We start from the raw sequence: 56,115 nt of genomic DNA, 5'->3' as shown, positions 1-56,115 counted from the left end.
CGCATCCGTGCCTCACCGTCCTATCAGCAGCTCGGATGCAAGGCCGGACGCTCAAAACCGCCCTCGGGTGTTGAATCACTAGCCGAGACATGACCATTAGCCACTCCGCCGCAACACGAGCCGGTTGCCAGCTGATGACCGAGTTGGCTGATGGTGAACACGCTGGTTCCTTCGCCACTTACCCAAGCGGTCAGCGAGACGGGCGCATTGAATTCGCCGAAACGGTGGTAATCCATCCTGAAACCCGGGTCCTCCTGACCGGTGAGCAGTGTATGAGACTCCAAGGCCGCCTCCACGAACAGCATTCCGGGAACGTGGTCGGAGAAATGGTCAAAGATAAACGGGTCATTCCAGTTCCACACGATCGAGCCGGTTACCGTGTTCACGTCGCGGGTCACTGAGCGTAGTACCGCCCCCAATGGTCCCGTGCTTGTCCTGACGACTTCCGGAGCGTGCCGGCGAACGGCCTTGTACGCCTGTGGCGGCATACAGGAAAGCGCTCCGACTCCCGAGGCCTGGGCACCGTTGGAAAATGCACACTCCGCCATCGCCGTCAGGCGCGCGAGAACTCCCCGGCGATAGGTCGGCTCGAGAATTTTGATCCGAAGTGTCCCCTCGGATAGTTCAGACATCACCAGCTCCCCCGCGCCGTGCCACCTGAATTCCAGATGTTGGAGGAGGAAGCACCAGTCACTTGGAACCTGGCCCTCCAGCTGGGCGACGGCAAGGCCGCTCTGGCGAAGCAGTTCCGCCCCGACAGTGGTCGGTGTTCTGGGCAGCAGCCCGCCCGCAGCCCGAAGCTGCTGTGGGACGGAGAACTGAAAGGTCCAGTCCCCCGACGCTTCCCGGCGTGCCGATGCGAGCAAGGACTGCTCCGCTGAATGCTTATGAACGAGCTCCCGATCAATCCGAATCGGCCATTCCATGAGTGGGTCCACCTATGCTGTTGGGTACCTAAGCGCCCTGAGGGCGGTTTCTACTGTGTGCTGCACAAGGTCCTCGTCCAATGACGGCAGACCCGGCATGATGGCGCGCAGCAGAAGCGGACCGGTCAATAGGTCGCAGACCCAGTCCATTTCATAACCGGTGGGAATATCCCCTCTGTCTGCTGCCCGATGCAGAATGGCTCCGGTGGCGGCCCTCCGCGGACCAAGGAAGCCACCCACAAACATCGAGGCCAGATCCTCGTTGTGCCGAGTCGACTCCAGAAACCCCGCCAGGCTGTTGCTCACCAGCGGATCGCTGAAGAGAGCCACCTGGTCACGTTGGACATTGACAAGGTCCGTCCGAAGCTCCCCCGAATTAAAGTCCAGGTCCACGCCGAACTTCTGAAGGATCAGGGACAGCACCAAATCCGGAATACCGCTATACCGCCGATAAAACGCAGGACGCGTCGTCCCGGCAGCTGCGGCGACGGCATCAATGGACATCGCCCCATATCCCTTACTGACGATCAGCGCTTCGGCAGCAGTTTGGAGCGCCGCATCCAATTGCGCTTGGCGTGGACGTCCGCTTGAGTGCACCATAATGTTACAGAGTGTATCGCTTTATTGAAGGCGCACAAAAGTGTCACCACCGAACTTATTCGTCCCCACCCGAAAGGCTCCTACCGTGTTGCTCGTCTACGGAACCGGTCACCTTGCCGCCGCAGTAATTAAAGCCGCCATCAACGCCGGCATGGAGGTCAGGGTGGCCGGGAGAAACCCGGCTAGAACCAGGATGCTCGGAGACGAATTCGGTATCGGCGCCGATGTCGCTTCGCTCGATGAGCCGGAATCCCTGCGCGCCTTGCTGCACGGAGTCAACGTGGTGCTCAACGCAGCAGGTCCATACTCCTTGACATCCATGCCCCTCATGGTTGCGTGCATCCGCAGCGGCGTGCACTACACCGACGCCTCTAATGAACTTGCCTCCTTTTCAGCAGCCGACGCACTTTCCGACCAAGCTGCCGTCTCAGGGGTGGCTCTCGTTCCCGGTGCCGGCTTTGGCGCCGCGGCAACTGAAGCTGTAGCCCTCCAGTCCACAAGGGCACTGCAGAATCCACGTTCACTTAGAATCGTCCATTCTTCGGCAGGGGGTATGTCCACCCCTGGTGCCCGGAAGTCAGCGTTGAGGGTGCTGTCGGCAAAGGGACAGCACTACCTGAACGGCCGGCTAACTGCGGCGGGTGGCCATTCTGTGATACCGATTGTCCTGCGGGGAGGCGGACGTCAGGGCGTCCTGATGTCGAGCGGGGAGCTGTGGGTCCTTCAAGCCTCAACCCAACTGCCCGACATCAGTGTTTACTACACCCTGAATTTCCACCCTGCCGCAGTTCGACTGCTCGTACGCCTGATCCGTATACTGCCGGCGCGCACATTTCCGGTGCCCCGCCCGTCCACGCGGCTGAAGAAGACTCCGACCAAGGCTTCCAGCCATGAAATTACGGCTCAGGTGTTCGATGCGGCAGGTAAGTCGGTGACTCACACCCTCACCGCCGCCGACCCGAGAGGATTGACCGCCCAAATCGGCATCGAGTGCGTCCGACGGCTGTCGTCAGGCCGCTGCTCGGGTGCCCTAACACCCGGAGAAATCCTTGGAGGGGGTTTCATCGCCACCCTGGATGGGATCCGCATGGAGAAATCACCGCGGAACTAAGCAACCACGGTCACAGGGACGGGCCAAGGAACACTGTGGTCCCATGATCAAGAACGACGACGTAAATCGGCTCTTCGCATTTGAGCATGGTTAGGGCGGCCTAAGAATTGGGATTTGTGGGATGTTCTCCGGCCTGCGCGGCGTGGCGTGAGGCGGAACGAGGTCAGGGTCTCCTTGAATTGGTAGCGACCAAGCTTCCAATCATAAAAGAGACCCTGACTTGTCTAATTCTATGTCCTGCCCGAATGGGCGCTGGTGCGAACGGGCAGACACGATGTTCGCCGTCGACGGCGTGCACGTCATCTCTGCCGCGAATGCTGCCAGCAGACTCCTCCTTCATGTCGAAACCGATCAGAACACCACCGGTTGCCCGGACTGCGGGGTTGTGGCGATCGGCCACGGCCGCCGTAAAGTCCGCCTGCACGACGCACCGTCGTTGGGGCGGCCGGTGTCCCTGGTCTGGGTTAAGCGGGTATGGCGGTGTCCGGACACCGGCTGCCCCAGAGGCACCTTCACCGAGGAACACGCCCTGGCCGGTCGTCGGGCGAAACTCACGACCCGGGCCGTGCACTGGGCCGTGGACGCACTGGAACGCTTCGATACCTCCGTCTCGGCCCTGGCACACCAGCTCGGCGTGGCGTGGCGGACCGTCTGGGACGGAATCGAAGCCGAAGCACTCCGGCGGCTCGCGGACAAGGTCCGGCTGACCGGGGTGGACGCCCTCGGCGTTGACGAGCATGTCTGGTCCCATACCGGCTTCCCCGGCACGGGCATGGTCACCGGGATCGTGGACCACACCCGCGATGAGAAGGGCCGTGTTAATGCCCGGCTGCTGGATCTTATGCCGGGACGGTCGGGGAAGGTCTACGCGGACTGGATCAAGGCCCAGGGCAAGGACTTCGCCGAGGGGATCAAGGTCGCAACACTGGATCCATTCCGTGGTTACGCCAACGCCGTCCGTGATGAGCTACCCGAAGCAATCACCGTCGTTGACGCATTCCACGTCGTAAAGCTTGGTGGTGCTGCTCTGGACGATGTCCGCCGCCGCGTCCAACAAAGCACCCTGGGACACCGCGGACGTAAAGGGGACCCGCTCTTTGGGATCCGCCGCACCCTGCAGATCGGTGCCGAACACCTCAACGACAAACAGGCCAAACGGCTGGAGGACAAACTCATCGCCGGAGATCCCGGCCATGAAGTCACGCTGGCCTGGCAGTGCTACCAGAAGCTCCGGGATGTATACCACTCCAACCCGGCCAGAGGCCGGGATCTGGTGACCGGGATACTCACTTCTTTCCCGTCCTGTCCGATCCCGGAGATCGCCAGACTCGGCAGGACCCTACGGCAATGGAAGAGCGCGATCCTCGCGTACTTCGAGACACACGGGGCCTCCAACGGACCGACCGAAGCGATCAACGGTGTTATCGAGACCACACGGCGGATCGCCCGCGGATTCCGGAACTTCGACCACTACAGACTCAGATGCCTACTCGCAGCCGGCGGCCATCGCCCATACCGGAAAAAAGCGGCAAACCATGCCTAAATGCGAAGAGCCCGTAAATCCGGCTGACACCGGCCTTGCCGTCTAGCTCATTTTCGAACAGACCATATCTGTAGAGTTCATATCAATCTGCATTCGTGAGTGTGCTGGAGGCCAAGCGCCCGGAAATCGGCGGTTGCAGCGACAATCGTTCGCGAATACCACCTCAGCTCGCCAGTACCGCAAGGGCGGTAATCGAGCAGCGTGCTGCGTTCATCAACCGTCACGGCTCCGGCTATTGCAAGTAATTAAACAATCACGGTGGACTTTTATATAGCATCAACAAGTCAAAGTTAATGTACTGAAATTTGCTGCAGTGCCCAGGAATTTCCGTCCGGGTCACTAAAGTAAGCGTATTGAACACCGCCCATGTCATCTACGTCGCTCACATCCACCCCGCGCTGAATAAGATTCTCCCGGGCTTCGATGATATTATCAACCACTAAATGAAGATTCTTTATAGAACCAGCATTGCTACTGGAATCACCCATTCCAGTACCAAAAACAATTGAACAAGCAGATCCAGGCGGCGTGAGTTGTATAATCCTCATTCCGTTGCCGGGCTGGACATCATGGTAGGTTAAAACCAACTCGATCAACGTAGAAGGTCTTACTGGCATTTACGTCAGTGACTGGCAGGGGTACAACCTCGAGTTTCATATCCATCAGCGAGAACTCCTTCAGAGTTGTTTTGGTTTTATTATAGAACTTCTTCATCCTCGTGGACGACGCCCCTCAACGCGGCCGCCCGCTCAAGACTATAGCCGGAGGATGACGGCGGGAGGTGCCCATATCGACCATCTGGTTCAACTGCTCTTCAGATTCAAGCGCGGACAGGTCAGTCATCCGGGTGCGGTCACCGATCTCCTCGAGGGTGACCGTGGCATGGGTGGTGCCCATGGCCTCAACCGGCGCGCCGTTCTCGTCGCCAAACCCGTCGTCAAACTCGAGGCGGTTCGGGGCCTGGACGGCGGTGAAGCGCCACCAACCGCGGGACTTTTCACCGTCGGGGCCCGTCATGTAGTAGCTGGCCCCACCGCCTTGAGCGAAGTCATGCCGCTCGAACGCCGCAGGCCAGGTGGCGGCCCCCACCACCGCTCAAGCTGGCGCGGGTCCTCCCAGATCTGCCAGACACGCTCAACACCGGCATCGAACTGGGCGATGAGGGTGAAGCTCAGTGCCTCGGGATTCTTGGCGGAACTGATAACCGTCATGGCGGAACCCTTCACCGCACACACGAACGCCGCACCGGCCGTGGCGGTAGCCATCGATCGGGGCGGAACAGGTAGCCGATTCGTGGCGCTGGACGAACGCCGCAGCATCATCGCAACCACGACCCTGCCGACGCCAACTGGGATTAGTGCGGCGGATGCAGTTAGCTTCGTCGAAGAACACGTCAATGATGTCACCGGAGGTGCACCTCTCCGCTCGATCGGCATCGGAGCCAGCGGCCCAGTCGATGCCGAGGGAGTAATCCGAAACCACGACACCTTACCGGCATTCACCGGTTTCGATCTGGTGGCTGGCCAAACCAAGGCGTACTCCGTCCCGGTCTCTATCGACAACGATGTTGTAACAGCAGCGATCTGCGAGGCCAGCATCGGAGTTGCCCGCGATTACCCCAGCCTGCTCATGATCACCCTGGGGACGGGAGTTGGAGTCAGCGCCCTTGTTCAGGGCGAACCAGTACGGGGCGCCGACGTTGTCCACCCAGGGGTCGCCTCAGAAAACGGAATAAATCGTACGCTAACGGTGGCCGGTGGGGCGTAGTGGTCTGAATTTTCCTGGGCCGATCTTAGTGTTGCTGCGCCAGAGGTAGTCTCCGGTGAGGTTGATGTGTTCCCAACCGAGCGGTGAGAGGTATTGCAGGAGCGTGTCGTCGGCTGTCGGGTCCTGACTTGTGAGGGCGTTTGCTGCGCGTTCGAGGTAGACGGTTTGTTGAGGCCGGCGTGGACGCGGCGGCGGAGTTCGACGCTTTGCAGCCAGTCCAGGATGAACAGGGTGCGTTCGATGCGTCCGAGTTCACGCAGGGCGATGGCGAGGCCGTTTTGTCGTGGGTAGCTGCCGAGTTTGCGCAGCATCAGCGAGGCCGTCACGGTGCCTTGCTTGATCGAGGTGGACAGCCGCAAGATCTCGTCCAATGGGTTCGGATGGCCTTGACGTTAAGGGTGCCGCCGATCAAGGGATTGAGTGCGTCATAGACGGCATCACTTTTCGGGATGTACAGCTTGGTCTCGCCCAGGTCGCGGATGCGTGGTGCGAAACGAAAACCCAGAAGGTGCATCAGACCGAAGACGTGATCGGTGAAGCCGTTGGTGTCGGTGTAATGCTCCTCGATTCGTAGATCTGACTCGTGATACAGCAGCCCATCGAGGACGTAGGTTGAGTCGCGCACCCCAACGTTGACGACCTTGGCGCTGAATGGCGCGTACTGATCGGAGATGTGGGTATAGAACATTCGACCCGGATCCGTGCCGTATTTGGGATTGACGTGGCCGGTGCTCTGGGGCCGGCCACCGGCTTTGAAGCGTTGTCCGTCCGAGGAGGATGTGGTGCCGTCGCCCCAGTTCCCGGCCAGGGGTTGCTGAAATTGGGCGTTGACCAGCTCGGCCAAGGCTGCCGCGTAGGTTTCGTCTCGGATGTGCCACGCCTGCAGCCAGGACAGCTTCGCATAGGTCGTTCCGGGGCAGGACTCGGCCATCTTGGTCAGCCCGAGGTTAATGCCATCGGCCAGGATCGTCGTCAGCAGGAGTTTCTTATCTTTCGCGGTGTCGCCGGTCTTCACGTGCGTGAAGTCGCGGGTGAAGTCTGTCCACCGGTCGACCTCCATGAGCATTTCCGTGACTTTGACGTGCGGCAACGCCATCGCGCTCTGATCGATCAGGCTCTGCGCAGCGTCGGGAACGGCTGCGTCCAGCGGAGTGATCTTCAAACCGGATTCGCTGATGATGGCGTCGGGCAGGTCGTTGGTTGCTGCCAGATGGTTCACCACCGTCAACTGCGTCTCCAGCTGCGTCAGCCGCTGCTGAAGATACTCGTCACAATCTGTGGCCACGGTCAGGGCAATTCGTCGACGAGTTTCAGGTTGGTGAAGCTTTCAGCCGAGACCAGGTACTCGTCGAAGTCTTTGAACTGGCGCGAACCCGATACCCATATATCGCCTGAGCGCAGCTTCTTCTTCAGCTCGCTCAGCGCACACAGCTCGTAGTAGCGCCGGTCGATTCCGTCATCGGTGACGACCAGTTTGGCCCAGCGCGGCTTGACGAATCCGGTCGGTGCATCTGCTGGCACCTTGCGGGCCTTATCGATGTTCATCGCTCGAAGTACTTCTATGGCCTCGAGCACGTCGGTGGCGGCCGGGGCTGCGCGCAATGTGAGGACGGCCAAGAATTCAGGCGCGTAGCGGCGTAGCGTGGCATAGCTGCCGCCGATCCGGGGCAGGAAGTCGAAATCCTCGGGCTGAGCGAGCTTTTGTGCCTCGGTCACGCTGAGAGTGAAGGCCTCCCACGACAGTACTGACTCGATGGCGGCGTATGGGTCGCCGCCGTTCTCCTTGGCCTCCAGCAGCACCGAGCCAATACGCCCATACAGCGGACCTTGTCGTTGATCTGCTTGCCCGAGGCCTGGAATTGTTGCTGGTGTTGATTCTTGGCCGTGTTGAAAATCTTGCCAATGATGCGGTCATGCAGATCGATGATTTCATCGGTGACCGTGGCCGTGCCTTCTACGGCCAAGGCAACCAATGTCGCATACCGGCGGGCCGGCTCGAACTTCGCTAAATCGGCTGGCGTCATCTGAGCGCCCTCCCGGGCTATCTTCGGTAATCGGTTCTGATGCACCGACTGCGCAGCGCCCACAGGCAGGTCCAACGCTTGCCAGGCTTTGAGGCGCTCAATATGTTCCAGCATGTGCCACGAGTTCGGCTTCACCGGTGACTGACGCAACCACGCCAGCCGGGTGGCCTTGCCCTCCTCTCGGCGCTTGAGCAGATCATCCAAACGCCGACGATGCTCGGCAGAAAGCTGATCGGTCAATGCAGCATAAACACGCCGGTTGGCCCGTGTGATGGCTTCGCCGCAGATACGCTCGATGACCTCCAACGACGGAATCCCGACGTGACGACGCCGCAACAGGTCGATCACGCTCCCAGCGAGCACAATCCCTTTATCTGTCTGCACGGCCAGTTCGGTCGCGAACTCCACGCACTGCCGGTAGTGCGCCACACCGAACGACTGCAGGCCCAGATAAACGCGCAGCTCAAGCAGATGCTCGCGTCGTGTTTCTTCCCGTTGCGCATATTCTGGCCAACAGGCCGGGTCAATGCGAAGTTGCCGTCCGATCTGGTCCAGTAACGAGGACGGGACAACGGCCTCGTTCGACAATCCTTGCCCGGGGAAGCGCAGCAAACACAACTGCGCGGCAACACCGAAACGGTTGGCGTCGCTGCGCCTCTGACGGATCATTGATAGGTCGGATTCGCTGAGCGTGTAGTGCCGGATCAACTCGTCCTCAGTGTCAGGCAGTGCGAGCAGAGTGTCGTGTTCAGCACTGGAGAGGATCGAACGACGGGGCATTCGTACTCCTCTTGAAAACGGAGGAAATCAAGAACCGAAACGTCAACGCAGTCGCCTTGTGAACATGACAACGAGCGGCCCGCCAATTCAAGACAACCCGATTCTCGTAAATGGTTCTCGGAATAGTATTCTCGCATCATCCCATAACCACGGCTTTCAAGAAACTACGAGGCCCTCATGCTCATCGGCTATGCCCGCGTCTCCACCCACGATCAAAACCTCGCCCTCCAACACCAGGCCCTCACCGCCGCCGGCTGCCAGAAGACCTTCGACGACACCATCAGCGGCACCCGCACCGATCGCCCCGGACTAACCAAGGCACTCGAGCAACTCCGGCCCGGTGACACATTCGTCGTGTGGAAGCTCGACCGTCTCGGCCGAACCGTGAAGAACCTCACCGCATTCACCGAACAACTTCACCACGATGGTGTCGGTTTCCGATCCCTGACCGACCAGATCGACACCACGACCCCAGCTGGTCGATTTTTCTTCCACGTCATGGCCTCCCTCGCTCAAATGGAACGCGAACTCACCATCGAACGCACCCAAGCCGGACTGGCAGCAGCCCGCCAAGCCGGACGTATCCCGGGACGCAAACGCGTCATGACCGACAGTAAGATCGCCTCCGCAAAACAACTCCTCGCCACCGGCACCCCACCAGCTACCGTTGCCCACAACCTCGGCGTATCCATCCCCACCCTCTACCGCTGGTTACCCGCCAGCGACCGTTAGCGTATGGATTTATTCCGTTTCCTGAGGCGACCCTATATAAATCAGGAAGAACCCCGCCGCATAGATCCGAAAGCCACACCTTACGGCCTGCTTACAGGCACTCTGGGCCGTAGATTCCCAGCCGCGGCGCGGGTAGTTTTTATTGATGGAACCGACACCCGATTAAACCCCTTAAGGAAGGATAGGCATCATGAAAGATCGCCCGCGTTCCCGCACCCTTGTCCTGACCGGTGCAGCCCTCACGTTCCTGGTGGGTGGACTCATCGCCCTCCCCCTGGTCGCATCGTCCGCCACCAACGCCACCGCCGCCAAGGCGGTGGCGTTGGTGGCGGACGAGTCATCAAGGCTGCTGCCCGCGCAGAAGCTGATTCTGAAGTCCGCCAAACAAGTCGACCTGACGAACAACACCGTTCGACTGCCACTGCATCGAGGCGTGTCCCACGGGCACACAGTGTGGTACATCCTGACTGAGTCCTCCGACGTCGGGCTTGCAGCCGACCTCGGCGTCAACTACGCCGCCAAGCTGACCAACCTTGGTGTGTCCTGCCCGACATGCGTGCAGACCGTCACCCAGACCTCCGCCCCGGACCTGAAGTTTGGCGAGGCCACCGTCGCCTTCACTGGCGCCCCGGACTTCTCGCCGCGACGGGTCCTGGTCCCCGGACCCACGACCCTGCCGGCCACGACCGTCCAGCCCGGCGCAGTCGGCGGGCCAGGATATAGCCCCTTTATCCGGATCGAGGGCTCACCGGTGGTCTATAACGCACCCATCGTGGCCACCGGCGACGGCCCGTTCGATGTCACCACCCACTCCAATACCGGCGACCGGGTTCTGGCCATCCACCCCGCAGACCGGGCCGGGCCGGGACAGTTCACCCAAGCCACCGTGGACCTGCTCTTCATTCACGGCTTCGACGCCGGCCAGCCAATCCTGTACATCTCCACCGAGGCCTCCGACCCCCTGGCCGCTGTCCTGGAACGCGCCACCTACGTCCCTCTGCTGAACCAGGCCTCCTTCCGTGGCGGTGACGACGCGCTCGGCTCCGGCCGCGAACGCATCTTCCCGTTCCTGAACGGACAGAGCGGCGCGGGCAACCCCAACGCCCAAGGCCTGATCCACCTGATCAAGGATGGGCACGCCACCGAGGACGCGAACCTGGGTAACGACGCCCTCCTGGCTGCTTTGCGCAACGGCGGCGACGCCCTCAACATCCAGGGCGACTTCCCCACCATCACCGACCCTCGCCACGCCTTGTCCTACAGCCCCTTGTGGGATGCCCAGCTCGGTGAGTGGACCGACGAGGCCGTCGAGGACGGCCTCAACAAGCTGCAGACCGATGAGAACCAGATACTGAATCTGGCCGCGACCCGCCCCGACCTGCTCACCGGACCCGGCGGCGCGGCATACGGCTCTGTCGGCTTCGTCATCAACTGTCCCGTCATCGCCTTCACCAACGAGGAGCCCAAGGCCGACCTGGTCGACCTCGTGCCCAACGCCCAAGGCTGAGCCCGCTCAGCCAAGCCTCCCATCTCTGCCAACGCAGAGACGGGAGGCCGGGTAGCATATCCCGAAGTGTGGAGATGAGCCCCCCTGGCCGCCGCGGCAGCTTCAGCGTCGCGGCGGCCATGCGTGCCGTCTCCGCTGTACCACAGCCGGGCACCGGGCGGCGCGAGGAGGCAGGGGCGCCTGGGTGGCCAAGGATCCGGTCTCTCGCTGGCCTTTCAGGTCGCCACCAACTACGTGGCCGTCCGCCGGCCGGCTAGGTCGCGGCCGGGCCGCCGTGACCATCGGGCCCATCGTGCAAGTCTTGTTGCCCATGTTGACCGTCCGGCTCGAACCGCGGCCACTCGGCTCGAGACGGGCGTAGGCGTGGGCAGTCATCTCCACCGATGTGTGTGATCGACTATTTGTAGGCCGTTTCAGCCAGGGAATCCTGCCGGGTTAGTGGCCGGTTTCCTGCTAAAAGAGCGCTAAGAATCAGGCCAGGCATTTCCCCTCCGGTTCATGGATTTTTGGGGAGTGCGCAGAGATTGAGATCACCGGGTGGTTCGGGGCGGTTCCCAGCGTGTTGGGGACATGGGCCCGCCACCCCCAGATAAGTTCCTTACGGCGCTGCCATTGCGAAGCGTATGCGCCGGAAGGGCTGGAAAGCAGATGACGGTACCCATGTCAGTACAAGAAAATATCAGACGACTGGACTCCCAAGGTGTCCCTGTGCGTGAGATCGCCCGCAGGTTGGGCATCAGCAGGGATTCGGTGGCCAAGTACGCCGATCGGGAAGACTTCTCCCCGGTGCCGCCGGCACCGTTGGCGCGGCCAGGGGGCTCGGTGTTGACCGGGTTTGAACACATCATCCAGGGGTGGTTGGGCGAGGACCAACGGAGGAACCGCAAGCAGCGGCATACGGCCAAACGGATCTTTGACCGGCTCGTTGATGAGCACGGTTTCACTGGCACCTATTCACCGGTCCAACGGTTCGTGAAGAAGTGGACGGCCCGGAACCGGCAGGCGGGTGAGGGCTTCACTGAACTGGTGTGGCCGGCCGGAACGGTGCAGGTCGATTTCGGGCAGGCCGAGGCGATCATTGCCGGGATCCGGCAGATCCTGCATATTCTGGTGGTGACTTTCCCGTTTTCGAACATGCGCTTCGTTCAGGCGTACCGGGGCGAAACTGCCGAATGCGTCAGCCACGGACTGCGCAGGGTGTTCGAGCACGCTGGGGCCGTGCCACGGCAGATGGTCTTTGATAACGCCACCGGCATCGGACGGCGGGTCGGGACCAAGGTCGTGGAGACGAAACTCTTTGGTGCGTTCAAGCTTCACTATCGGTCCGAGTCCCGCTACTGCAACCCGTACTCGGGCCACGAGAAAGGGAACGTGGAGAACGCGGTCGGATTCCTGCGCCGTAACTTCATGGTTCCCGAACCAGAGGCCGCCACGCTGGCCGGCCTGAACGAGGTGTTGCTGGCCAGGTGCGATGCGTTGGCCACCACCACGCACTATCGCAAGGGCCTGAGCGTGGGCGAGTTATTCGCCCACGACGTTTCCGCTTCGTTGGCGCTGCCCGGAGTCGCTTTCGACCCGGTGCGCTATGAGTCGCGGAAGGCCGATAAGACCGGGAATATCCTCATTGATGGGAACACCTATGCCGCCGGGCCCGCCTTCCACAGCAGGAACCTCACCGTGGGGTTGCGCCACGACGTGGTGCAGATCCTTGATGAGCACTCAGCCCCGGTCAGGTCCTTCCCGCGGGCCTTCGGACACCAGGCCCAGACGATCTTCGAACCAGCATCCCTGGTCCCGTTGCTGGTCACCAAACCCGGTGCCTGGGGGCATTCCCCGCTGCGGGCCCTGGTCACCGACCCGGTGCGCGACTGGCTGGACAAAGCGACCGTAAAGGACCGGCGCAGGTTGCTCAGCGCGGTGGATGCCGCTTCAGGATCCGCCGGCTTCGATGCCGCGATGCAGGCCGCTGACACGCTGATCCAGCGCGGGGATGAACCAGATATGGCAGCGCTGGGGATGCTGGCCCGCAGGCTGGCGCACGGCACCGAACCGGCTGCTGCGAACGTGGATCTGAGCATCTACGACACCTTCACCACGTTGGAGACGACCACGGGAGAAGTCGCATGAGCATGACCACCGTCCAAGACATCCTCGAAGCAGGCAAACATGCCTCCCTGACCGGCAGCGTCTTGAGTGAATGGGCCGAGAAAGGAACACCGAAACAACGCGAATACCTCCACGGGGTGCTGTTGGCAGAGCACGAATCCCGGCAGGAATCACGCCGGGCCCGGCTGTTGAAATCCGCGCGCCTACCGGCGTTGAAAAGCCTGTCCGGTTTTGATTACTCCAGCGTCCGATTCCCCGAAGACTACGGACGGCAGGCCTTGGAATCCCTGGCGTTCATCAACCACGCCCAGGACCTGGTCCTCTACGGGGACGTGGGCACCGGCAAAACCCACATGGCCTCCGCCTTGGTGGCCGCCGCCTGCCAGAAAGGCATCCAGGCACGTTTCTTCACCACGTCCTCCCTGGTGATGACGTTGCGCCGGGCCAAGGACGAAGACCGCCTGGATAAAGAGTTGGCAGCCCTGGCCAAAAACCAGATCCTGGCCATCGACCTATGCCGAGCCGGTAACTATGCCGAGGTGCTGGGAACGCGGGTACCAGAAGAGGCCCTGCCGCTGGGGTCCGGACAAGAATCGACTGTTCCCATATCGGCATAGTTTCCGTGGGAGGACGCTGGTCATGGAAGCAACGGTGCTTCCATGAAGGAGGCGAAATCTCATGTCTGGACCGAAGAGAAATGACGGTCAACTGGGTGCGCAGGTTGAGGGGTATCGGGCATGGTTGGTGCGGCGGGGCTACACGCCGGGCACAATCCGGAACATGCTCAAGGACATTGGGCGGGTCGGTCGATGGCTCTCTTCCGAGGGGTTGAGGGCCGAGGAGTTGAATGAGCAGGTCCTGAGCGGGTTTTTGTCTGCCCGGAAAGCAGTGGTAACTCGGAGATTCCCTGGCCCGCGGGCTTTGGTGCCACTGCTGGAATTTTTGCGGTACTCCGGTATTGCCCCGGCGGCATCCCCGTTGGCGACAGCACTTGGCGAGCTGATGGATGAATATCGTTCCTGGATGTTCCAGGAACGTGGACTCGCCCCGACAACGGTGCACCGATATGAGAACACGGCACGACGATTCCTCGAGGAACAGTGTCACAGTAGTGGTGTTTTCGTGCCGTCGGCCTTGACGGGGGCGGATGTCAATGCGTTCTTGCTACGGGAGTGCAACAGGGTGTCGGCCGGCTCGGCGAAGGGCCGTGTGGCTGAACTACGGGCCGTTTTGCGTTTCCTGTATCTGCAAGGAATCACCGAGCTGCGGCTGGGATCGGCCGTACCCCCGGTGGGTGGCTGGCGGTTGGCAACTCTGCCGCCACCGACAGTCTCGGCTACCGATGTGCAGTTGTTGCTTGACAGTTTTGACCGCAGCACGCAGCTGGGCGCCCGGGATTTCGCGATTGCGATGCTGGTGGCCCGTCTGGGGCTGCGATCAATCGAGGTCGCACGGCTGGAACTGTGTGACATGGATTGGCGTGCCGGTGAACTGGTGGTTCGTGGCAAGGCCCGCCGGCAGGACCGGATGCCGCTGCTCGCCGGAGTCGGTGAAGCCTTGGTGGCCTATTTGTCGTGTGGCCGGAACCCCGCCGATGCCGTTCATGTCTTCTTGACCTGCCGCGCTCCTCGGGGACCGATCCGTGCCGACTTGGTCGGAGACGTCATTGAACGCGCCTGCAAACGCGCGGGACTACCCAAGTTTGGCCCGCACCGGCTCAGGCATGCCTTGGCTGGTGAGATGCTCAAACAGGGCGCCGGCCTTACGACGATCAGCCAGGTCCTGCGTCACCAGGATCTGGCCACGACGGCTCTTTATGCCAAGGTCGACTTTGACTCGCTGCGCCAGGTGGCCCAACCATGGCCGGGGACGGCACGATGAGCGGGCTGGAGCAGGACCTGGCGAACTATCTGCAGCTGCGCCGTTCACTCGGGCACGAACTCGCTGAAAGCCACCGGCTGCTGCCAGGCTTTGTAGTGTTCCTTGATACCCGTGGATGCACGACGATAACCACGCAGGCGGCGTTGGAGTGGTCGCAGCAACCATCGACAACGGCACCTTCGAGCGTGGGCCCGAGGCGAATGACCGCGGCACGCGGATTCGCCCGCTATCTCTCCGGGATCTATCCCGGCACCGAAGTCCCGCCCTTAGAGCTGATGCCCCACCGCCAGCGATGGCGTCTGCCATTCATCTACTCCAGTACTGATATCGGAGCGTTGATGAGCCAGGCCCGCTGCTTGATTGACCAACCATTGCGGGCGGCTACCTATGAAACCTTGATTGGGTTGTTGGCGGCAACTGGGCTGCGCATTGGTGAGGCCATCAAACTTGACCGCACGGACGTGGACTGGAGCGAGAGAGTGTTGTTGATCCGCGAGTCCAAGTTCGGCAAGTCCCGGCTCGTGCCAGTGCAGGAGAGCACCATCCAGGCGTTGAAGAGTCATGCAACCTTGCGCGATGAACTGCAGCCAACATCAATCGACGCCAGTTTCTTCGTGTCCCTGACCCGCAAGCGCCTCAGCTACCAGGTCGTGCAGCATACGTTCCGGTGCCTGGTGACTGCTGCCGGAATCGGGGCCGATTCGCCCTCCGCCCCCAGAATTCATGATCTAAGACATTCCTTTGCCATTCAAACCTTGCTTGGTTGGTACCGCAGCGACGAGGACGTGCAGGCCAAGATCCCGTCACTGTCAACGTATCTTGGCCACCGCGAACCGGCTTCCACGTACTGGTATCTTTCGGCGGCGCCGGAACTGCTTGCCGTGGCCGCCGCACGTCAAGACGCGCAGTGGATGAAGGCACGCTCATGACGCTCATCGCCTCGACCCTGCAACTGTTCTTCACGGACCGCCTCGCCCAACAGCGCCAAGCTAGTCCCCGCACCATCGCCGCCTACCGAGACACCCTCAAACTCCTTTTGGAGTTCGTGTATGAACAGACCAAGAAATTGCCAGCTCGACTCGATTGGGACGACCTGGACGCGACCATGATCTCCCGGTTTCTCAACCATCTCGAGGACCAGCGGCACAATAGCGTCAGAACCCGCAATGTCCGCCTCACCGCGATCCGTTCGCTCTTCTCCTACGCGGCACTGCGCCATCCCGAACATGCGCTCCTGATCCAGCGAGTGTTGGCGATTCCGCCCAAACGGTTCGAAAAACGCATCGTCACTTTCCTGACGGCACCGGAAGTTGACGCCATGATCGCCGCCCCAGACCAATCCACTTGGGAAGGGCGCCGAGACAAGGCGCTGATGCTGTTGGCCATTCAGACAGGGCTGCGCGTTTCGGAGATCACCGGGCTGAATTGCAATGACGTGACGCTGGGGACCGGCGCCAACGTGCGATGTGAAGGCAAGGGACGCAAGCAACGTAAGGTTCCACTCAATGTCCCCGTCGAAGCGCTACTGCGGGCCTGGTTGAAAGAACGAGCAGTCCAACCCCAGGACCCACTTTTTCCCACACGCATCGGACGCCGCCTCAGCCGCGATGCCGTCGCCCTGCGCGTCAGCACTCATGCCAAGACCGCTACGCAACAATGCCCGTCACTGGAAGGCAAGACAATTCACCCCCACGTCTTCCGCCACACCTGTGCCATGTCCCTGCTCCAAGCCGGCGTTGATACCTCAGTGATCGCATTGTGGCTTGGCCACGCGGGAGTTCGTTCCACGGACGCATATATCCATGCTGACCTCACCATCAAGGAAAAAGCACTCGCCCTCGTGACACCCACAGCGGCAACCCCAGGACGCTACCACCCGACAGACAAGACACTGGCGTTCCTTGAAAGCCTGTAACTATGCCGATATGGGAACAGCCGATTCTTGTCCGGACCCCAGCGGCAGGGCCTCTTCTGGTACCCGCGTTCCCAGCACCTCGGCATAGTTACCGGCTCGGCATAGATCAATCTATGCGGATATCCGCATAGATTGATGAATTTGGATACCTTCCGATCGACACCGAAGGCGCCCGGTTATTGTTCCAAGTCATCGCCGATGGCTACGAAAAACGGAGTCTGATTATCACCACGAATTTGGAGTTCTCCCGGTGGGGAACGGTGTTCGGTGATGACAACATGGCAGCTGCCGTCATCGACCGCATCGTCCATCACGGGCGACTGCTTCAGTTCCGCGGCGAGTCCTACAGGGTCAAGCATGCCCTGATGAAATAGGCAACCAACCCAAATGGCCGGAAACGGTGCTCAGATGGCCTGATTCTTAGCGCTGAAACGGCCTACTTAAAGTTGACGAAACACACCACCGAGCAGCCACCAGCTCGCAGAGCGTCGTGGGAGTCGAGGTCGAAGTGCATCCGGGCGTAGCGGAAGTAGTTCTCCTGGCGCCACCTGGAGCCCATCCGGTAGATGACCTCGCCGCTGGTCAGGTCGGGTTGTGCGCCGCATTGCAGATAACGCGCGCGCCAGTCCGACCGCAAAATCGGACATCCGCCTGTAGCCCGCAGACAGCGCGCCCTGGTGTCCGGTGACGGATCCCCTTACGGACGCACACCGCCCCAATACCCGGAGCGTTTTTCCGCTTCTTGAGCTGAACCAGGAGATACCTGCCTCAGAACGCCCTTAGCGTACGATTTTTTCCGTTTTCTGAAGCGACTCCACCCAGAGGCCGGTCACCTGAGCGTCGCCGGCGGGAGCGCGCCGTGCTACTGCAGCCGGACATCATGCTGGGAGCAAGTCTCATCACGTTCCGCGCTCCAAAAGGCAACGAGTCAACTGCTGTCGAAACCCTCCGGCGGCCCACTGGACATTCAGATGGCAGCCGACCGGGCGATCGCTAGCGACGAGCCAGCAGGAGATCTATTCACAGCCTACGGCCGTCGCATCGTCGACGGATTGGCAGACCTACTTACCGTCTACAGGTCGGCCGCCGTCGTACTCGGCGGAACTGGCTCTTCCTACTATCGCGCCTATGGCCACGCGCTGGAGTCCCGCCTGCGTGAGCTGAACACCTACGCTGCCGTTCCACCAGTAGGTGGGTCACAGGCCGGGGACCTCGCGGAGCCACAGGCGCGGCACTACTTGGCCTCCGCCGGGTAACTCCAGCGCAGATGACTCAGGAGTGATCGATGACGTCAGGTCTGGCGCCTACGCAAAATAGTTTGCTGCGCGCCCTACGCGGCTCGTAGCTACTGCCAAGCGTGCGCGGCGAACTACTCATTCGGCTCGGCTGCACCGCAGAAGCCCGCTCCGAACTGCTCACCCCGGCCACACTCGCCGCAAGGCAGCGCGAGAGCCCGTGCCACGCACCAAAGCGGAGGCCCTTGACCTGAAACGCTGGTCGGCTGCCCAGAGCCGACTGGTTCTGACGGAATTTCGCCCACCCGGGCTGCTTTGCACCGTGTCCAGTCCGGCGCGCACGCCGAGCCGAGCCGCTGGCCGCCGGCTAAGAAGCCCAGTCGGCGTCGCCGTACGGTCCGTGGAAATGGGCGCGGAGGTACTCCCCCACAACTGCGGCCCCGAGATCCGCAGCGTCGGGCGCGACGACGCGGCCGTCGATTCGGCGGGCCATACCCTGGACGAACCGGTCGAGACCCGGGTCGTCGCCGAGCCGGAAGAACGTGACTTGCGTGCCGACCCGCCCGAGGCGGTCGAGTTCGGCGACCGTGACGCGGACTGTCTCGGGGTCGGGCGGCCAGGAGAACCACGACTCGCCCTCCGCCAACAGGTGCGCGGTAGGTTCGCCGTCGGTAACGACGAGGAGGACGGGCTGCATTGACCGGTGCTGGTGGAAGAAACGCTTGGCCAGCAGCAAGCCGTGATGCAGGTTTGTTCCCTGCTCCCGCACCGCCGGCAGGGCCGTGAGCGCGCCGATGTCCATGGACTGCGCATAGCGGCCGAATGTGATCAGCTGCAGCCGGTCCCCACGGAACCGGGTTGAGACGAGGTGGTGCAAGGCGAGCGCGGTGCGTTTCATCGGCACCCACCGTCCCTCGGCGGCCATCGAGAACGACACGTCGACGAGTAGGACGACGGCGGCCTGGGTACGCGCTTCCGTTTCCGTCACCTCGATGTCGCGCACCCCGAGGCGCAACCCGCGGCTCGGATCACCGCCGTCGGCCATGGTGCGGCGGATCGCGTTGGTCACGGTGCGCGTGACGTCCCATGGCTCTGCGTCCCCGAACTGCCACTCACGACTGGAACCGGTCTGCTCGCCGGCGATGCCAGCGACACGCGCGTCCCGGTGACCCTGCCGGCCGGACAGTTGTTTGGTGGTGTCCCGCAACAGGGATTTCCCGAGCCGTCGCATGGCCTGGGGGGACAACCGGAAGTCGCCGTCATCGCCGCGCTGCAGATAGCCGCCGTCCTGCATCGCCCGCTCGATCTCGGCGAGGGTGCGGGCCGTCACGGCGGCGTTCTGTCCGAGCTGGCGGGCGAGGGCGTCCAGATCCAGATCGTCAAGGCGTGATCCGTTGTAGGGCTGGGAGAGCTGTTCGGCCAGCCCATCGAGTTCGGCGATGTCTTGGAGCACGCCTGTGCCGTCGCCCAGCCCAAGTCCCTCCTGGCCCTCGAAGCGTTCGGAGCCGGTCCAGTCCTCGCCGGGGCGTAGGGAGCGCAGGCTCGAGTCGAGTTGATCGAGCTGGGCCATAAGTTCGGGCGAGCCGAACGCCTGGGCCGAGAGGCTCATCAGCTCATCGCGCTGCTCCTGGGACATCGATTGCAGGAGCCGCTGGGCCGCGGCCGCTCGCTGCGCGAGGGCATCGACCAGTTCCTCCACCGATTGTGGGGTCTCCGGAAAGAACCTGCCGTGCCGCGCCATGAAGTCCTGGAAGTCCGCGTCCGTGTCCTCGCCGCGTCGGTGATTGTCGAGCAGCTCGTTGAGGTCGCGCAGCATCTCGCCCACGGCCGCGCGGTCCTCATCAGTGGCGTTCTCGAGCGCTTGTTTCATGCCGGCGAACCGCTGGTCGAGGACCTCACGGCCGAGCAGATCCTTGATCCGCTCGTAGGCCTCCCGGGCGCCGCTCGACTGCCAGTCGTAGGAGGCGAGTTCGTTGACCGCTGCCGCCGTGGAGTGGGGCAGGTTCTGCAGCTGCATCTCCCGGAATGCGCGGTCGGTGTTGTCCATCATGGCGTCGCGGGCGAGCTGCTTGCGCTCTTCCAGCACGGCCGTGTCGAGAAGCTTCTGGACCTCGCTGAGAGTGCCATCCAGCCGGTGGCGGTTCAGCAGATCCTGTCGGCGCTGCTGAACTTGGCCGGCGAGGTCGTCGAGGCCTTCACGGTTCCGGCCGCCGCGCCGCAGGAACTCCTGTAGGGCGTGCCGGGGCGAGTAGCCCGCCATGACGTCCTCGGCGATCGCGTCGAGCGCCTCGGCCAGGTCGACCGGCGGAGCGAGTGGGTCTGGTCCTCCGGTGTACCGGCCGTACCTGGAGGATTGGTTGTGAGCGCGCATGATGCTGCCTTTTCCTTTTCCTATTCCTATTCCTATTCCTATTCCTATTCCTATTCCTAACCGTAGATCGTCTCGCCGCCGTCGGACTCCTTGGAGATCCGCCGGGCAAGGAAGAGACCTTCCAGCGCCAGTTCGACGGCGGCGGCGCGCTGCCCGTCGTTTTTCGCGTCCAGGCGCGCGTTGATCTCCTCGTAGAGACCGGACCCGTCGAGGGACGGGAGATTTTCGAGGAACTCCCGCGCGGTGACCTGGTCCCCGGTGGTAACGGTCGTGTGGCCGTCGAGCGCCGCCACGAGCGGACCGAAGTCGAGACCACGGTAGTGCACCCGCACGGCTTCGACGGTGGCCATGCGCAGGAGGTGGTCGAGGACGTCTTGTTCACGCCCCTCCTCACCCGATTCGAACTCGATCTTGCCGGTGAGGACTCCGACCGCCGTCTCCACGTCTACAATCCGCGCGACCGCCTCGTCCTCCCCGCGCACGGTGGCCCGTCGCAGCGCCGCCGCAGCGACGGTCTCGGCGCCCGCGATGGCGAACCGCGCCGAAACCCCGGATCCCTGGTTGATGGCCGGGGACTGCCGCAGCGCACGGGTGTAGCGGGCCAGGATCTCGAGGATGACGGGCGGCACGTCGGCGACCAGCCGCCCCTCTTGCGCGATGACGGCGACCTCGTCGTCCAGCTCCATGGGGTAGTGGGTGCGGATCTCGGCGCCGAAGCGGTCCTTCAGGGGGGTGATGATCCGGCCGCGGTTGGTGTAGTCCTCAGGGTTGGCGGACGCGACGACGAGCACGTCGAGCGGCAGCCGCAGCACGTAGCCCCGGATCTGGATATCGCGCTCCTCCATCACATTGAGCATCGCGACCTGGATGCGCTCGGCGAGATCGGGCAGTTCATTGATGCCGACGATGCCGCGGTTGGAGCGCGGAACGAGACCGTAGTGGATGGTTTCCGGGTCCCCGAGCCGGCGGCCCTCGGCAACCCGCATCGGGTCGACGTCGCCGATCAGGTCGGCGACGGAGGTGTCCGGGGTGGCGAGCTTCTCGACGTAACGTTCCGAGCGGTGGCGCCACGCCACGCGCAGCTGGTCCCCTTCAGCGAGCGCACGGACCCGGGACTGCTCCGTGATGGGTTCATATGGGTGTTCGTTCAGTTCCGATCCCTCGATCACCGGCGACCACTCGTCGAGCAGCCCGACCAGGGTGCGCATGAGCCGCGTCTTGCCCTGTCCCCGCTCGCCGAGCAGGACGACGTCGTGGCCAGCGATCAAGGCGCGCTCAAGCTGGGGAAGGACGGTCCGGCTGAACCCGTAGATTCCAGGCCACGGGTCGCGGCCCGCGGCGAGCGCGGCGAGCAGGTTGTCGCGAATCTCATGGCGCAGGTCCTTGTGCGCATGGCCTGCTGCACGCAGTTCACCAAGGGTGAAGATGTCGGGGCGATCACTCATGCCTCAACGTTAGTCCTCGAACGTGCAATGAATCGAGTATCAGACTTCTCACTATTCCGGCGCGTGAGTCCATGGAACCACATACGCTGGATGTTGATGACTGTAGCAACGCCGTCGGCACCATCAACACCGCCGAGCACCCTGCTCCTTCTGGTGCGGCACGGGGAGACGCCCACCACGGGCACGGTGCTGCCCGGTCGCGCCCCCGGACTGCACCTGTCCGACCAGGGCCGGGTCCAGGCTGAACGGGTCGCGGAACGGCTCGCAGGTCTTCCGGTGGATGGCATCTACTCCTCACCGCTGGAGCGCACCCGGGAGACCGCAGAGCCCACCGCCGCCCGCACCGGACTTGAGGTGAACGAGAACGCCGGCCTGATCGAGTGTGACTTCGGCGAGTGGACCGGCGCCCCACTCGCCGAGCTGGCGGGCTTGCCGCAGTGGCAGACCGTACAGCGCACACCGTCGGCCTTCCGCTTCCCGAACGGGGAGAGCTTTTCGCAGATGCAATCGAGAATGGTGGAAACGCTCGAGGCGCTGTGCGCCGCCCATGGCGGCGGCGTCGTCGTCGGCTTCTCCCACGCCGACCCAATCAAAGCCGCCCTCGCCCACGCCCTGGGTTCGCATCTGGACCTCTTCCAGCGCATCGTGGTCAGCCCGGGCTCGGTTTCGGTGATCTCGTACGTGATGGGTCAGGCGCCGGCCGTACTCATGGTGAACTCGACCTTGGAACCCTTGAGTGGGCTGAGGGCGCCGTGAAAGGGGACAAACCGTTTCCCGACCGGGAGCTGACCCTGCTCGCCGAGGGCCGCGTCGAGCTGCTCGGACGCATCCTGCGCAGCAGCAACGCAACATTCCTTGTCCAAGTCTCCTGCGGCGACGACTCGGCCTGGGCGGTCTACAAGCCGGAGGCCGGGGAACGGCCGCTGTCCGATTTTGAGCCTGGGCTGTACCGGCGGGAACGCGCGGCGTACCTGCTCAGTGAGTACCTGAAGTGGGGCATCGTGCCGGCAACCATGATCCGCGAGGACTCCCCCTTGGGGATCGGGTCGGTGCAGCGGTTCATCGAGGGCGACGTGCGTGAGCACTACTTCACACTGTACGTGGACGCACCCGAGACCCATCGCGCCTTGTCGCAGATCGCCCTGTTCGATTGCATCGCCAACAACGCTGACCGCAAGAGCGGGCACGTGCTGCGCGGCCACGACGGGCGGGTGTGGGGCATCGATCATGGGCTGTGCTTCTCGGCAGGGAACAAACTGCGCACCGTGATCTGGGACTTCGCAGGCGTTCCCATCCCCGGTGCCCTGCTTGAGAACATCTCCCCGCTCGCCGACACCGTGCCTCCCGACGTCGCCGAACTCCTCGACAGCGCGGAGGTCGCCGCCCTGCAGCGCCGGGTGCAGCGCTTGCTGCGCGAGCGGGTACTGCCGGTCGACCGCACCGGTATGCGTTACCCGTGGCCGCTCGTGTAAGCGGCTGGACCGATGCGAAAACTTCTCCCTATGGTCCCTGAAGCTGGACGCTGCGGATAACCTAGGGAAATGGAGGGCAGGTGAAGATCCGCAGTGCCGGCATTCTGCTGTACCGGCAGAGCGACGCCGGGCTGCAGGTGTGGATTGCGCACATGGGTGGACCCTTTTGGGCCCGCAAGGACGCCGCAGCCTGGTCCATTCCCAAAGGTGAGTATCTGGAAGACGAGAATCCGCTGGCCGCCGCCCGGCGCGAGTTCGAGGAGGAAATGGGTGTCCCGCCGCCAGCCGCCGACTACCGGTCCCTGGGCAGTTTCCGGCAATCCTCCGGCAAAGTCATCACGTTTTTCGCCGCCGAAGCGGACTTCCGGCCCGAACGGATTATCAGTAACACCTTCCCACTGGAGTGGCCCAAGGGCTCCGGGCGGGTCAGGCACTTTCCCGAGGTCGACGGCGCCGGCTGGTTCACCGAGCCCGAAGCCCGCACCAAGCTGGTCCGCGGCCAGCTGCCCGTCCTCGACTCACTGGTCCAGCGCGTCCAGGCTTCCGGGGGCTGAAGAGCCGCACCGCCGTGTTGGCCGTGGGGCCAGGACCAGTCCGAAGGCGAACCGGTCGCCGTCCACAGACCCAGGCAGAACGGGCAGGTGATCAGTTCACCGATCGCCTTGCGCGGACCGCGGCCCCGCACCTCTTCCGCCAGCTCCGCCTCGCCGCTGGTTCCTTTGAGGCGGGTGAAGGGCGCGCGGAGCGGGCTGGTGACGGGATCCTTTGTGATCAGCCGGGATGGCTTGTGTGTGGCCACAGCCACCAGGGCAATATCGCCCCACGATGAATCCGGCAGCGGGCGACCCAACCGCCAGACAGCCGCACCGAGTCCCGCGGTTAGAGTGCCATAAGCCCCCATCAACCCCAGATAGCCGCCAAGGGGAAGCTCGGCAGCCCCGGCATGGGCCTGCTTTCGCGGCGCGCAGCTGCAATGAGCGGCCACAGACCGCCCTTTCCACCAGCGTTCCATCCACTACGGATCGACGCGAGGGGGCGCTTGGGCATGTCATGGGTAGGGTTTTCGGATTCCATCGTGCAACTCCCTCATCCTGATGCTGGGCAAATCTTGGGCGCGAAGTGCCACCTCAGCCGCAGGCCGGCCTTGCGTTATCGTTCAGAAGATGACGACAACGACATGGATGCCAGTGGCCAGGATCGGCATCTCCGGCTGGCGCTATGCCAGCTGGCGGGGCAGCTTCTACCCGCCCGGCCTGGCACAGCGCAGGGAACTTGAATACGCCGCCGCGGCACTGAATTCCACTGAGCTTAACGGTTCCTTCTACTCGCTGCAGCGCCCGTCGAGCTACCTCCAGTGGGGCCTCGAGACGCCAACCAACTTCGAGTTCGCCATCAAGGGCGGACGGTTCATCACGCACATGCTCAGGCTGCGCAACGTCGACACCGCTCTTGCCAACTTTTTCGCCTCCGGGATGCTGGCCCTTGGCCCCAAGCTGGGCCCGGTGCTCTGGCAGCTGCCGGAGCGGATAACCTTCGATGCCGAAGTCCTGGGGTCATTCCTGGGCCGCCTTCCGCACGGCACGGCAGCGGCCGCCGTCCTGGCCGCCGGGCATGACGAGCGGCTCAAGGACCGCAACTGGACGGAAACCGATGCAGACCGGCCGCTGCGCCACGCACTGGAGGTCAGGCATCCCAGCTTCGCCACCGAGGAGTGCTAAGAACTGCTGCGCCGGCACAACGTCGCACTGGTGCTGGCCGACACCGCCGGCCGGTGGCCCTTCCTCTCCCGGGTGACCAGCGACTTTGTCCACGTCCGGCTGCACGGCGGGGAAGAGCTCTACGTCAGCGGATACAGCGATGAACAACTGGAGCAGTGGGCGCACCGGGTCCATGCCTGGCTCTCCGGTGCGGGCTGCCCCGATGGCCAAGGACGGGACGTGTATGTCTACTTTGACAATGACGTGAAGGTCCATGCGCCCTACAATGCAATGGAACTGGCCCGCCGTGTCCAGGCCCTTGGCGCTGCGCCGAAGTCCAGTGAAGGGCAGTAGCGTCTCCGCCTCCGGAGAGGATGCAGCGCCTGTTCTCGACCACGGACTGGGACCCCGACGCGCTGCGCCATGACCTATGCTCCTACGTTGTCCAGCACCTCGCTTCCATCGAGGGCATGCTGATCCTTGCCGAGACCGGCTTCCTGAAAAAGGGCAAGCGTCCGGGCGGGGTCGCCCGCCAGTACTCGGGCACCGCAGACCGGGTCTAAAACTGCCAGATCGGTGTGTTCCTGGCGTATGCGACCGCGGCCGGGCGGACGTTCCTGGACCGCGCACTCTACCTGCCCAAGGCATGGAACGAGGATGCAGACCGGTGCGCGGGCGCGGGCATCCCCGCGGAGCGGGAATTCGCCACGAAACCGGAGCCGGCCAAAGGCATGATCACCCGCGCCCTCGATGGCGGCATGCCGGCCAGGTGGGTGACCGGAGACGCCGTCTACGGCCAGCACTCAGGACTGCGCAAGGCCCTGGAAAAACGCAGCGTCTACGACGCGCTGAACGTACCCGTAAACCAGCGCGTCATAGCCAAAATGGAGCCTATCGGCAAGGAATACCGCGCCGACCGGCTCATCGCTTCACTCTCCCGGCGCTCCTGGCGGATCCGCTCCACGGGAAACGGCGCCAAGGGCGACCGCCGCTATGCTTGGGCCCGTGCGCGCATCAACGGGGCGAAAGATTCCGAAAACGAGTACTGGCTGCTCGCCTGCCGGCCTTTGTCAGACCCGGGAGATCTGGTTCGCTCTAACCTCCCACGCACACCCCGTGGACTTCGTCCAGGATCTCAACGGTGAACGGACACTCTCTCAGAGCCCCGCATCGGCACCATCCTCGACGTCGCCCGCCGAAGTGCCATGGATGCAAGCCCGACCGGCACGTGCGGCTGTGAACGCGGCGCGAACGATTTGTCCGGGCTGCCCACCAGGCCGGCCCCTCAATCGACAGGTCCGCCGTCTTGGGACATCCAGTAGTCATTGATGGCCTGCACAGCCTGCTCCTTCATCATCCGGGCAACCACTCCTTCATCCATCCCGACGGTGTGGGTGAGCTGCCAGACCAATGCCAGGTGAAGCGCCGCTGCGGGCACGGGCGCCGCCCCGCGCGCCGGCAGCATGCCGTCCTCGACACAGGCCGAGAACTCATCATCACCGACCACGAGTTGGTCCTGGAGAATGTCCAGATCGACGGCGAGTACGTGATGCGGTCCACCGGCCGAGAAATCCGCGTCTGCAGGATCCTCCCGTCGGGCAGGGCCAGCCGGCAGGTTGCGTGGTGCCTCACGGGCTTCCCACGGGCATTGACCACCAACTCCCAGTGCTCGGTCAGGCAAAACTTCTCGTGGTCGTCCCGTCCACCCAGGCGCCGGACGCTCACGCCACGGAGCCGGTGAGCCAGGCAGCCAGCTGCTCATCGGTTGACAGGTCGATGAGCTGGACCAGCGCCCAGTTGTCCCGATGGTTGGGTGCGGCATTCAGGTGGTCTTCCCAATCCTCCGCATAGTCGCGTTATGCGTCTACAAAGCCCGCCAGGGCCTCCCCCAGCTGCGTGGCCTCGGCGGCAAGTGGCTGCCCCGGCATGAAGACGGCCCAGGCGCCGTCCTCATTCACGACCTGAACGTTCGCCACCACGGTTAATTCCAGATACCGGCGCAGGCTCTCGCCATTGACGACGGCGGCCGGGGCCCGGTCGGGGCGGCGGATCGTGGACAGCCCTCCCCGCTCGCTGGAATCCAGGATTGCCTTCAGTGAGTCCCGGGCCTGGGTAAAGCCGTAGGTGCGGCTGCCAGCCACCAGCAGATAGCCTATGTCCCCCGTTTCGAACAGGATCTGAGTGGTTACACAGCAAGGTAGATTAGGACCATGGTGCTGGTAAACAACCTCACGGTCGACTCGTTGGCAACGGCGATGCGGACCCACCTGCTCCCGGCTGATGCGGACGCCGTAGAGCGAGCCCGGTTGACGTGGGAGCTGGGGCTGGAGGGCGAAGTCCCTCAGACGATGGATGATGTCAAAGCGTTCATCGACTCCCTCTTCGAGGAGTATGGGGAGAACATCGACGACGGGCCCGGGGTGTGCGCGATGCTCGTCCGTGTCCGAGGACTCCTCGGGGAGTTCATGGCCCCCGCCGACGCGGATGCGGCGATCGAGTCGTTCAGGCGGTCGTCCGAGTCGCACACCGACGAGGTGAAACGGGTCCGACGGGATTGGAAAACCGAAACGTCGGGCGGGCGCGAAGGATCAAGATGATTTGGTGGCTCTACTGGATGGTCGCCGCCATCGTGACGGCCGTGGCCGTCGGCCTGGCGATCGCCTCCGGTCATGGACTGAACGTGCTCGTGGTCGCGATCCTGGCGCCGGGCGTCTTCGGCATCATCGGCGGCTTCCTCGCCGCCATCTTCAGCTCCATCCGGCACGAACCCTCCCACGGACCACTCCATGTGGAAACGCCCATTGACTTCTCCTGAACCCACCACGCAGATTACGGACCTCGGCGCTCAGGCGGGCAGCGTGCTCTCTGCTGCGTGTTGTACAGCAGGTCCCCAACCCCGATCACAATGACCAGCGAGGTGGTTTTCAGCATCCCAATAACCTCGTTGCCCACCGGAGGGATGATCACCTTCATGGCCTGGGGAATGACGACGAAACGCAGGGTGTGCAGCTGGCTGAAGCTCATCGAACGTGAGGCCTCCGACTGGGCCGCCGGGACGCTGAGCAGCCCGGCCCGCACCACTCCACGAAGGTGGGGCCCCAGGGGATTCCGAGTCCGATTTTAGGAAACAGGACGGCGGAAAAGCCCCAAAACAGCAGCTGGACCAGCGGCGGCGTTCCCCGGAAGAACCAGATGAAGGCCCCGGAGACCCCCTGCAGCAGCCAGTTATCCGACATCCTCATGACCGCTACCACCAGTCCGACGACGAAGCCGATAGCCATGGCGATAACGGTCAGTTCCAGCGTTATCAGCAGACCGCCCAGGATCCGGGTATCCAGGAAGTACTTTCCCACCGTGGTCCAACCGAATCCGGGGTTGGTTATCAGGGTCCACACACCGTAGACGATGGCAAACAGCACGACGACGACGGCGACGATCTGGCCGGGCCGACGGCGGCGCAGCACCGGCTTGGTGGTCAGCGCCAGATAGGCGTGGCCGATGTCCGGTTCGCTGAGCAATTGGCGGTCGTTCATCTAACCCTCCACGGTGGGATTGATCTCCGCCGTCTTCACAGCTGACGGCGTCAGGTTCCATGCGGCCATGATCTTACCGTACGTGCCATCATCAATCAAGGACTGGACGGCGGCCTGGAACGCCTTGGCCAGCTCGCCGTCGCCCTTCGCCATAGCGACACCGGCCAGGGACGGCTCGACCAGGATCGAATCGATCTGGGCGAATGACTCCGGCTGGACCTGCGAGTAGTAGGCGGTGAGCGCGTTGTCCGCCAGCATCGCCTGGGCTCGGTTGGAGGCGAATGACTGGTTTGCGCTGTCCTGCTGGGGCAGTAACAGCGCAGTGATGGCCGGCTTACCGGCCTCGGTACACTGCTTTCGAAGTTCGGCAGGACATTCAGGGCCGGCGTCGTCCCGGTTTGCGCGGTCACCGTCTTACCGCACAGATCCACGACTGTGTGGAAACTTCCCTCGTTGCCCTTCTTGACCATCACCGATGTTCCGCCCTTCGTGAAGCTGACCATGTCCACCACGGTTGTTCGTTCAGCAGTGATGGGGAAGGCGGCCCAGGAGACGTTATAGCGTTTGGACTGGAGCCCGGCCAGGATGCCATTGAAGTCACCCCTCGTGATGTCAATTTTGATGCCCATCTTGTTGGCCACAGCCAGAGCCATGTCCGATCCAGGCCGATGATCATGCCGGTGTTGTCGGTGAAATCGATCGGCGCATAGGTCGGGTCCGTCACCAGCAGCATGCTGCCCTTGGACAACACGTCGGCCGGAAGCAGGCCCTGCACCTTCGTGTCCAGCGTTACTGCCTGCGCCGCCTGATGTCCGCCCTCCCCCAGCGCCGGCTTCGACGTCCCGGACGCATCGACCGCTGCCGCCGGCGCCTCGCTGTTGGTACAGCCTGTAGAGGCAGCGATCAGCAGTGCAGAGACCGCCAACAGGCAGGATTTGGTAAACATGGTGCTCTTGGTCATCGTGTCTCCAGTGGCAAAAGTTGGGCTTTTCTCCCGACCGCCATGTCCCACGTCTGCCTGGGCACGTTCTCCCGGGTCGGCGTGAGCACGGCTCGTGCACAGTCCGGTCAGCAAACTGAACCGCCTCCAGCACGGGTGGGACGGTCGCGACAGAATCAAGTCCCCCCGTGTAGATGTTCCGGCAGCAGGGCGAGAGTCTGATGGGACAGGTCGCGGCGGACGTGGGCTGCGCAGATACTGCCGGCAACACCCTGCACCCACGCGCGAAAGCTAATACCGGGCAGCTCTCGACGACGATGCCTGGACCGCCGACGTCGAAGCCGCAATCGCAACGTTCGGCAACCGTGCGCGCAACGAGATCCTGCGTTATCTTGCTGCCCATGCGCCTGCTCCCCGCGCAGACATTGTCGATGCGGTCACTGTGGGCCGACGAGCCCAACGTGGCCCAACACCGCCTGGTTTTGGAGGGTGCCGGGGCTATTGGGGCTGATGTTGAACCGGGACGGCGGCACGGCCGATCGCCGCGATACTTCGTCAAACGAGGAACGTGTCAAGGACCTGCTGGCCGCCCATCTTCACTACCTGCTGGGAGGTTAGCGGCTGCCTGCTCCCCTTTAGGCTGAAGTCCGATGTCCTTGTTCAGGTATTCCGAAATGACCCTAAGGGTCTCTGGGGAAACGTCCCCCGGAGTTCGGGCGGCAAATGATTTAACCTGTGCTGCCCGCAGAGCGCGGACAATTCCAGCTGCGAATCAATGCGCACCGGCAGATCGGTCTCCTCGCCGGAGAGAAGATACGACGGATCCACGTTGAAAATACCGCAGATTGCCGAGAGCGGTATGGGGTCTGTCACGAGCCGGCCGTTGCCGTCCTTCATGTAGAACCACCAGGCCCGGGAGAGTTTGACGACCCGTACTGCGAGGGCTTCCTGGACCTCACGGAAGGTTACGGGATTTCCCCGTTCGGCCACGACGACGTCGAGGAGAAGATTCAGGCCACGGGCCAGCTGGGCCCCTCGCCGCTGGTAATCTTCGGGCGTCACCGGTCATCACCGACATAGCCCAAATGCTACGCCGCTGTATACACACTTTCAGGTTTTGTGCACACACTCAGAGCCCGAGGTGGGACTCGAACCCTGGATTCCCACTTGCAAACGCTGGGCACCCGCGGAAACATGCGGAATCCTACAGTCCGACGCACTCGGGGGTCAGTCCGGCAGGAAATGCGTTGACACTGTCAACACGCCCAATCCGGAAAAGTCGGGGCGATGCCCCGGACGCCGGAACACCTTGCAACCGATATAACTTCTTGTTCAGCAAACATCCACCGGACTTCACCACCAACTGCCTTTAGTTGCGAACCGGATCGTCCGTGCCGGTTTCATTCCTTCCAGTCGATCCGTTGGATTGCGTGCTTGCCTCGTTCGCAGATCTACAACACCCAGTGGTGGTCCCACTTGTGGGCAGCAAACTTGATCACACTGCGATCTGGGAGTTTGGCTTGCCAGTGTGCAGCGTTGGCTTCCAGCCGGGCTGGAGGGCGCGTTTCGGTGGTCAATTGATCAGGCGCGCAGGTGAGCGATCACCCCGTCCGCTATGAAGTCGGCGTACTGGTCTAGGGTCCAGCCGCTGCGCAGCACGAGCAGGTCATACACCTGCGGGGAGCTGTAGGTCCAGAGGATGTCGCCGACCCACTCGATCGGAATTCCGTCCGGGAGGTGTCCGGCGTTGGCGATACGGCGCGCGTTGTCGGTCATTCGGGCCCGGCGAGCGTCGTCGAGTTCTTTCTGAAGTACGGCGATTTCTTCGTCTTGTGCAGCGGCGGCGTGGACGACCAACAGGATAGGCGCGACTCGGGGTGCGACCTCGGATGCCAGCCGACCCCACCCGCGCGCCAACGATCCAAGTTCGTCGGCGGCCAGGGCATCGGAACGGGTCTCGGCCGTTACCGGGCTGACGCCCTGTAGCGCCTGGGCAATGACGGCTTGGACCAGGCCTGATTTGCCGGCGAAACGCTTGTACACCGACTCCGCTGAGACCCCGCACGCCCGTGCGAGGTTCGGAATCGTTGTCGCCGCATAGCCATCGCGCAGCAGCATCTCACGCGCGGTGTCCACCAGCATTTGGGTTGCTCGTTCCGCGCGGGCACGTCGCGCCGAAACGTCATATCGCCTCTTGACGTCGGTCATCGCTCACCCCATGATTGGATCATTAGTTACAGACTACTGTAATGGAATCTAGGCTCTCATGAATGCCGACGCACATCCGTTCCTCCTCACGCTCCAGCAAGCGACGAACGCCCATGATCTGGACGCGCTCGTGGCTTGTTTCAGTCCGGCCTATCGCAACCAGACACCCGCTCACCCGAATCGGGACTTCCAGGGCGAGCAGCAGGTCCGTGCCAACTGGCAGCAAATTTTCGCCTTCGTGCCTGATGTTCACTCCAGGGTGTTGCATTGGGTGGCGAACGGCCCCGACGTCTGGTCGGAGTGGGAGATGAGCGGCACCCGGCGTGACGGCACCCGGCACCTGATGCGCGGCGTCATCATCTTTACCCTCCAGCACGGCCAGGCTATGTCGGCCCGTTTCTACCTCGAACCCGTCGACGAGAACAACGGCGCGAACGCCGACGCTGCTGTCAGGCAACAAGTGCACGCGGCGACCTCGTCATGATCCGGCAAACATGATTGTGATCGCCGGCGGCAGTGGGCTGGTCGGCCGGCAGGTGGTCAACGATATTCTCCTCCGGGGCGAACAGGTCCGGGTGCTCGTTCGAGACGCCGGACGTGCACGCGCCGTGCTGGGCTACGACGTTGACGTGCGGGCGGTTGACGTCCGTCAGCCCGGCCTCGACGAGGTGCTGGGCGGTGCGTCGGTGGTCGTCTCCGCAGTGCACGGATTCCTCGGCGGCCGCGGCGCCGGACCGAGAGATGTCGACGAGCGAGGCAACGCCAATCTCATCGATGCGGCCGCTATGGTCGGTGCCAGCGTAGTGCTGGTCTCGGTGATCGGTGCTGCCGCTGATGGCCCTCTCGAGCTGTTCCGTGCGAAGTACGCCGCCGAGCAGCACCTGTTCGCCAGCGGCGCCCCATGGACCATCGTGCGTGCGTCTCCATTCATGGAGACCTGGCTGGGTATCCTCACCCAGACGGCGGGAAAGTCGGGGCGTCCGGTGGTCTTCGGGCATGGCCATCAGCCCATCGCCTTCGTCTCCGCAACGGACGTCGCAGCCGTCGTCAGCCGCGCTTGCACAGACACAACACTTCGCGGGCAGCTCGTTGAAGTGGCCGGTGAGCCAATATCGATGACCGAACTCGCGCACGTGCTTCAGGCGGCGCGCGGCTGGAACGGCACGGTACATCACATACCCCGCCCGGTGTTGCGGGCATTGGCCGCGCTCGCCCGACCCGTCAACCCGGCCTTCGCTCGCAAGAACCAGGCCGCAGCCTTCATGGATACCGACCGCTCCTACACGCCGACCACCGAAGCTGCCAGGGTACTGGGCCGAGCGCCACTGAAAGCCTCCGACGTCATTACCAGACTCGGCAGTATCTGATTCCATGGCCCCATGCCCACCAACAGCACTTCGGGCTGGGAGGCTTACTCTGTCATGCTCAGTTTTAACAACCTTCGGACGGCCACGACGTTCGCCCCATGAGCTACCCACGAAAAAGCCGCGGACTCGCAATCGTCCGCTCCTGGTGGTCGCCGGTGGTGGGCGCATTCATCGTCGCAGCCGCCACCGGCCCGGGGCTCGCTTCACCGCCGCGCCTGGTCCGCTCCGGGTCAGGGCGTTGTGCAGTCGGCGGCGGACATTGGCCCGGGACCAGCCAACCGCGGCCACCAACCGGTCCAAGATCTCGCCCCGACCCTTCTTTGAAGCCCAGAAATACTCCGCGGTTTCCTTCTTCGTGATTTCCCTGCGCGCAGACAACGTCAACCCATAACCCTCCCTCCAGCACACCAAGAGTGCCCGGCCGTGGCCAGAAATTTTGCGGCTCTTGTGACATATCCGTGGGCGTGACCTGCGCGCCTTAACGACCACACGCCGCTTTCTACCTAGGATTTTTGACTGTCAAAGGTACAAAAATCGAGGTTGGAAAACGGCGTGCAGAAATCAAGCATATGGTGCACCCTGCTGGGTGTCGAAAAAACGATTGTCCGGGGTCTGGATTTCGAGGAGGACACCGGTGTTTTCATCGCCTTGGTGAGCCCCATGAAGTCCATGCGCAACCGGTGCGGGATCTGTTCCAGGCGGTGCCGCCGATACGACCGCGGCGGTGGTCCCAGGAGATGGCGGACCCTGGATCTGGGAACCATCGAAACCTACCTGGTCGCCGAATCACCGCGGGTGCGCTGCCCCGAGCACGGGGTCACCGTCGCCGCCGTCCCGTGGGCCCGGCACCAGGCTGGCCACACCAGGATCTTTGACCAGCAGATCGCCTGGCTGGCCACCCAGACTTCCAAGAGCGCTGTCACCCAGTTGATGCGCATCGCCTGGCGCACCGTGGGCTCGATCATCGATCGGGTTTGGAAGGACACCGCCGCGACCTTCGACCCGTTCGCGAACCTGACACGCATTGGCATTGACGAGATCTCTTACAAGCGCGGACACAAGTACCTCACCGTGGTCGTGGACCATGATTCGGGCCGGCTCATCTGGGCCTCGCCGGGACGGGACAAGGCCACCCTGGGCAAGTTCTTCGACGCTCTGGGGGACGAACGGTGCACCGAGATCACGCATGTATCCGCGGATGCGGCCGAGTGGATCGCCACCGTCGTGGCCGCGCGCTGCCCCCAAGCGGTCCGCGTGGCCGACCCGTTCCACATCGTCATGTGGGCCACCGACGCCCTGGATGCAGAGCGGCGCACCGCCTGGAACCGGGCACGGAAAGCGGCCCGGGAGAACGAACCGGCCCGTGGCCGCGGACGACCACCCAAGGTCGCGCCGGAGAGGCCCGACAGTGAGCGGGCCACCAAGCTGAAGAACAGCCGCTACGCACTCTGGAAGAACCCCGAGGACCTCACCGAAAAGCAGCAGGCGAAGCTGTCCTGGATCGTGCAGACCGACCCCGTCCTGGGCCGGGCCTACTACTTGAAGGAAGGGCTGCGCACGGTCTTCAAGCTCCCTTATGCCGAAGCCGTGGTGGCCCTGGACCGATGGGTGTCCTGGGCCAGGAGATCCAGGATCCCCTCCTTCGTGAAACTCCAAAAGGCCATCGTCAAGCACCGCGACAGCATCCTGGCATCCATCGAACACGGGCTGTCGAACGGACGGATTGAATCCATGAATACGAAGATCAGGCTGATCACCCGGGTGGCGTTCGGGTTCAAGTCCCCCGAGGCCCTGATCAGCCTGGCCATGCTCAGCCTGGGTGGCCGTAAACCGGTGCTCCCGGGACGGAAATGACCCACGGATGTGTCAGGAGAGCCAATTTTGCGAGTATTTTCCAAAGGATGTGCATGAATCGGTCCCCCCGATACGATTTGGGCGGTGCGGTGGCCGCCGAAGGGCGGTCACTGGACTGGGACACCAGGGATGGTCTACCAGGAAGCCGACGCCCCACGGGTGAAATTGTCTGGTCCACGGGGTGGTCGTCCAGGCTATGCCGTGGACCAGGCACGGTGCCGGCCACACATACCAGTTCGACGCGCACGTGGCGTGGCTGGCGACGAAGACATCGAAGACCGCGGCGCGTGAGCTGATGCGGACCGCGTGGCGGACGGTGGGGAAACGATACCCTGCGGACTGGGGATGTCAGCTGGCGCCGCGGGGCTGCTTCAGGCTCGCGGCCCGAAGAGGTCAGCGACTGTCTCTGCGGTCTCTGAGAGGGTAAGCACCGAATCTCCGGCCCGCAGTTGCATGCCGCCTCGGACTTGGACAAGATGTCCGTCGCGGCGGACCATGCTGATCCAGCCGTCTTCGCCCAGCTCCAGATCAGCGATTGTAGCCCCGTCGGCAGCGGAACCTTCGGCAACAACAAACCGGTGGAGGCCGTGCGGTTCATCGCTGAACCGCATTCCAAGAGCCCATGGCTGCTGCTCCACCCGACGCATCGGCACCTGGAATGTGGACGCCAAATAAGGCAACAGGCCCCCCTGAAGGACAACCGAGATAAGTACGACGATGAAGATGATGGAATACATGGCTTGGGCGTCTTCGGCACCGGACCCGAGGATATACATGCCCAAAAGAATCGGCACAGCACCCTTCAGCCCGGCACCAAGAATAAACGCCCGCTCCCCCAGCTTGAGTTTGATCCTGACAGACAACAATCCAACCAGGACCGGTCGGATAACAAGGATCAGCAGCCCCGCCAGGGCAAGACCGATCATTACCACTCCCGAGCTGAGGACGTCGCGAAGTGAGACACTCAATCCCAGTACGGCGAACGCGACAATTTCCGAGATACTGGCAATACCGGAGGCAAAACGCTCGATCTCCAGTTTGTAAGGCGCCCGGGAATCACCAACTATGATCCCTGCCAGGAAGACGGCGAGGAACCCCGATCCGTGAAGCATGGTGGCCGCCGCGTAGATGAAAGCGGCGCAGGCGATCGCCCGTACCGAATGGAGCGACTCGTTCGGCAGGCCAACATGGCGCATCAATTTCATCAGTCCATAGCCCCCGAGGATCCCGACAACGGCTCCGACCCCCATCTGCAGGAGGAATTCGCCCACGCCTCCGGCCACCGCTGACAGGCCTCCGCCGCCGGCGGCAAGGAGACTGGCCATCAGGGCAATGCCGACAGGATCGTTCGCGCCCGACTCTCCTTCGAGGATCGTCCCGCTGCGGCCGGCGATTTCACGGCCTCCGAGGACTGAAAAGACCACCGCGGGGTCCGTGGGTGAGAGCGCCGCTCCCAACAGCAGCGACGCTCGCCAGTCAAACCCGAAGAAGTAATGGGCGGCTGCGGCAAGGGCGGCTGCCGTCACAGCCGTCCCGGCAACTCCGATCCAGACGATCGCGGCCGAGGCACTCCGGAAGCGTCTGAAGCCAATGTGCATTCCACCGTCGAACAGAATGAAGACGAGGGCCACCGTGACAATACGCTCGTCAACTTTGATCGGCACCTGGCCAAGGACCGGAAAGAGGTCCGATGCGACTGCTGCAACGACGAGGAAGAGCGCCGGAGCGGGAACGCGTATTCGCTGGCCCAGGCGGTTCGACGCGACTGCCACCATCAAGGCTGCCGCCACCAGGAGGATGACAAGACTGAAAGGCTCTACATCAGGCACAGTCGAAGCCTACTCTCCCGGCACGGACCCGGCCCCGGGCCCGGCGGTGAGGAAGCAAGGTGCAGTCGCGGCGTCCATCAGCCGATACATAGCTTCCCTAAGGCCTTTGCGGATAAGCGAAACATTTGCTGGCCACGCGGTGGCGAACCCGATGATCATGCCAAGCTGCATGAGGAACCAGTAGGCGGGGCTAACCCAGAAGTTTACCACCTGTATATTCCCCTCGTGGAGGCCACGGACACGGCTGTCGACGCGCCGTTGAGCAGGGCAAGAGAGAAGTTGGGGGCCGGCGTGTCAGTTCAGCGCTGCTGGAGCCCGACGGCGGTCCTGCCGCCGGCTGCGCGCCGCCGACGGAATTCCCGGCCGCCTGTGGCAGCAGATCGACTGCCATCTGCGCGATGGCGTGGGCGAAGGGGGCGGTATTGGCGGATTCAGTACCGAACTGCCCCATGGCCGCTTCATTGCCGGCCGGATCGATGAAGAACAGTTCGGAGCTGTGGACGACCTCTTGGGTTTTGGGGTCCGCGGAAACTGGGACGCCGTATTTGCTGGCAGCGTCTTTGAGCGGGGGTGCCGGTTGCGAAAACCCGGTTCGGGTCATCGGCGAGACCGTGCCTGTCCGTCCAGTCCTTCACATCAGTTGGCCTCGGGTGAAAGGAGTTGGCGTTGATGGACTGGACGACCACCTGACTGGCTGCTGCCCCGAGATCATGGTCTGCTGCGGCGACATCCGGGCCAGCAGCATGCACAGGTCTTCGCCCCGGTCGTCATCAAGGGACAGGACGACTGCTTTCCCTCGGCACTGGGATAAGCTCACCGGCGTTCCGGCGGGCACCGGCGTTCCGGCGGGCACCGGCATCGCCGCGGAAAAAGCATGCCTATATGCCCAGGATCAGGGTCTCGTCCGCGCGCGGTTCACCGGCTGCGCGGGCAAAGGCCTCAAAGCCTGCCAGGACGGTCTCCTGTTCGGAACCGGACAGTCGGCTGAGCACCTCGGATATCTCCTGCCGACGGGCCCGGGTGACCTCGGCGTAGATGCGCGAGCCCTCTATTGTGAGGGAAATGATCACCTCACGGCGATTCTCGGTGCTCTCGGATCTGGCGATCAGGCCCCCGGCCACCATGCGGTCCGCGAAACGGCTGAAGCTGGATTGGTTGGCGCCCAGCCGCAGTGCAAGCTCTCCCATTCGGAGCGGGCCGAAGTTCGACAGCACCACCAGCACCCTGAACTGTGGAAGTGTCACCGCGTCCATGACCAGCGCCAAGGACCGGGCAATAACACCCAGCAGCGCCCGGGACGCGGTCAGCGACTTATCGACTACTTCATAGCCTGGGCCAACGGGCGCATCGGGCCGGGATGCGGCGGCAGCGCCGGGTGATGATAATGTCATGGTTGCTATAGTACATATATTGCACCCCTGCATACATATTCTAACAAGGAGTTTGACGTGACCGCGCTGCATTCGACCGGCCGACGCTGGTTGCCCGGCGGAAGGAGCGTCCGGAAGCTGCCGATGCGGCTCGGGGGAACTTCCTACCAGTGGGTTGCGATGGCCATCCTCGTTGGTGCAGGCGCGGGACTGGCCGCCGTCGCGTTTCGCTGGCTGATCAGCACCGCCACCCTCATCTTTACCGGCACGGCGGATTACTCCGCCAGCCAAGGCCACCCCGGCCATCCATGGGCGCCTTGGCTGGGTGGATTTTTCGTTGTCGTGGCCCCGGTTGTCGGCGGACTGTTATATGGACCCTTGGTCCAGCGCTTCGCCCCCGAGGCCCGTGGCCACGGCGTCCCCGAAGTGATGTACGCCGTCAGCCAGCACGGCGGCAGGATCAAAGGCCGGGTTGCCCTGGTCAAAGCGCTGGCCTCAGCCTTCTGCATCGGCTCCGGAGGATCCGTCGGCAGGGAGGGCCCCATCGTCCAGATCGGCTCGGCGCTGGGGTCCTGGCTCGCCCGCGTATTCCAGATGCCGGAATCCAGGGTCCGGGCGTTGGTTGCCTGTGGTGCGGCCGGTGGCATCGCCGCCACCTTCAACGCTCCGATTGCCGGGGTGTTCTTCGCCTTGGAACTCATCCTCGCCGATTTTGCCGCCGGATCCTTCGGCGCGGTCGTCCTTGCGTCGGTGACGGCCTCCATCATTGGGCGCAGCTTCCTGGGCAACGAGGCTTTCCTGAAGTTACCACCCTTCACGATCACCTCGGCCGCTGAGTACCCCTTGTTTATCCTGTTGGGCCTGCTCGCAGCGATTGCCGGCGTCGGCTTCACCAGGATCCTGTACCTGTTCGAGGATTTGTGCGACTGGGCGTGGCGCGGACCGGCGTGGCTGCGGCCCGCAGCCGGCGGCGTACTTCTGGGATTGCTGCTGCTGGTCCTGCCGCAGATGTACGGCGTCGGCTACCCGGTCATGCAAGCCGGAGTCGCCGGTTCCTACGCCGCCGGGTTCTTGGTCCTGTTGCTCGTAGGTAAGATCGTGGCCACCAGCCTCACGATAGGCATCGGAGGCTCGGGCGGCGTTTTCGCGCCCTCACTGTTCATCGGCGCCATGCTCGGGGCCGCCTTCGGAGAGGTCGCCGGATTGCTGTCACCGGCCCTGCACGGACAGGTCGGAGCCTTCGCCTTGGTGGGCATGGGCGCGGTCTTCGCCGGAGCCGCACGGGCGCCGATAACGTCCGTCATCATCATGTTCGAACTCACCGGCGAATACTCCATCATCCTGCCCCTGATGCTGGCGATCGTCGTCGCCACCGGCGTTTCAAAAATCATGAGCCGAGACACCATTTACACCCTCAAACTGCGCCGCCGCGGAATCGATCTGGAGCGGCACCCGGGCACGGAACTTTTGAGCCGAACCCGCGTTGACGCCGTCATGGACACCTCGTTCCGGGCCCTTCCGGGACATCTGAGCGTCGCGGAAGGTGCCCGACGGCTGCTGACTGCCAAACACCCGGCCCTTCCCGTCATCGGTGCAGATGGGACGCTGACCGGTATTGTCACTGTTCAGCACCTTGCGAACGTGCTGAACGACGACGACGACGAAAGGGACCGCATTCCCCTCTCCGAGGTCGCCGAAATGCCAGCAACGGTGCTGCCCGAGGACACGCTTCAAATGGTCCTCGGTGCCGTGCTGGGCTCCTCCTCAAACGCGGGCCTTCCGGTTACAGATGCAGACGGTTCGCTGCACGGTTGGCTGAACCAGGAATCGGTTCTGCGCATCCTTTCGCGCACTAATGCATTACCGGCATCGGGTGCAGAACAAAGGCCCGGCAGCCCTCGCCCGTCCGCTCAGCCACGGCCGCGTCCCGGCTCCGGCGGGAAACGCACACTCGTGCGACGAAAATTCCAAAGGGCGCCCCATGCACAGCCCAATAATGACCACCGTTCCGGAGCCGACATGAACAACCGCACATCTCCCTCGCAACGGCAGCATGCCGGTACCGCCCGGACCGAACGTCCCCAGGTTCACACGAACGGGGGAACGTTCCTGGTCTTCCCCGACGGCCACGTAGTCACAGTCACTAATGAAAAGTATGAACAGGGCCGCCGTGCACTGGCCCGCGTCGCCTTCGCAGACCCAAGGCCGGCAGCGCTGGACCAGGCAACGGAGGATTTCCGGCGCACCGAAGAAGAATGCTTCCTGGAATTCGGACTCATTCGCCACGGCAACGAATGGGTTTTCGCCGAGCAGTCAGGACCGTAAGCGCGAAACGGTGCGGTTGCCGAGCGGTGCCTACAGGATTTCCACCCGATGGCAGAGGACTAGTCGTTGACGGCTGCACGGCCATAGGTCGACGCAGAAACGCCTCAACTGCTGCCATGGCCCGTCCGGCTCCTGGCCGAAGAGGTCGTGGCACGGACCTGAGCTGCCGCGGAGCTGGATCAGCCCGCTGCGGCTTCCTCGGACTCCTCGCCCTGTTTGACGATATCGCCGTCCTTGAAGAGGATTCCCCTCGCGATATCGCGCCATTGCGGCGTTCGGCGAAAAAGGAACTCAAGCTCCATACTGAAGTGCTTATACTCTTCACCCAGCGAATCTTTCATGATGGAACGCGCACTCTCGTCGGGCTCAACCGAAATACGCTGGACATACCATCCGATGGCCTCGGATTCCTCACTCAAGCTCGCACACATTCGCGCGAATGTTCGCGTTTCAGCTGACAGCTCTTCTGGCGGCTCATGATATTGATCGAATCCCATTTTCGTTCCCTGCCTAATAGAGAGCAACCCGAACCAAAAACGATTTTCGCTTCCCCCGATCCTCGGAGGGTTGCCGACGGTTGAGGCTTTACCCCGATCCCGTGCGGGCAGCCGTGCGCCAAGCTTCACAACGAAGGTTGAAAGTCTATGCCGGGAACGGCGTATCAGTCGAGACCCTGTCCGGGTCGCCAGACCCCGTAACTGGCCGACTCGACGGCAGCGGACAAAGCGGCCAGAACGATGCGCCGTTCTTCATCGAAGTCCTGCTTGGCGATGCGGAAGCGTATTCGCTGCAGGTGCGCGGCGATGGCACGCTGATGCACAGGGTCGCGGGTCTGCCAGGCGAGTTCGCGCAGCATCAATAGCAACTGGGTGCAGACGACAGGATCGCTTCCGCCGTAGTGCAGAGGCTGTTCCACGGCCAGTTTCAATAGTTCCGGCAGACTGCGCCGACGCTGGACGACGCGAGCGCGAGAGTCGTCATCTTGCAGAATTCGAGCGCCGAGGTCGTGTCGGGCGAATTCGCACAGGAGCGCGGAGATGTGACCCAAGCAGTGCACCGCGGTCGTCGGATCATTGATGCCTGGGGAGAGCGCCTTTAGTGCAACGTCAACCAACTGTCGCAGACCGTAGGCCACGTCCTGGACCGAGGTGCGCTCCTTGCCGATGGTGACTGCGCGGATGATGCGCTGATGAAGCCGTGCCACGGCATCTTCGGCGACTGAATCGTTCGGGTTCAGCAGCCACCAGAAGGCAAATGGCGTGCCGGCGACAACGTGATCTCCGGGTGCGAGGTCGATCAGAAGCACGACGCCGGCCTCCTCGGCTGCCTCGCGCAAAATGCTCTCCTCAACGGCGGTAATGAAGCCGGAAGACTCCGCGGCCAACATCCGGGCATCCGGTGGTGGAACCGGCGGCGGACTATGCCGGTTCGAGGCCGGCTCCGCGGCAGCTTCCTGCAACGTCGCCGTCGCGTTACTGTGCACGTGGCTGAGGATGGTTTCGATTCGGATCTGCCGGACGATGTGGGCCAGGAACAGCACCAGGCCCAGCACGCTGGCAAGAGCCAGAAGAAAGGAGACGGTCACCGACAGCTGCGGAGCAAAGTCCGGCTCTCCTTGGAGGCCAGTGCGGACCGTTCTCAACACCGTCAAGGCGAAGACGAAGGTGGCCAGGAACAAGGCCAGCGTCCGCTGGACGAAGGGGTCGCTGGCAAAAGTTCGCAACAAGCGCGGTGAGAACTGACTGCTCGCCAACTGGAGCGTCACCACGGTCAGCGAAAAGGTCAGAGATGTGACGGTGATCATGGATGATGCGATCGCGCCCAGCACCGACCGGGCCGCATCGGCATCACCACCGAACAGCAATTCGGACATAGCTGGTGGAAGCTGGGCGTCCACGGCCGCGTCAAGTCTGGTCAGCCCAATGCCGAGCGCGACCGACGACAAGACCGCCATGGTCGGTAAGGGCCACAGCCGTGACCGGTAAGCGTCCTTCAACGCGCGCCGGCCTCCGGGAAAGATTCTTGGCTTACTCATGCTGTCCCTTATCAGTTGGATTCATGCCGGGCAGGAACACACACCTATGGTAAAAGTAGTTGATGCTGCTCGTGCGAGCCATGATGACGGGCATCTTTTTGCTGTCGGCTTGGATCATTTGAGCTGGCGGCCACAGAGATAGTCGTCGAGTCCTACGGGTGAGGCGATGCCCTGGGAATGCACACTGCCAGAGCCTTCCACGGGGCGCCTGTCAGGACCGAGGATATGATGGTAGACCTGTGGCATGTGGTTTGATACTTGGCCAGCGGTACTCCGCATACCCATCATCGGCGCCGTGTCCTCCGCAACGCTCGTCCTCTTGCTGCTTGGCTGTGGTAAACGAACACTGGGCCAACTGAACGCCTTCGACTTCATCGTGCCCGTGGCGCTGGGATGAACGCTTGCCAGCGTTCTGCTCAATTCCTCCGTCTCCGGGTCCGAGGGCATCGCCGCCCTGGCACTTCTGGCATTCCTGCAATTCCTCGTGGCCTGGACAACGGCGCGCCACCCCAAGGTGCGCACCCTGCTAACGGCTGAGCCGGCCCTGCTGCTGCGTCACGGCTGCATCCTGCCTGATGACTTGCGCAAAAACCGGCTGACCGTGTCCGAGGTCCATCAGACGATTCGCAGCAGAGGTTCAGGCGACGTTGCCGATATAGCCGCCGTAGTCATGGAAACGAACGGCACTATCAGCGTCATTACGAAGTCAAAGATCGGCAGCGGCTCGGCGCTCGTCGGAGTACGCGATGCCTCGTCACCACGGTAACCAGCAGGTACCGACGGGACGCTCGGACAGTCGCCTGCTCAATTCTGAGGTGATTTCTCAGGGGCGTTCCGCTTCGCCGTGGGGCCGATGATGGTCTGCTGACCTTCCGTTCTGCCGTTGCTTTGGCGTGATTTCCTCGTGGGATTCAGACAGGACGCGTGTATTCCGGTCGAACCCATCGCCTAATCGTGCGTAGGGCGCCAGCATTTCCGCCAACTCTATTTCTTCCGTCTCTGCCACGTAAACCGTAGATCCCACAACGTCGTAGGGGTTCCACGCAGAACGTCCGCTCTGCGGATCCGCGCTGTGAGGACGCGGATTCAGCGGCCCCCACTCTTCGGTCGCTACCCGATAACCACCCAGTGCAGAACTAATAGTCCTCAAGCCCGTCCGGCCGCAGGTGAACGCAGATTCCTCGATCATACGTCCTGATGATCTTCCACCAGAGCCACCACTGCGTTCATCACGTCCTGGCCCCTGTCCTCGCGGATCGCCGTAAGTGGTGTATCTTCACCCAGATTCGGATTACCGCCAATAAACCAGGCACGGGCCAGATGATCGCTTTCAGCATCAGCGATCTGCCGCCAGGCTCGATGCGCCAACCGCAGGCGCCGTTCAAAGTCCGGGCCCGGCACCGGCTCAAATTGCATCACGAATACACCGCGAACAAGCTGCTTCCCTCGTAGGCAGTCGCGTTTTCGGCAGGGCTCAGCGAGCTTACCGGTCCAAGCCTTGCTTCTGGGCAACCCTTGGCGTTAATGCTCGGCGCCCCCGTCGAGGAAATGCGGTTGCTCTGAAACCCAGCATATACACGTCCCAAGTCCGATCAGCAGACCCAGCCAGGACAGTGGTAGGACTCGGGCGCCCTCAGCGACTCAGCGTAGGTAACTGACGGCTGGTTCCGACGCTCCCGCTGGCTGGATCGTCGAATTTGGTGTGCTCGTTGTGGCCAGACTCCCTCTCATCTGATGAACGCAAGCAGCGACACCAACGTGCCAGTGCTGGATCAGCATCTTGGACACCCGGTTCCACTCTCTGAAAGCAGATGCGCGTCAATAAATAGATTTTCAGGAGCTTTCCGGCGCGGGGCGTCCTGCGGCCATTCAGCCCGCCCCTAGCAGGTAAGCTGATCCAGCATAATCCGGGGGTCGCACCGCCCTATCGTCAACCTCACCGCCGCCGTCTCAGCCGCTGTCCCCATTAGGAAGGCATCCCGATGTATAGACGTTGGGACATTCACTGATTCAAGGACGTCAGGCAATCGTTGAAAATGCCGACGATAGCACCATTCCACCGCCACCAAGAAGCGACATCTGGTCCGGGGATGCTGCAAGAAGGATCACGGGGGGCACTCCGCGATGGGGAGAAAACTCATGCATCCATCTTTTAAGGGCCAATCGCATGGGCTCTCCTCCTCCACATACGTCGCCGTGCATGATGTAGGTCCCCGAAGCCAAGACCTGCTCGTTGTTTGCCATTCCGACGGCCAAATTCCGCGCGTAGGTATCCAACAACTTTTCGGCATCGGGTACCTTTTCCCTGGACAGCTTTACCAGTTGCCTGCAATCCATGGTCGCTGCGGCGGGCAGCTCGAGGGTGCCCGCAGTTTCACGAAGCCAGCCCAGAGTAGCGATGGTTTCCCAACATCCGTTTCGGCCGCAGCGACATTGAATTCCGTCCAATTGGACAGTCGTGTGCCCGGATTCCCCTCCTGCACCGTCCTTTCCACGGACAATTTCCCCACAATAGACGATTCCAAATCCCAACGCCTCACCCGTGTAAACAGACGCGAAGTCCTGGATGTTTCTTCCCAAGCCAAACCATCGATCACCTAAGGCCTGCACACGGGGGTGGTGGTCCACCAGCACGGGAACCCCAAAGCGACTACCAAGAATATTGCCGATCTCCATTCCGCCTAGGGCCGGCGTCAGGTGCATGGAGATGATCTGGCCGGTGCTGGCGTTCACCATCCCGGAGGCGGCCACCCCAATCCCGATGATTTCCTGGCCCTGAAAGCACTTATCAGTGACCGCGATAATAGCTGCCCGCAAGTGCTCCGCCGTCGAAGTCCTTCCATAGTCCATGGACTCGCATAGACGGATGCCTCCGTCGATTCCCATGAGCGCAGCTTCCACTCTGTCCGGGGAGATTTGAACGCCGCCCAACATCGGACCGTCATGGCCGAACCAGAGCGGCCTCGCTGGCTTGCCTCCAGTAACGGGAGCGGACACGGCTGGCCCTTCCACGAGGGCTCCCGTATCGATCAGAGGTTGAAGGATAGTGGCAATCGTTGCCCTGTTGACGCTGAGTTCCCTCGCGAGCTGTGCCCTACTGGCTGGGCCACCAGTGTGGAGAACCTGCAGAACGCGGGCACGATTCGCCTGCCCGATGCGCGATGCCGTGATGAGCCGAGGGCCTGAACCCCTTGTGCGAAGATGCAGAGCACCGGCAACATCTCTTGGCTCTCGAACATCAGTCATCCCTGGGCTCCATTTCATCCCGTAACTCTTCCACGCTGATCATAGACAGACTCTAACCGACGTATGTATGCTGTGGAGTCATACATACAAAGGTGGTGGGCGTCACAATATTGACAGCGCTTTACTGTCGCCGCACATAACTTTCAGAAGGAGCCCCACCGAATGACACATACACCCGTCTTGGGGATCATTGGCGGTGGGATCCGCGGCAGCCTATTCGCCCGCTCCATTCAGGAGAACACTGCAGCCAAGCTGGGTGCCCTCTGTGACCCCAGCCCCCTTGCCCGCGCCAACGCTACCGCGGCATTTGGGGTCCCGGCTTTTGCCACCGTGGACGAGATGATCGCCGCAGTACCCGGGCTTACCGCCGCCGTCATCGCCACGCCGGATTTCGCGCACCGGGACGCCGCCGTGCTTTGCGCATCCAACGGACTGGACCTGATGGTGGAAAAACCGTTGGCTACCAACACCACAGACGCTAGAGCCATCGTAGACGCCGCCAAAAACGCCGGAACGCGCATCATGGTGGGCTTTGAAAACAGATGGAATCCACGTTTCAACATCGTTCATAGCCTGCTCCACGAAGCGGATCACGGACAGATCGTCAATCAGATAGGCAATCTCAACGACACTCTTTTCGTCCCAACTATGATGCTCTCCTGGGCCGCAAAGAGCTCTCCTGCATGGTTCCTGATGCCCCATTCACTCGACCTGGCCATATGGCTGGGAGGTGCACTGCCTGTAGAGGTGCACGCCGTCGGAGTTAAGAAAATGCTTCCGGCCATGGGAATCGACACTTGGGACGCCATAACCGCGACGTTCACTATGAGCGACGGCTCTTACGTCGTTCTCAATTCGTCGTGGGTTCTGCCAACGTCGGCGCCGGCCGTCTATGACTTCCGATACGAAATCCAGACGACTCGGGGTGCATTCCACATTGACGGCGCAAACCACGGCGTAACCCACTATTCCTCTGACAGGCTCACTTGGGAGCAGTGGGGCGTGCTCGAACGCGGGGGCCGCATTTCCGGCGTCCCTGTGGACATGGTGAACGACTTCGTTGAGCTGCTTCTGGGCACCAAATCCGACCTACCCGATGCTGCCGACGGATTGCTGGTCACCCAAGCCATCGAGGCTGTCCACGAATCTCTCGAAAAAAACCGCGCCGTAACCATTGCAAGCTAGCCACATGCCTTGCCTAACAAGAACAGAAGGACACGCCATGAATTCGCACTCAGCATTCGATCAGCACCTGAACCGTCGTCGTCTTCTTCAGCTGGGCGGCATGACTTTGGGCGGACTTGCCTTAGCCGGTTGCAGCGGAACCTCATCGACGGCAACCAGTGACACGCCCCTGAAGACGGGGTCAAAGCCCGGCGGCCAGATCAGTATCCTCGATGACAACACGAACAACGTATTCAAAGACAGCACCATCAAGGCGTTTCAGGATCAGACCGGCATCAAGGTTGCCACATATCAGCAGGGAAACTTCAACGATCTGCATGACAAAATGGCCACCATGTTTTCAGCGCAGGACGCGTCCTTTGACGTCGTCATGACGTGGGCAGGATGGTCGGCAGAGTTTGGCCAAGCAGGATGGCTGCAGGAACTGGACAAGGAATCCGTTCCCAAGGACTTGATCCAGCCGGCCCTCGATGCCGTTTCCTGGGGCGGGAAGATCTACGGACTGCCAAAGTTCACCAGCGTCCAGACCATGTTCTGGAATAAGAAGCTATTCCAGGAAGCAGGAATCGATAGCGACACAGCTCCGGCAACCTGGGATGAGTTTGTAACCGTGGCTAAAAAACTTACCCAGGACGGCCAGTACGGATACGCCTGCGATATGGGTAATCCAGCCGGTGCCTATCAGAACTTTCTGCGGGTGCTGCTGCTCAACGGCGGCGAAATGTATGACGCGGACTACAACCCGACTTTCGCAACTGACAAGGGCGTCGACGCACTGTCCAAGTTGGTGGACCTGCTTCAAGTCCACAAAGTTATGGATCCCGCCTCTCTGCAGACCACCAACTCTTCGGATCTTGGTGACCAGTTTGCCCGTGGCAAAACCGGCATCGTCTTCAACTGGCCCTTCCAGTACGCCGCTGCGACGGGGCCCAAGTCAACCCTCGATAAGGCAACGGTGGGCAATGGTTTAATTCCGGGGATGTCGGTCAGGTCGGCCTCGATCGACGGATCCGAAGGGTTTGCCATCAACAAGTTCTCCAAGAATAAGGACGCGGCGCTGGCATGGCTCCAGTTTGTCACCACCGGGGCCGTCCAGCAGCAAATAGTTCAAAAGGAAGGCTGGTTCCCCGTTTCAAAATCCATTCTTGACGACCCGGCTTCCCTGGCTGCCCTGCCTGTACTTAAGACCTACCAGGAGTCCACCCAATATGTGACAAAAAGATACGGCACGCCGTGGGACAGTGAATTTGACCAGGCCCTCTCCGTGCAGCTCATCAACGCCATGAATGGCAAAACCAGCCCCAAAGAAGCGCTGGACGCCGCACAAAAGACAGCGCAGGATCTCGTCAAGAAGTACCTGAAGAAGTAGATCATGAGGCGTATCGCGACTGCGCCCGCTCATGTGGACAAAGCCCGGAAGAAGGACCTGCGGTTTGGACTAATGCTCGCGGCCCCCGCCGTGTTCATAGTTTTACTGTTGCTGGGGTATCCCATGGGCTACGCCTTCTACATGTCTTTTCAACAATGGAACGACAAACTGGGGATGGACCATCCTTTTACGGGTCTGAGCAACTACACGGACCTGATATCCGATCCGCAGTTTCACGGGGCCATGGCCCGCACGGCCTACTTCTCTGTAATAACTGTTTTGGGTGGCGTCGCACTGGCCGTCGCCATAGCGCTGCTGCTCAACCGGGAATTCAAGGGTCGCACCATCGCCAGAGTCCTTTTGCTGGTGCCGTGGGCTGTGCCACCGGTCGTCAACGGGATTATGTGGAAACTGATTTTTGACGGAACGAGCGGCATCTTGAACGGTCTTTTGAAAAGTATGGGTCTCATTAAAGAAAATGTTCAATGGCTGGCAGACCCATCAACTGCAATGAATATCCTGATTTTCGCAGAAATGTGGAAACTACTGCCTTTCCTCTGCCTCTTGATGCTCGCAGCTCTCCAAGGTATCCCCGAAAATCTCCACAAGGCCGCGTCCATCGACGGGGCCGGCGCCTGGAACAAATTCTGGCGCATCATCCTTCCCAACATCCGCGGACCTTTGATGTTCGCCTTAATCGTGCAGTCCATGTGGTCGCTCAAGGTTTTTGACACCATATACGTTCTCACCGGCGGCTCCGGCGGACCGGCAGAAGGAACCACGACCATCAACTTCCTGGCCTATCTCACCAATTTCAGCAATCTGGACCGGGGCTACGGGTCAGCGATGGCGGTGACCATCATGGTGTTGGTGCTTCTGGTAACGGCGTTCTGGATCCTGCTCTTCGGACGCCTCAACCGGTCCAAAGGAGACATCAATGACTAAGTCCCGGCGAATTTCACGCCACGTCAAACGTCGTATGACCGCAATCGCGTGCAGCATCCTTGTACTCCTGGTGATGCTCTTCTTCCTGGCTCCCTTCGTCTGGATGATCATTTACAGCATCTACCCCTCTCAAGTACTTCAGGGCGGGATACCTGACCTCTCCGCCAACCTGACTGCGGGGGCCTATGCGCGGCTGTTCTCCGATACGAGCTTCCTGGTTCCCATGGGCAACTCGGCCATTGTCGGTATCTCGACCACCCTGATCTGCATGACCGTGGGCTCGGCGTGTGCCTATGCAATTGCCAGATTCCGTTTCCGGGGACGGCAAACCCTGCTGATGAGCATGATGACGGTTCAGGCAATCCCCGTAATAGTTTTAGCGGTGCCGTTGTTCATACTGCTGCGTTCCGTGGGACTCTATGACCAGCTTTTTGGTCTCATTCTCACGTACACGGCGTTCATCCTGCCGCTGGTGATCTGGATGATGGTCGGCTTCTTCGAAGACCTTCCCCCGAGCCTGGAACGGGCCGCCCGCATCGATGGATGCAGCCGATTCCAGATTATGTACAAAATCGCCTTCCCGTTGGCGGCGCCAGGAATGGCCGCAACGGCAATCCTGGCGTTCATTACCAGCTGGAGTGACTTCTTTCTCGCCAAGGTTCTGACCTCCAGCAACGCCGTCACCCTGCCTGTCAAGACCGCAGCTTTTCAAGGACTGTTTGCCATGGATTACACCTCGGCGGCCACAGCTGGCGTCATCACGGCGGTCCCCGTCCTCATTCTTACTCTCATAGCCCAAAAGTGGATCATTCGTGGTCTTACCGAAGGCGCGGTGAAAGGCTAATCATGGCAGAAATCAAACTGATCAATGTGGCAAAGACCTATGGAAAAGGCCGCAAGGCGAAGAATGCAGTCCATGATCTGAGCTATACCATCGACGACGGCACATTCGTATCGCTGCTGGGGCCCTCCGGCTGCGGCAAGTCCACCACTTTGAACATGATCGCCGGCTTGGAAGACATCTCCGCCGGTGAGATCCTGATTGATGGGCACAGAGTGGATGATCTGGAGCCGGACAAAAGGGATCTCGCGTTCGTTTTCCAGGACTATGCACTTTATCCGCACATGTCCGTCTTTGAAAACATCGCGTTTGGACTACGCATGCGCAAGGTACCCAAAGCGGAAATCCATACAAGGGTTACCGACGCAGCACGCCGCCTGGACATCGAACACGTCCTCTCAAACAGACCTAGGGCGCTTTCCGGGGGACAACGCCAACGTGTCGCGCTCGCCCGCGCCATCGCCCGCCGTCCTGCTGTCTTCCTCTTCGATGAACCGCTTTCCAACCTCGATGCGCTCCTGCGTGACCAGACCCGCAGCGAGCTGAAAATGCTCCACGCGGAGCTGGGCGCCACCAGTGTCTACGTCACCCACGATCAGGAGGAGGCCATGACCCTCTCGGACAAGATAGCGGTCATGAGCCGCGGGAAGCTGGAACAATTCGGCACGCCCTTTGAGGTGTACCACCAGCCTGCCACGGAGTTTGTTGCGTCGTTCGTTGGTAAACCGCGAATGAATCTCTTTACCGCAGCGAAATTAGCAAGCGGTCACTATGGGTTAAGCGGAACGCATTTCACCGTCAACGTCCCGGCTGTAAAAACACCGGAAATGCGGATCGGACTTCGCCCCGAGGAATGCGATCTACGTCCGCCGGACAGTGGAGAATCCGCGCACGGAACAGTCAGAACCGTGGAGCCCCTGGGCAATGTCTCGGACGTCATCCTGGACGTGGGCGACAGTCAGTTCCTGAGCCGCGTCCCTGGATTCGGAACATTCCAGCCAGGCGACGAAGTGGTCATCGATACGCAACGAGCCAGAGTCCACTGCTTCGACATTAGGACGGGGCTGCGTATCTGATGCCTCCAACGACACCGCGGGTTGAAAGAAAACGTGGTCCGGCGATGAGGCGCCACGTACAGAAGCGCATTCAGCGTCAGGCGCCGAAGAGGGTAACGGCGAAGTTATGCAACCACAGCCGACGGGTCTGCCCAAGGTTTAGTTGACAGTTTGGGCTGGTAGTTCAGGGAGCGGTTGAGTGGTCTGTTTATTGTCTCAAACTCGATCGGTGTTAGCTTGCCGAGTTGTCGTTGGCGGCGTCGGCGGTGGTAGGTTTTCTCGATCCAGACCACGATGGCCGGGCGTAGTTCTTCCCGGGTTTCCCAGCGCTTTTGGTTCAACGCAGACCAGGACCGTTGGCCGGTAGAAGTACCGACGCCCTCAATTGAGGTTTCGCCGAGATCACGCTCGTCGAGCTGTTGACATCGCTCCCGGCCGGGAGTTCACGGCGGTCTTTCGGTTACCACGCTGGAGCGCTGGATTGCCATTGCTCCGCACCGGCCGGGGCCCGGGACGGCGACCTCGGCCGTCGGGTCCTCGTTTAGCCGGACGCTCACCACCTGCCCCCGGGTGCCCACACCGGACCGGACATCCACCACGACTGAGGTCATTAGTTCTATGAAACTTACGGGTAAGCCCTGTCGGAGTGCTCGCCGGATGCGGGCAGCCCAGACCGGACGGGCGACTTCCGAATGGCGATTCGCATTGCTTTGTCGCGCCTTCCTTGGTGTTGGTCCAGCCCACAGCCAGGCAACGACTCATAGGCCCCTTACGGGCGACACCGGCGCAGGGTCAATATTTTACTTGACAGCTAATTAACCGTGTGGTTATCTTGGAACATGAGGACAGTCCGGAGCACCCCGTGAACACGGCAGTCGTTCAACCGCTTGACGCCACGTTCGCCGCGCTCTCCGATCCGACGCGCCGGGCGATCCTGGCCCGACTCGCCGGCGGTGACGCGACGGTCAATGAGCTGGCAGAGCCCTTCGAGCTGAGCCTGCCGGGCATCTCCAAGCACCTGAAGGTGCTCGAACGCTCGGGACTGATCAGCCGCCGCCGGCGCGCGCAGTTCCGCCCCTGCCACCTGGAGTGGCAGGCCCTCGAAGTCGCCGCCGACTGGATCGAGGAGAACCGACGTCTCTGGTCGGAGCGCTTCGACAAGCTCGACGACCACCTTCGCACCCTGGAAGCACCATCGAATGGAGAACTCCATGAATGAGCACGTACTGCGCTTCACCCGCATCTTCGACGCTCCGCGGCAACTGGTCTTCAGCTGCATGATCGAACCGGAGCATCTGACCCACTTCTGGGGCCCGATCGGAGTCAGCACACCCCTGGACACCATCACCGTGGACGCCCGCAGCGGCGGGGCCTTCACGACGGTCATGGTCAACGACGCCGACGGCAGCACCTACCCTACGAGCGCACGCTACGTTGAGGTGCGCGCACCGGAGCGGCTGTCCTGGATCGAAGACAAGTCGGGTATGACTGTGACCATCACCTTCACCGAACTCGGGGACGACCGAACGCAGGTCGACATCGAACAGACCAAGGTGCCAGCGGCCATGATGGATCCCGCTGCCCAGGCCGGATTCCTCACCTCTCTGGACCGATTCGGCGCTCACCTGGCGCAGCTGACAGGAGCAGACCGATGACCGCCGACGACGACCTGATGCCAACCATCGCCACTGAGCGGCGGACGTTCAGCGACGTGCTCGATGCCCTCCCCGAACAGGCCTGGAACACCCCCTCATTGTGCGCGGGCTGGCGGGTGCGCGAGGTGGTCGCGCACATGACCATGCCGCTGCGCTTCTCCGCACCGCGGTTCATAGGCGAGATGGTCCGCTCCCGGGGCAACTTCGCCCGCATGGCCGATCGGGTCGCCCGCCTGGACGCCCAGGCATCGATCGGCACGCTGCTCGACGGCTGGCGCACCAACGAGGACAACCGGTGGAAGCCGCCGAGCGGCGGCCTCAAGGGTGCCCTTACGCACGACGTCGTACACGGTCTGGATATCACCATCCCCCTCGGCATCGAGCACCCCGTCAGCGAGCCCGCCCTGCGCATAGTCCTCGACCACGCGACCAGCCCGTTGAGCCTGAAGCACTTCGGGCTGGACCTGACAGGCACCCGACTCGAGGCCGACGACCTGGACTGGGCCTTCGGGGACGGAGAACCGCTCCGCGGCGCTGCCCGCCATCTACTCATGGTGCTCATGGATCGCAGGCTGCCCCCCGTTACCTTTTTAGTAGCCCCTAATTGAGTAAGAATTGGGTTGCTGGCCTGTTGGTTCCCGGCATGATTTATGCCCCCAGTCTTCAATGATCCGGGGGGTGATGTCACCGGGATCCGATAGGTGTCAGGGGATCGCTAATAGGGACCGGACCAGCGGCAGTTTTTATCGTGGCAGGTCAGCCGTAACGTGGATGCCGACTCTTGTCGCCGCAGGACAGACCAGCGCTGTTTTACAGGTCTCGGATGCGGGAGGTTTTGAGGTTGATTAAGGATTACGAGAGTATCGATGTCTTCATCGGAGTCGATGTCGGCAAGAGCAATCACCACGCGGTGGCGCTGGATAAATCCGGGAAGAAGCTGCTCGAAGCGGCTTGACAAAAACATAGGGACACCCCCCCCCCGGCGTGCTTTCCGGCGCGACGGCCAGCCGGTTCACGACTGGGTGATTCGGCCCCGACCGGCCGGACGCCCTGGGTCCACAACTAAAACGCTCAAGCGAGCAGATGCACAGGTGCCACTCTAGGGCGCCGGTCCTGCAAAGCTGTCACGGGCACCGTACAGGCCAAGGTTGACTTTCCTCCGCCACGAACCAACGCCGGAGAGACGCTCATACGAGTCGTTGCCAGTTTCGACGTCCAAGATGGCGGAAACGTTGTCCAGCGTTCAGGACCGACGTCCGGGACAGAAACCGGGCGCCCCGGAAGTCGCGAGCTGCCCGCAGAAGGAGACGCAGAACTATGCCAGCCCCGCTGGCATAGCGCGAACCAGACGACAGCAACAGCACCGATGCCGGGGCCGCGGCCGCCGACGAGTCAAGAAAAACGATTGCCCGTTTCACTGTCAGATCATGAACGGCAGCTCAATCCTCACCATGAACATGTACAGGATCCACTCAGCGGCCGCAGCTCCGGAGAGAATCTACCGATAAGTCTTCTAAGTGCGAGCCATCGCAACGATGAATCTGTCTACGAACCAACCAGCTATCCAAGGTTCACTAAGAAAGGACCCAAAGATGACGCACAACCCAGCGACCAGGACTAGGCGTGAAGCCACGATGTAGTCCACCAAGCTCCGAAAGTGGCACAGGAGCAAAACATCAGCTCGCTTTGTGAACACTCAACTGGTCGACATCCCTCTGACCTGCGGTTGTACTGTGCCCGAGGTGGGACTCGAACCGGACTCCAGCCCCTGCAAACACTGGGAACTCCTGAAAACATCCCCAATCCGGCCCAGTCCGACCGATGTACGACCCGATCCGACACCCAAGGTGTGCACATTGTGCACACCCTCTTTTTTGACCACTTTGATGTACCGCTCCCAACAGTGACGCTCCCTAGTGACGCGAAGAAATGCCGAATGCGGCACGACTTCATTCTTCCCGCTGTCGCCAGGGTCTGGCGTGATGATCGGGACTCGGCACACTGCGTCAACCAGCTCCGCCGCGCGAGGCGAGTCGCGGGCTGGAAGTCAGCAAGCATCATGACGTTGCACCCCCTTCGGACATTTCATGGCCGAAAGAATAGAAAAGCAGCATGACTAAGTGCCGAAACGAGCACCCGCAGCCGAAGGAGCGCGGCGGCGCGGATTCCTGGACTGCCAGCGCGCCGGGCACAGTGGCCCGCGCTCCCGAACGATGGCAAACGGCCTAGGGGCGCTTCAGTTCGTTCCAAGGGACTCCCCCGATTGCCAGGTCGATGCTCCGCTCGGAGTTGCTGGACGTCAAGCGGCGGGACTAGTCGGGCGCCGACAGCTAACGCGCTTTAACGATGATTTGGGTTCGTGTCGCCCTTGCCGCCCTGGGAGGGCGGGCGACGGCCCTTGGGACTCAGTATCACGTATCAAGACACGCCGGCGGGGAGTCCCAACTGCAGGTCTTAGAACACCGAGACCCGCGTCTTAGCCTGTATCGAACGATCTGGTTCGGGGTCGTGCCGGGTCCCGGTTTTTGTCGATTTGGGGCAGGATCCAGTGAGCGGCCTTGCTGCCGGTTGTGTTCCACGTTTTGGTTCCTGGGTTGTGCCGGTGTCGGCTGGGCGGACGGGGTCTATGCTGCTTGTGGGGGTGCGTGGGTGGCGGTGAAGAGCTTTTCCCACGCGGTTTGCCAGGGCCAGGCTTCGGGCAGGTGGAGCCGTATTCTTCGGGCGCTGGAAGCAATGCGGGCCGGGACGTTGATGAGCTTGGCCCGGATCGTTCCGGTCCTGGCCTTGGCTAATGTCCCTTGGGCGAGGATCCCTGCGGTGCGGGTGAGGTTGTAGGCCATGACCGCGGCGACCAGCCATGCCGAGTTCGCGGCGAAGTGCCCGGAGGGCAGGTGGGCCAGGGCACTCTCCTTCATATCGGCATTGACCTGCTCGATGATGGCGTGTTTGCGGTGGATCTGATCCGCCTCCACCGTGCCCAGTGTTTGGGCATCAACGGTGGTGAAGAAGGCGTGGTACCGGTGCGTGTCAAACAACGTCGGCTGACCGTCGGTCGCTTTCGGGTTCAGCTCCGGGATGCGGCGGACCACCAGGCGCCCGGTGACCCGCTCGTCCTTCTTCCGGGAGGAGAAGGCGGTGAATCCGGTCTCGGCGACTTCCGCCGCCGACGCCCACGTCCCGGCTTCCTCGTCAAAGACCGCGTTCGTGTACTGGATCGGCACCCAAGCGTCATCGGCGATGGTGGTG

52 protein-coding genes and 9 pseudogenes (1 of these 61 running past the window's edge) are annotated in these 56,115 nt (G+C 62.1%); 34 read left to right on the top strand and 27 right to left on the bottom strand.

The features are described from left to right. Nucleotides 1–23: 23 nt before the first annotated feature. A complete protein-coding gene (locus ACLLJI_RS08190; protein ID WP_434621361.1) occupies nt 24–488 on the bottom strand; it encodes an AfsA-related hotdog domain-containing protein in 465 nt (154 codons plus the stop codon). Between the two features lie 450 nt (nt 489–938). Beyond that, nucleotides 939–1,526: a TetR/AcrR family transcriptional regulator gene (locus ACLLJI_RS08185; RefSeq protein WP_434620061.1), complete on the bottom strand. Its 588-nt coding sequence runs from the start codon at nt 1,524–1,526 to the stop codon at nt 939–941. Between the two features lie 85 nt (nt 1,527–1,611). Here ACLLJI_RS08185 and ACLLJI_RS08180 point away from each other — a divergent pair, with 85 nt between their 5' ends. Both ACLLJI_RS08180 and ACLLJI_RS08175 read left to right on the top strand, forming a co-directional pair. After that, nucleotides 1,612–2,637, top strand: coding sequence for a saccharopine dehydrogenase NADP-binding domain-containing protein (locus ACLLJI_RS08180; RefSeq protein ID WP_434620059.1), 1,026 nt, complete (start codon nt 1,612–1,614; stop codon nt 2,635–2,637). Between the two features lie 232 nt (nt 2,638–2,869). Further along, nucleotides 2,870–4,180, top strand: coding sequence for an ISL3 family transposase (locus ACLLJI_RS08175; protein WP_434621131.1), 1,311 nt, complete (start codon nt 2,870–2,872; stop codon nt 4,178–4,180). Between the two features lie 290 nt (nt 4,181–4,470). On the opposite strand, the gene ACLLJI_RS08170 is transcribed toward ACLLJI_RS08175, so the two are convergent. Next, entirely contained in the window at nt 4,471–4,776 is a 306-nt protein-coding gene (locus ACLLJI_RS08170; protein WP_434620057.1) for a glyoxalase, read from the bottom strand. Between the two features lie 136 nt (nt 4,777–4,912). Then, nucleotides 4,913–5,391, bottom strand: a pseudogene (locus ACLLJI_RS08165) (SRPBCC family protein). Here ACLLJI_RS08165 and ACLLJI_RS08160 point away from each other — a divergent pair. Continuing rightward, a complete protein-coding gene (locus tag ACLLJI_RS08160) occupies nt 5,390–5,947 on the top strand; it encodes an ROK family protein (protein ID WP_434620055.1) in 558 nt (185 codons plus the stop codon). The pseudogene ACLLJI_RS08165 and the gene ACLLJI_RS08160 sit on opposite strands and share 2 nt — an antisense overlap. Here the strand turns inward: ACLLJI_RS08160 and ACLLJI_RS08155 are convergent. Continuing rightward, nucleotides 5,924–8,751: pseudogene (locus tag ACLLJI_RS08155) on the bottom strand (Tn3 family transposase). The gene ACLLJI_RS08160 and the pseudogene ACLLJI_RS08155 sit on opposite strands and share 24 nt — an antisense overlap. Before the next feature lie 177 nt (nt 8,752–8,928). Between ACLLJI_RS08155 and ACLLJI_RS08150 the strand changes: the two are divergent. The 9 genes and pseudogenes from ACLLJI_RS08150 (at nt 8,929) to ACLLJI_RS08110 (ending at nt 18,148) form a co-directional block, all read left to right on the top strand. Continuing rightward, on the top strand, nt 8,929–9,483 hold the full coding sequence (locus tag ACLLJI_RS08150; RefSeq protein ID WP_434620053.1) for a recombinase family protein: 555 nt from the start codon (nt 8,929–8,931) through the stop codon (nt 9,481–9,483). Nucleotides 9,484–9,673: 190 nt separating this feature from the next. Continuing rightward, nucleotides 9,674–10,990: a hypothetical protein gene (locus ACLLJI_RS08145; protein ID WP_434620051.1), complete on the top strand. Its 1,317-nt coding sequence runs from the start codon at nt 9,674–9,676 to the stop codon at nt 10,988–10,990. A 660-nt stretch (nt 10,991–11,650) separates the two neighbouring features. Further along, nucleotides 11,651–13,117, top strand: a complete 1,467-nt coding sequence (gene istA / locus ACLLJI_RS08140; RefSeq protein ID WP_434614631.1) for an IS21 family transposase — start codon at nt 11,651–11,653, stop codon at nt 13,115–13,117. Then, nucleotides 13,114–13,713, top strand: coding sequence for an ATP-binding protein (locus ACLLJI_RS08135; protein ID WP_434620049.1), 600 nt, complete (start codon nt 13,114–13,116; stop codon nt 13,711–13,713). Before istA ends, ACLLJI_RS08135 begins: the two co-directional genes overlap by 4 nt. Nucleotides 13,714–13,774: 61 nt before the next feature. Further along, nucleotides 13,775–14,977, top strand: coding sequence for a tyrosine-type recombinase/integrase (locus tag ACLLJI_RS08130; RefSeq protein ID WP_434612234.1), 1,203 nt, complete (start codon nt 13,775–13,777; stop codon nt 14,975–14,977). Continuing rightward, nucleotides 14,974–15,906, top strand: a complete 933-nt coding sequence (locus tag ACLLJI_RS08125) for a tyrosine-type recombinase/integrase (protein WP_434612232.1) — start codon at nt 14,974–14,976, stop codon at nt 15,904–15,906. The genes ACLLJI_RS08130 and ACLLJI_RS08125 overlap by 4 nt, the downstream gene beginning before the upstream one ends. Next, nucleotides 15,903–16,892 carry a tyrosine-type recombinase/integrase gene (locus ACLLJI_RS08120; RefSeq protein WP_283562473.1) on the top strand — a complete coding sequence of 330 codons (990 nt, stop codon included), beginning with the start codon at nt 15,903–15,905 and terminating at the stop codon, nt 16,890–16,892. Before ACLLJI_RS08125 ends, ACLLJI_RS08120 begins: the two co-directional genes overlap by 4 nt. Nucleotides 16,893–17,023: 131 nt before the next feature. Continuing rightward, nucleotides 17,024–17,266 (top strand): annotated as a pseudogene (locus ACLLJI_RS08115) (ATP-binding protein); the annotation flags it as partial. Between the two features lie 429 nt (nt 17,267–17,695). Then, nucleotides 17,696–18,148, top strand: a complete 453-nt coding sequence (locus ACLLJI_RS08110) for an ROK family protein (protein ID WP_434621358.1) — start codon at nt 17,696–17,698, stop codon at nt 18,146–18,148. Nucleotides 18,149–18,494: 346 nt separating this feature from the next. Here ACLLJI_RS08110 and ACLLJI_RS08105 read toward each other — a convergent pair whose 3' ends face one another. Beyond that, entirely contained in the window at nt 18,495–20,498 is a 2,004-nt protein-coding gene (locus ACLLJI_RS08105) for a vWA domain-containing protein (RefSeq protein ID WP_434620047.1), read from the bottom strand. Nucleotides 20,499–20,554: 56 nt separating this feature from the next. Next, nucleotides 20,555–21,943, bottom strand: coding sequence for a magnesium chelatase (locus ACLLJI_RS08100; RefSeq protein WP_283560707.1), 1,389 nt, complete (start codon nt 21,941–21,943; stop codon nt 20,555–20,557). 90 nt (nt 21,944–22,033) lie between these two features. Here ACLLJI_RS08100 and ACLLJI_RS08095 point away from each other — a divergent pair, with 90 nt between their 5' ends. From ACLLJI_RS08095 to ACLLJI_RS08085, 3 genes are all read left to right on the top strand, one after another. Beyond that, entirely contained in the window at nt 22,034–22,699 is a 666-nt protein-coding gene (locus ACLLJI_RS08095) for an MSMEG_4193 family putative phosphomutase (RefSeq protein ID WP_434620044.1), read from the top strand. Beyond that, complete coding sequence (locus ACLLJI_RS08090) at nt 22,696–23,415, top strand: SCO1664 family protein (RefSeq protein ID WP_434620042.1); 720 nt, start codon at nt 22,696–22,698, stop codon at nt 23,413–23,415. Before ACLLJI_RS08095 ends, ACLLJI_RS08090 begins: the two co-directional genes overlap by 4 nt. A gap of 80 nt (nt 23,416–23,495) precedes the next feature. Continuing rightward, complete coding sequence (locus ACLLJI_RS08085) at nt 23,496–23,969, top strand: NUDIX domain-containing protein (RefSeq protein ID WP_434620040.1); 474 nt, start codon at nt 23,496–23,498, stop codon at nt 23,967–23,969. 62 nt (nt 23,970–24,031) lie between these two features. Here ACLLJI_RS08085 and ACLLJI_RS08080 read toward each other — a convergent pair. Then, nucleotides 24,032–24,316: pseudogene (locus ACLLJI_RS08080) on the bottom strand (DUF1360 domain-containing protein); the annotation flags it as partial. 193 nt (nt 24,317–24,509) lie between these two features. Here ACLLJI_RS08080 and ACLLJI_RS08075 point away from each other — a divergent pair. Further along, nucleotides 24,510–25,466 (top strand): annotated as a pseudogene (locus ACLLJI_RS08075) (DUF72 domain-containing protein). A 20-nt stretch (nt 25,467–25,486) separates the two neighbouring features. After that, a pseudogene (locus ACLLJI_RS08070) lies at nt 25,487–26,257 on the top strand (IS701 family transposase). Between the two features lie 140 nt (nt 26,258–26,397). On the opposite strand, the gene ACLLJI_RS08065 reads toward ACLLJI_RS08070, so the two are convergent. Continuing rightward, nucleotides 26,398–26,793, bottom strand: coding sequence for a hypothetical protein (locus ACLLJI_RS08065; RefSeq protein WP_434620037.1), 396 nt, complete (start codon nt 26,791–26,793; stop codon nt 26,398–26,400). A 175-nt stretch (nt 26,794–26,968) separates the two neighbouring features. Continuing rightward, the gene (locus tag ACLLJI_RS08060) at nt 26,969–27,253 is read right to left on the bottom strand and encodes a hypothetical protein (protein WP_434620034.1); all 285 of its coding nucleotides are present in this window, start codon (nt 27,251–27,253) and stop codon (nt 26,969–26,971) included. Nucleotides 27,254–27,322: 69 nt separating this feature from the next. On the opposite strand from ACLLJI_RS08060, the gene ACLLJI_RS08055 reads away from it, so the two are divergent. Both ACLLJI_RS08055 and ACLLJI_RS08050 read left to right on the top strand, forming a co-directional pair. Next, nucleotides 27,323–27,709, top strand: coding sequence for a hypothetical protein (locus tag ACLLJI_RS08055; RefSeq protein WP_434620032.1), 387 nt, complete (start codon nt 27,323–27,325; stop codon nt 27,707–27,709). Continuing rightward, nucleotides 27,706–27,927, top strand: a complete 222-nt coding sequence (locus ACLLJI_RS08050) for a hypothetical protein (protein ID WP_434620030.1) — start codon at nt 27,706–27,708, stop codon at nt 27,925–27,927. The genes ACLLJI_RS08055 and ACLLJI_RS08050 overlap by 4 nt, the downstream gene beginning before the upstream one ends. Nucleotides 27,928–27,941: 14 nt before the next feature. Here the strand turns inward: ACLLJI_RS08050 and ACLLJI_RS08045 are convergent, their stop codons facing one another. The 6 genes and pseudogenes from ACLLJI_RS08045 to ACLLJI_RS08020 form a co-directional block, all read right to left on the bottom strand. Next, nucleotides 27,942–28,190: an ABC transporter permease subunit gene (locus ACLLJI_RS08045; RefSeq protein ID WP_434620028.1), complete on the bottom strand. Its 249-nt coding sequence runs from the start codon at nt 28,188–28,190 to the stop codon at nt 27,942–27,944. Continuing rightward, on the bottom strand, nt 28,133–28,645 hold the full coding sequence (locus tag ACLLJI_RS08040) for an ABC transporter permease subunit (RefSeq protein WP_434620025.1): 513 nt from the start codon (nt 28,643–28,645) through the stop codon (nt 28,133–28,135). The genes ACLLJI_RS08045 and ACLLJI_RS08040 overlap by 58 nt, the downstream gene beginning before the upstream one ends. Next, on the bottom strand, nt 28,646–28,903 hold the full coding sequence (locus tag ACLLJI_RS08035) for a hypothetical protein (protein ID WP_434621801.1): 258 nt from the start codon (nt 28,901–28,903) through the stop codon (nt 28,646–28,648). A 248-nt stretch (nt 28,904–29,151) separates the two neighbouring features. Further along, nucleotides 29,152–29,274 (bottom strand): annotated as a pseudogene (locus ACLLJI_RS08030) (hypothetical protein); the annotation flags it as partial. Between the two features lie 971 nt (nt 29,275–30,245). Next, nucleotides 30,246–30,647 carry a hypothetical protein gene (locus ACLLJI_RS08025; RefSeq protein ID WP_434620022.1) on the bottom strand — a complete coding sequence of 134 codons (402 nt, stop codon included), beginning with the start codon at nt 30,645–30,647 and terminating at the stop codon, nt 30,246–30,248. A 519-nt stretch (nt 30,648–31,166) separates the two neighbouring features. Next, nucleotides 31,167–31,793 carry a TetR/AcrR family transcriptional regulator gene (locus ACLLJI_RS08020; RefSeq protein WP_434620019.1) on the bottom strand — a complete coding sequence of 209 codons (627 nt, stop codon included), beginning with the start codon at nt 31,791–31,793 and terminating at the stop codon, nt 31,167–31,169. A 58-nt stretch (nt 31,794–31,851) separates the two neighbouring features. Here ACLLJI_RS08020 and ACLLJI_RS08015 point away from each other — a divergent pair, with 58 nt between their 5' ends. Together ACLLJI_RS08015 and ACLLJI_RS08010 are read left to right on the top strand one after the other, a co-directional pair. After that, nucleotides 31,852–32,277: a nuclear transport factor 2 family protein gene (locus ACLLJI_RS08015; protein ID WP_283560718.1), complete on the top strand. Its 426-nt coding sequence runs from the start codon at nt 31,852–31,854 to the stop codon at nt 32,275–32,277. Between the two features lie 10 nt (nt 32,278–32,287). Continuing rightward, nucleotides 32,288–33,160: an SDR family oxidoreductase gene (locus tag ACLLJI_RS08010; protein ID WP_434620013.1), complete on the top strand. Its 873-nt coding sequence runs from the start codon at nt 32,288–32,290 to the stop codon at nt 33,158–33,160. Nucleotides 33,161–33,328: 168 nt separating this feature from the next. On the opposite strand, the gene ACLLJI_RS08005 is transcribed toward ACLLJI_RS08010, so the two are convergent. After that, nucleotides 33,329–33,544: a hypothetical protein gene (locus ACLLJI_RS08005; RefSeq protein ID WP_434620010.1), complete on the bottom strand. Its 216-nt coding sequence runs from the start codon at nt 33,542–33,544 to the stop codon at nt 33,329–33,331. A 168-nt stretch (nt 33,545–33,712) separates the two neighbouring features. On the opposite strand from ACLLJI_RS08005, the gene ACLLJI_RS08000 reads away from it, so the two are divergent. Together ACLLJI_RS08000 and ACLLJI_RS07995 are read left to right on the top strand one after the other, a co-directional pair. Further along, entirely contained in the window at nt 33,713–35,014 is a 1,302-nt protein-coding gene (locus ACLLJI_RS08000) for an ISL3 family transposase (protein ID WP_434613694.1), read from the top strand. A 196-nt stretch (nt 35,015–35,210) separates the two neighbouring features. Continuing rightward, a complete protein-coding gene (locus ACLLJI_RS07995) occupies nt 35,211–35,441 on the top strand; it encodes a transposase family protein (RefSeq protein WP_434621355.1) in 231 nt (76 codons plus the stop codon). Here ACLLJI_RS07995 and ACLLJI_RS07990 read toward each other — a convergent pair. The 3 genes from ACLLJI_RS07990 to ACLLJI_RS07980 form a co-directional block, all read right to left on the bottom strand. Next, nucleotides 35,386–36,843, bottom strand: coding sequence for a cation:proton antiporter domain-containing protein (locus tag ACLLJI_RS07990; RefSeq protein WP_434620007.1), 1,458 nt, complete (start codon nt 36,841–36,843; stop codon nt 35,386–35,388). The two genes, ACLLJI_RS07995 and ACLLJI_RS07990, sit on opposite strands and share 56 nt — an antisense overlap. A 9-nt stretch (nt 36,844–36,852) precedes the next feature. Then, a complete protein-coding gene (locus tag ACLLJI_RS07985; protein ID WP_434620004.1) occupies nt 36,853–37,053 on the bottom strand; it encodes a DUF4396 domain-containing protein in 201 nt (66 codons plus the stop codon). Nucleotides 37,054–37,721: 668 nt separating this feature from the next. After that, complete coding sequence (locus tag ACLLJI_RS07980; protein WP_434620001.1) at nt 37,722–38,234, bottom strand: MarR family transcriptional regulator; 513 nt, start codon at nt 38,232–38,234, stop codon at nt 37,722–37,724. Between the two features lie 57 nt (nt 38,235–38,291). Between ACLLJI_RS07980 and ACLLJI_RS07975 the strand changes: the two genes are divergently transcribed. Continuing rightward, nucleotides 38,292–40,538 (top strand): chloride channel protein, encoded by a 2,247-nt coding sequence (locus tag ACLLJI_RS07975; RefSeq protein ID WP_434619998.1) that lies wholly within the window; start codon nt 38,292–38,294, stop codon nt 40,536–40,538. Nucleotides 40,539–40,717: 179 nt separating this feature from the next. Here ACLLJI_RS07975 and ACLLJI_RS07970 read toward each other — a convergent pair whose 3' ends face one another. Both ACLLJI_RS07970 and ACLLJI_RS07965 read right to left on the bottom strand, forming a co-directional pair. Next, entirely contained in the window at nt 40,718–41,035 is a 318-nt protein-coding gene (locus ACLLJI_RS07970) for a ferritin family protein (RefSeq protein ID WP_434619995.1), read from the bottom strand. Between the two features lie 164 nt (nt 41,036–41,199). After that, nucleotides 41,200–42,573, bottom strand: coding sequence for a DUF2254 domain-containing protein (locus ACLLJI_RS07965; RefSeq protein WP_434619992.1), 1,374 nt, complete (start codon nt 42,571–42,573; stop codon nt 41,200–41,202). Between the two features lie 244 nt (nt 42,574–42,817). Here ACLLJI_RS07965 and ACLLJI_RS07960 point away from each other — a divergent pair, with 244 nt between their 5' ends. Together ACLLJI_RS07960 and ACLLJI_RS07955 are read left to right on the top strand one after the other, a co-directional pair. Beyond that, on the top strand, nt 42,818–42,970 hold the full coding sequence (locus tag ACLLJI_RS07960) for a hypothetical protein (protein WP_434619989.1): 153 nt from the start codon (nt 42,818–42,820) through the stop codon (nt 42,968–42,970). Between the two features lie 87 nt (nt 42,971–43,057). Beyond that, the gene (locus ACLLJI_RS07955; RefSeq protein WP_434619987.1) at nt 43,058–43,339 is read left to right on the top strand and encodes a YetF domain-containing protein; all 282 of its coding nucleotides are present in this window, start codon (nt 43,058–43,060) and stop codon (nt 43,337–43,339) included. Between the two features lie 419 nt (nt 43,340–43,758). Here the strand turns inward: ACLLJI_RS07955 and ACLLJI_RS07950 are convergent, their stop codons facing one another. Further along, the gene (locus ACLLJI_RS07950; protein ID WP_434619985.1) at nt 43,759–43,989 is read right to left on the bottom strand and encodes a hypothetical protein; all 231 of its coding nucleotides are present in this window, start codon (nt 43,987–43,989) and stop codon (nt 43,759–43,761) included. 603 nt (nt 43,990–44,592) lie between these two features. Further along, entirely contained in the window at nt 44,593–45,507 is a 915-nt protein-coding gene (locus ACLLJI_RS07945) for an ROK family protein (RefSeq protein WP_434619981.1), read from the bottom strand. Between the two features lie 474 nt (nt 45,508–45,981). Here ACLLJI_RS07945 and ACLLJI_RS07940 point away from each other — a divergent pair, with 474 nt between their 5' ends. From ACLLJI_RS07940 to ACLLJI_RS07920, 5 genes are read left to right on the top strand one after another with little or no spacing between them, the layout of a single operon-like run. After that, the gene (locus tag ACLLJI_RS07940; protein WP_434619978.1) at nt 45,982–47,004 is read left to right on the top strand and encodes a Gfo/Idh/MocA family protein; all 1,023 of its coding nucleotides are present in this window, start codon (nt 45,982–45,984) and stop codon (nt 47,002–47,004) included. A gap of 37 nt (nt 47,005–47,041) precedes the next feature. Beyond that, nucleotides 47,042–48,373 (top strand): sugar ABC transporter substrate-binding protein, encoded by a 1,332-nt coding sequence (locus ACLLJI_RS07935; RefSeq protein ID WP_434619975.1) that lies wholly within the window; start codon nt 47,042–47,044, stop codon nt 48,371–48,373. Between the two features lie 3 nt (nt 48,374–48,376). Then, nucleotides 48,377–49,318, top strand: a complete 942-nt coding sequence (locus ACLLJI_RS07930) for a carbohydrate ABC transporter permease (protein WP_434619972.1) — start codon at nt 48,377–48,379, stop codon at nt 49,316–49,318. Next, complete coding sequence (locus ACLLJI_RS07925) at nt 49,311–50,162, top strand: carbohydrate ABC transporter permease (protein ID WP_434619969.1); 852 nt, start codon at nt 49,311–49,313, stop codon at nt 50,160–50,162. The genes ACLLJI_RS07930 and ACLLJI_RS07925 overlap by 8 nt, the downstream gene beginning before the upstream one ends. A 2-nt stretch (nt 50,163–50,164) precedes the next feature. Further along, nucleotides 50,165–51,235, top strand: coding sequence for an ABC transporter ATP-binding protein (locus ACLLJI_RS07920; RefSeq protein WP_434619966.1), 1,071 nt, complete (start codon nt 50,165–50,167; stop codon nt 51,233–51,235). 182 nt (nt 51,236–51,417) lie between these two features. Here the strand turns inward: ACLLJI_RS07920 and ACLLJI_RS07915 are convergent. Both ACLLJI_RS07915 and ACLLJI_RS07910 read right to left on the bottom strand, forming a co-directional pair. Further along, nucleotides 51,418–51,549, bottom strand: a pseudogene (locus tag ACLLJI_RS07915) (IS3 family transposase); the annotation flags it as partial. Nucleotides 51,550–51,657: 108 nt separating this feature from the next. Continuing rightward, nucleotides 51,658–51,825, bottom strand: coding sequence for a hypothetical protein (locus tag ACLLJI_RS07910; RefSeq protein ID WP_434619963.1), 168 nt, complete (start codon nt 51,823–51,825; stop codon nt 51,658–51,660). 251 nt (nt 51,826–52,076) lie between these two features. Between ACLLJI_RS07910 and ACLLJI_RS07905 the strand changes: the two genes are divergently transcribed. Genes ACLLJI_RS07905 through ACLLJI_RS07895 form a run of 3 tightly spaced genes read left to right on the top strand, consistent with a single transcriptional unit; the run spans nt 52,077 to nt 53,477 of the window. Further along, complete coding sequence (locus tag ACLLJI_RS07905; protein ID WP_283560735.1) at nt 52,077–52,433, top strand: ArsR/SmtB family transcription factor; 357 nt, start codon at nt 52,077–52,079, stop codon at nt 52,431–52,433. Continuing rightward, nucleotides 52,426–52,869 (top strand): SRPBCC family protein, encoded by a 444-nt coding sequence (locus ACLLJI_RS07900; RefSeq protein WP_434619960.1) that lies wholly within the window; start codon nt 52,426–52,428, stop codon nt 52,867–52,869. Before ACLLJI_RS07905 ends, ACLLJI_RS07900 begins: the two co-directional genes overlap by 8 nt. After that, nucleotides 52,866–53,477, top strand: coding sequence for a maleylpyruvate isomerase family mycothiol-dependent enzyme (locus ACLLJI_RS07895; protein WP_434619957.1), 612 nt, complete (start codon nt 52,866–52,868; stop codon nt 53,475–53,477). The genes ACLLJI_RS07900 and ACLLJI_RS07895 overlap by 4 nt, the downstream gene beginning before the upstream one ends. Before the next feature lie 2,016 nt (nt 53,478–55,493). Here ACLLJI_RS07895 and ACLLJI_RS07890 read toward each other — a convergent pair. Beyond that, nucleotides 55,494–56,115 (bottom strand): annotated as a pseudogene (locus ACLLJI_RS07890) (IS1380 family transposase); it runs 774 nt beyond the window's last position.

This window comes from Arthrobacter sp. A5, from assembly GCF_051131705.1.
Taxonomy (GTDB): Bacteria; Actinomycetota; Actinomycetes; order Actinomycetales; family Micrococcaceae; genus Arthrobacter_M.
This window is presented reverse-complemented; position numbering and strand designations above follow the sequence as displayed.

Excerpts from the sequence above, each read along its gene's own strand:
- ACLLJI_RS08190 (WP_434621361.1), bottom strand. The coding sequence starts at position 488 with ATGCCGCCACAGGCGTACAAGGCCGTTCGCCGGCACGCTCCGGAAGTC.
- ACLLJI_RS08185 (WP_434620061.1), bottom strand. The coding sequence starts at position 1,526 with ATGGTGCACTCAAGCGGACGTCCACGCCAAGCGCAATTGGATGCGGCG.
- ACLLJI_RS08175 (WP_434621131.1), top strand. The coding sequence starts at position 2,870 with ATGTCCTGCCCGAATGGGCGCTGGTGCGAACGGGCAGACACGATGTTC.
- ACLLJI_RS08160 (WP_434620055.1), top strand. The coding sequence starts at position 5,390 with ATGGCGGAACCCTTCACCGCACACACGAACGCCGCACCGGCCGTGGCG.
- ACLLJI_RS08150 (WP_434620053.1), top strand. The coding sequence starts at position 8,929 with ATGCTCATCGGCTATGCCCGCGTCTCCACCCACGATCAAAACCTCGCC.
- ACLLJI_RS08145 (WP_434620051.1), top strand. The coding sequence starts at position 9,674 with ATGAAAGATCGCCCGCGTTCCCGCACCCTTGTCCTGACCGGTGCAGCC.
- istA (WP_434614631.1), top strand. The coding sequence starts at position 11,651 with ATGTCAGTACAAGAAAATATCAGACGACTGGACTCCCAAGGTGTCCCT.
- ACLLJI_RS08135 (WP_434620049.1), top strand. The coding sequence starts at position 13,114 with ATGAGCATGACCACCGTCCAAGACATCCTCGAAGCAGGCAAACATGCC.
- ACLLJI_RS08130 (WP_434612234.1), top strand. The coding sequence starts at position 13,775 with ATGTCTGGACCGAAGAGAAATGACGGTCAACTGGGTGCGCAGGTTGAG.
- ACLLJI_RS08125 (WP_434612232.1), top strand. The coding sequence starts at position 14,974 with ATGAGCGGGCTGGAGCAGGACCTGGCGAACTATCTGCAGCTGCGCCGT.
- ACLLJI_RS08120 (WP_283562473.1), top strand. The coding sequence starts at position 15,903 with ATGACGCTCATCGCCTCGACCCTGCAACTGTTCTTCACGGACCGCCTC.
- ACLLJI_RS08105 (WP_434620047.1), bottom strand. The coding sequence starts at position 20,498 with ATGCGCGCTCACAACCAATCCTCCAGGTACGGCCGGTACACCGGAGGA.
- ACLLJI_RS08100 (WP_283560707.1), bottom strand. The coding sequence starts at position 21,943 with ATGAGTGATCGCCCCGACATCTTCACCCTTGGTGAACTGCGTGCAGCA.
- ACLLJI_RS08095 (WP_434620044.1), top strand. The coding sequence starts at position 22,034 with ATGTTGATGACTGTAGCAACGCCGTCGGCACCATCAACACCGCCGAGC.
- ACLLJI_RS08055 (WP_434620032.1), top strand. The coding sequence starts at position 27,323 with ATGGTGCTGGTAAACAACCTCACGGTCGACTCGTTGGCAACGGCGATG.
- ACLLJI_RS08050 (WP_434620030.1), top strand. The coding sequence starts at position 27,706 with ATGATTTGGTGGCTCTACTGGATGGTCGCCGCCATCGTGACGGCCGTG.
- ACLLJI_RS08040 (WP_434620025.1), bottom strand. The coding sequence starts at position 28,645 with ATGAACGACCGCCAATTGCTCAGCGAACCGGACATCGGCCACGCCTAT.
- ACLLJI_RS08035 (WP_434621801.1), bottom strand. The coding sequence starts at position 28,903 with ATGCTGGCGGACAACGCGCTCACCGCCTACTACTCGCAGGTCCAGCCG.
- ACLLJI_RS08020 (WP_434620019.1), bottom strand. The coding sequence starts at position 31,793 with ATGACCGACGTCAAGAGGCGATATGACGTTTCGGCGCGACGTGCCCGC.
- ACLLJI_RS08015 (WP_283560718.1), top strand. The coding sequence starts at position 31,852 with ATGAATGCCGACGCACATCCGTTCCTCCTCACGCTCCAGCAAGCGACG.
- ACLLJI_RS08010 (WP_434620013.1), top strand. The coding sequence starts at position 32,288 with ATGATTGTGATCGCCGGCGGCAGTGGGCTGGTCGGCCGGCAGGTGGTC.
- ACLLJI_RS07995 (WP_434621355.1), top strand. The coding sequence starts at position 35,211 with ATGCCGTGGACCAGGCACGGTGCCGGCCACACATACCAGTTCGACGCG.
- ACLLJI_RS07980 (WP_434620001.1), bottom strand. The coding sequence starts at position 38,234 with ATGACATTATCATCACCCGGCGCTGCCGCCGCATCCCGGCCCGATGCG.
- ACLLJI_RS07970 (WP_434619995.1), bottom strand. The coding sequence starts at position 41,035 with ATGGGATTCGATCAATATCATGAGCCGCCAGAAGAGCTGTCAGCTGAA.
- ACLLJI_RS07965 (WP_434619992.1), bottom strand. The coding sequence starts at position 42,573 with ATGAGTAAGCCAAGAATCTTTCCCGGAGGCCGGCGCGCGTTGAAGGAC.
- ACLLJI_RS07960 (WP_434619989.1), top strand. The coding sequence starts at position 42,818 with ATGTGGTTTGATACTTGGCCAGCGGTACTCCGCATACCCATCATCGGC.
- ACLLJI_RS07950 (WP_434619985.1), bottom strand. The coding sequence starts at position 43,989 with ATGCAATTTGAGCCGGTGCCGGGCCCGGACTTTGAACGGCGCCTGCGG.
- ACLLJI_RS07945 (WP_434619981.1), bottom strand. The coding sequence starts at position 45,507 with ATGTTGGGCGGCGTTCAAATCTCCCCGGACAGAGTGGAAGCTGCGCTC.
- ACLLJI_RS07940 (WP_434619978.1), top strand. The coding sequence starts at position 45,982 with ATGACACATACACCCGTCTTGGGGATCATTGGCGGTGGGATCCGCGGC.
- ACLLJI_RS07935 (WP_434619975.1), top strand. The coding sequence starts at position 47,042 with ATGAATTCGCACTCAGCATTCGATCAGCACCTGAACCGTCGTCGTCTT.
- ACLLJI_RS07930 (WP_434619972.1), top strand. The coding sequence starts at position 48,377 with ATGAGGCGTATCGCGACTGCGCCCGCTCATGTGGACAAAGCCCGGAAG.
- ACLLJI_RS07925 (WP_434619969.1), top strand. The coding sequence starts at position 49,311 with ATGACTAAGTCCCGGCGAATTTCACGCCACGTCAAACGTCGTATGACC.
- ACLLJI_RS07920 (WP_434619966.1), top strand. The coding sequence starts at position 50,165 with ATGGCAGAAATCAAACTGATCAATGTGGCAAAGACCTATGGAAAAGGC.
- ACLLJI_RS07910 (WP_434619963.1), bottom strand. The coding sequence starts at position 51,825 with ATGACCTCAGTCGTGGTGGATGTCCGGTCCGGTGTGGGCACCCGGGGG.
- ACLLJI_RS07900 (WP_434619960.1), top strand. The coding sequence starts at position 52,426 with ATGAATGAGCACGTACTGCGCTTCACCCGCATCTTCGACGCTCCGCGG.
- ACLLJI_RS07895 (WP_434619957.1), top strand. The coding sequence starts at position 52,866 with ATGACCGCCGACGACGACCTGATGCCAACCATCGCCACTGAGCGGCGG.